This is a genomic window from Nesterenkonia cremea, from assembly GCF_014642675.1.
GTDB classification, from domain to species: domain Bacteria; phylum Actinomycetota; class Actinomycetes; order Actinomycetales; family Micrococcaceae; genus Nesterenkonia; species Nesterenkonia cremea.
Window position 1 is genome coordinate 287,388 of the sequence record NZ_BMIS01000002.1, and the last position, 57,360, is coordinate 344,747.

Below are 57,360 nucleotides of genomic sequence, written 5' to 3' on the forward strand. Positions count from 1 at the left end.
ACGCTGGAGCCCAGCGGGGTGACGGGCCTGCTCGCTGATGTCACCGTGCTGGTGAACTTCCTGGTGGGGCTGTTCAACCTGCTGCCGGGCAATCCGCTGGACGGCGGCCGCCTGGTGGAGTCGGTGGTCTGGCAGATCACCGGGGACCAGGATCGCGGCATGCTGGCCGCCGGCTGGGCCGGCCGCCTCGTGGTGGGCCTCGTGGTGGGCTTCGTGATGTGGCAGGTGCTCGTCGCCGGGCCCAACACCAACATGGTGCTCGTGGTGGTGGCCACGATGATCTGCTTCTTCCTCTGGCAGGGCGCGGGGGAGAGTATCCGCATAGCGAGAGCGAGACTTCAGCGACAGCGCTGAGTCGGGCATCAGCGATAGGCTGAGGGGATGACTCACGGACCTATCGGTGCACATATGCGGAAGGGACCGTTGCGTGCCGGCCAGCGCGTCCAGCTCACGGATCGCAAGGGAAAGCCCAGCACCATCACCCTGCAGGAGGGCGGCGAGTGGCACACCCATCAGGGCGTGCTGCGCCACGACACTCTGATCGGCCAGACCGAGGGGATCGTGGTGGCCAACGACGCCGGCTACGAGTATCAGGTCCTGCGTCCGCTGCTGAACGACTACGTCCTGTCCATGCCCCGCGGAGCCACGGTGGTCTACCCCAAGGACTCTGCACAGATCGTCCAGGTGGCCGACATCTTCCCCGGCGCCCATGTGGTGGAGGCCGGCGTGGGATCCGGCGCGCTCTCCATCTCCCTGCTGCGCGCTGTGGGCGATGAGGGCACGCTGCACTCCTATGAGCGCCGCGAGGACTTCCGGGACATCGCCGTGGGCAACGTCGAGGCCTTCTTCGGCCAGGAGCACCCGGGCTGGCAGGTCCACGTGGGCGATATGCAGGAGGAGGTCCTCCGCGTGGAGGAGCCCGTCTCTGTGGACCGTGTGGTCCTGGACATGCTGGCCCCCTGGGAGTGCCTGGACGCGGTCAAGCAGATCCTCGCCCCCGGCGGTGTCTGGGTCAGCTATGTGGCCTCGGTGACCCAGATGTCGCGTCTGGCCGAGGCGCTGCGTGCCTCCGGGGGCTTCACCGAGCCGGAGGCGCATGAGACCATGTTGCGCACCTGGAACGTCGACGGTCTGGCGGTGCGCCCGGATCACCGGATGGTGGCCCACACCGGCTTCCTGCTTTCGGCGCGGCGGCTGGCCGACGATCAGACTCCGTTGCAGCTGAAGAAGCGTGAGAAGGTCTCCGAGGCCAGCCCCGAGGACCGTGCCGCCTGGCCCGGTGAGCGGTGGAAGGACGACGTCGACGCCGACCAGGGGTGGAGCGCGGCCTCGCTGAAGACCCGAACCATCACCGGGAAGAAGGGCCGCAAGGCGGCCGCCTATGCGCAGAAGATCGCAGATCAGGCGAAGGAGGTGCCGCGCGATGAATGAGGCTCCCAGCTCCCAGCCCGAGGGATCCGACTCCGGCGAAAGGATCCGCCAGCTGGAGCACCAGCTGCAGACCGCCGGCCGGAACAACAGACGGATGGCGGATCTGCTCGAGGTCACGCGCAATGAGATGCAGGAGCTGAAGAAGGCCCTGGAGGTCGACGGTCAGGCTCCCTTCACCTTCGCCACGGTCATCGCCTACCGGCCCGCCCATGACCAGGAGCAGGGCCGCGAGATCGAGGCGGCCACCGCCGCAGGGGCTGATGTGCTCCACGCTGGGCGCAAGCTGCGGGTGAGCGTCTCCCCGCTGATCGAGACTGAGCAGCTGAGCCCCGGCGTCGAGGTGCTGCTCAACGAGAACTTCACCATCGTGGCAATCCTGGAGGCCGAGCGCACCGGTGAGATCGCCCGGGTCAAAGAGGTTCTGCCCGATGACCGTCTGGTCATCCTCTCTCGCGGGGAGGACGAGCGGGTGGTCACCCTCGCCTCCACCGCCCTGCAGAAGACGGAGCAGCCGGTGCGGGTGGGCGACGCCGTCATCGTGGATCTGCGCACCGGCACGGCCACTGAGGTCGTGCCGCTCTCCGAGGTGGAGGACGTGGTCCTGGAGGAGAGCCCCGATGTCTCCTATGCCGACATCGGGGGGCTGGACGGCCAGATCGAACAGATCCGCGACGCCGTGGAGCTGCCCTTCCTCCATGCCGACCTCTACCGTGAGCACGGCCTCTCCGCGCCCAAGGGCATTCTGCTCTACGGGCCCCCGGGCTGCGGCAAGACGATGATCGCCAAGGCCGTGGCGGCCTCGCTCTCGGAGCGTATGGGCGAGGAGGACGGCCTGAGCTCGGTGGCCAGCGGTTCCACCGCCTCCTTCCTGAACATCAAGGGTCCTGAGCTGCTCAACAAATACGTCGGTGAGACGGAGCGGCATATCCGGGTCATCTTCTCCCGGGCCCGTGAGCGGGCCAGCGCCGGGCACCCGGTGGTGGTGTTCTTCGACGAGATGGAGGCGCTGTTCCGCACCCGCGGCACCGGTGTCTCCTCCGATGTCGAGACCACGATCGTGCCCCAGCTGCTGGCCGAGATCGACGGTGTGGAGTCGCTGGACAACGTCATCGTCATCGGTGCCTCCAACCGTGAGGACATGATCGATCCGGCCATCCTGCGCCCGGGCCGACTGGACGTGAAGATCCGTGTGCAGCGGCCCAGTGCGGAGGGCGCCAAGGAGATCCTGCGCATTCACCTGGGCGGACAGGTTCCGCTGCGCGCCGATGCCGTAGCCGAATACGGCGGCCGCGAGCAGGCTCTGGAGGCGCTGGTGGATGCTGTGATCGGCAGGCTCTACCCGGCCCATGCGGATCTGGTCTCCGGAGCGGTGCTGAGCAATATCGTGGACCGGGCCAAGAAGTCGGCCATCAAAGAGTTCCTGGGCGCCTCCGAGGCGGCTGAGGCCAAGGGTCTCACCCTGGAGCATCTGTTGGCCGGAACCGAGGCTGAGCTGGAGGACCAGCGCCGGATGGACCCGGAGAACATGACGGTTCCGGCCGAGTTCCTGCGCGCCGCGGCCCCCGGTGGGGCAGGTGGGCCCCAGTGAGCGTGCGCCGGCTGATCGGCATGGAGACCGAGTACGGGATCCATGCCCCGCAGAACCCCCGGGCCAGCCATGTGGCGCTGTCCATCGAACTGGTCAACGCCTATGCCGCGACGGTGACCGAGGCCGGCGGCGCTGTGGCCGGCACCGAATGGGACTACCAGTCCGAGTCCCCGCTGGTGGACGCCCGTGGATGGGTGCTGCCGCGCTCGGCCGCCCACCCCAGCCAGCTGACCGACACCGAGGAGGCCGTGGCCTACGCCTCTGAGCAGGAAGCCGGTCAGGGTGAGGTCCGGGACGCCCTGGGCAACCTCAGCGGCGGAGACCCGACGCCGGCGGACACCGCTGAGCGCGGTGAGATTCACGCTCCGGGGAGCCGCCATTGGCGCGGGGACTTCTTCCAGCTGAAGAAGGACCAGCCGCAGCTGCTGATGAACCTGGTGCTCTCCAACGGGGCACGCTTCTACGTGGACCACGCCCATCCGGAGTACTCCGCCCCGGAGGCGGTGGGGGCCAAACGTGCGGTGCTCTACGATGTGGCCGGCGATGTGGTCGCCCGAGCCGCGGCAGATCGGCTCAATCGTGAGGAGGGCTCCCCGGAGCTGCTGCTCTATAAGAACAACACGGACAACAAATCCGTCTCCTACGGAGCCCATGAGAACTACCTGGTGCCCCGTGAGATCAGCTTCGACTCGGTGATCGCCGGACTGATCCCGTTCTTCGTCAGCCGTCAGATCCTGTGCGGAGCGGGACGGGTCGGCATCGGGCAGACCAACTCCACGGCGGGCTATCAGGTCTCCCAGCGGGCCGACTTCTTCGAGGAGGAGGTCGGGCTGGAGACCACGGTGCGCCGCCCGATCATCAACACTCGGGACGAGCCCCATGCGGATATGGACTCCTACCGGCGGCTCCACGTGATCATCGGCGACGCCAATATGAGCGAGTACTCCGCCTGGCTGCGTGTGGGCACCACCGCTCTGGTCCTGGACCTCATCGAATCCGGCCGGGTCCCGCCGCTGCGGGTGCTGGAGCCGGTCAGTGCTCTGCGGGCAATCTCCCATGACCCCACGCTGCGCACCACAGTGGCGACCGACCGCGGCGAGATGACAGCGCTCGAGATCCAGCGTCTCTACCTGGAGGCGGCCGTGGCCCGCGCCGCCGAACAGTCGGGCCCCGGCGGAGTCCGTCCGGCCCCGGATACGGAGACCGCCGAGATCCTCGAGGCCTGGCAGACCCTGCTGGACGACCTCTCCGAGGACGTCTCCCTGGCCGCCGACCGTGTGGATTGGGTGGCCAAGCTGCAGCTGTTGGAGTCCTATCGGCGCCGTGACGGCCTGGGCTGGGACGCTCCGCTGCTGGGCATGATCGATCTGCAGTATGCAGACCTGCGCGAGGAGAAGGGCCTGTACTACAAGCTGGTCCGTGCCGGACGTCTGCGCCGTCTCTTCACCGATGACCAGATCGCCTGGGCCGCCCAGCATCCACCGGAGGAGACCCGCGCCTGGCTGCGCGGAGAGTTGGTCAGCCGCTTCTCCGAGTATGTGGCCGGGGCCAGCTGGGATCAGGTCCTGCTGCGGCCCGACGCCGTCTCACCCATCACGCGGATCCACCTGGAGGAGCCGCTGGCCGGGACCCGGGCCCAGGCCGAGGAGGCGCTGGAGCAGGCCGCCGATGGACGCAGCCTGATCAGGAGGGTCACCGCCATGCTCGAGGACTACCGCACAACATCGTCGGATAAGGCCCACACCGCGAAGGAGGACATCTGATGTCCGAACAGCCGCAGAAGCGCAGCCATGGAGGACCCGGAGAGGACGGGCCCGGCGAGGAGCCCGGAGCCGTCCCCGGAGGGAGCGCCCAGTCCCAGCAGAAGGCCGGTGAGCTGGACAGCCTGCTCGATGAGATCGACTCGGTGCTGGAGTCCAACGCCGAGGAGTTCGTGAAGGGCTTCGTCCAGAAGGGCGGCCAGTAGACGGCCATGGAGCGACGAGTCTTCGGAGTGGAGACCGAATTCGGTCTCACCCATCTGGGCAGGGAGCGCCGCGGCCTGCCGCCGGACGAGGTGGCGCGCTACCTCTTCCGTCCGGTGGTGGACTGGGGGAGGAGCTCCAATGTGTTCATCCCCAACGCCTCCCGGCTGTACCTGGATGTGGGATCCCACCCTGAGTACGCCACCGCCGAATGCGATGACCTGCTGGATCTGATCGCCTCGGATCGTGCCGGGGAGCTGATCATGCATGATCTCGCCCTGCGCGCCGAGGAGGCGCTGGAGCGCGACGGCTTCGACGGCAGCCTCTATCTGCTGAAGAACAATGTGGACTCCCGGGGGAACTCCTACGGCTCCCATGAGAACTACCTGATCCCGCGGGCCACCCACTTCCGCCGGCTCTCCACCGTCCTGCTGCCCTTCCTGGTGACCCGTCAGGTCATCGCCGGGGCCGGCCACGTGCTCCAGAGCAGCGATGAGCGTGCCGCGCACTTCGCCTTCTCCCAGCGGGCCGATCACATGTGGGAGGGGATCTCCTCTGCGACCACACGCTCGCGCCCGATCATCAACACCCGGGACGAGCCCCACGCCGACGCCGGGATCCACCGCAGGCTCCATGTGATCGTGGGCGACTCCAATATGTCGGAGACCACCCAGCTGCTGCGCTTCGGCGCAACGGATCTGGTGCTGCGCATGATCGAGGCAGGCGTTCCGGTGGGGGACTATGAGCTGGAGAACCCGATCGGAGCGATCCGGCACATCAGCCACGACATCACCGGCACCGCCGCCGTGCGCATCCGTGGGGGGCAGGAGCTCACCGCCGTGGAGATCCAGACGGGTCTGTTGGAGAAGGCCAAGACCTTCATCGCCCGGCACGGAGCCCATCATGAGCATGTCGAGAAGATCCTGGAGCTTTGGGAGCGCACGCTGGAAGCGGTGCGCAGCGGTGACCACAGCCTGGTCGACCAGGAGATCGACTGGGCGATCAAGAAGCGCCTGGTGGATGAGGTCGCCCAGCGTCACGGGGTGGGCTACGACCACCCCAAGCTGGAGCAGATCGATATGGCCTATCACGACGTCCGCCCGGACCGCGGGCTCTTCCATCTGCTGCGGCGTCGGGGCCGTGCCGCCTCCCTGCTGAGCGAGGAGCGGATCCGGGCGGCAATGATGGATCCGCCGGCCACTACGCGTGCCGCCGTCCGCGGGCATTTCCTCTCCACTGCCCGGGCCTATGGGGCCGAGCACACAGTGGACTGGGTGCACCATAAACTGGTGGACCGTCCGTTGGAGGCGCTCATGATCAAGGACCCCTTCGTGGTGGAGGACGAGCGGATCGAGGCGCTGCTGGACAAGCTCGGAGACCGGGCTTCTCAGCTGCGCGAGCTCAGCGTTGAGGAGCGTGAGGCTCAGGGTGTTCCGTTGGCTCTGTCGGAGCGCTATACGCTGACCGCTGATCGGCCTCATTCCGACCCGCCGGTGATCTGACGCGCCCCAGGTTGAGCCGGTACAGTGCAGGAAGGCTCGTCGTCCGAGAACCCCGAAGCGTAAGGACTCCTCTGTGCGAAAGAAGTACATCGCCCTCTCCGTGCCTGCTGTGATGCTGCTGTCCGGATGCTCCACCGACGGGCTTGGGGATGTGGACTCCCTCTCGGGCGTCAGCCTCCACATGACCGATGAGGGGGCTCCCGAGGTCATCCTGCAGAACCCTGTGGAGGCCGAGGAGGAGTCCGCGCGCATCCTGGAGGAGGGCGACGGAGAGGCCATCGAGGAGGACGCCCTGCTCCACCTCTCCACGGCTATGGCCGATCCGGAGACCGGAGAGGTTCAGCAGGAGGACTTCAGCGAAGAGGCTCCCTCTCTGCTCTACCTCCCGCTGATCGAGGAGCAGAACGAGTTCATCTATGAGTCGATCACCGACACCGGGCTTGACGTCGGCGGTGAGATCGCCATGTACGTCCCCGGTGCGGAGGGCGGCGGCGAGCCCGCGCTGATCATCGTGCGGGTGGACGACCAGCGGCCCGACCACGCCGAGGGCGAGGTCGAGGAGCAGAGCGGCGAGCTGCCCTCCATCATCAATGAGGTGGGCGAGGCCCCCGAGCTGGAGGACTTCGACCCGGAGGCCGCTGAGGTCCCCGAGGAGGTCCAGTCCGAGGTTCTGATCCAGGGCGAGGGCGAAGAGGTCGGACCCTATGACCACCTGGTGATGCGCTACACCGGCTGGCGCTGGTCCGACGGCGAGGTCTTCGACAGCGCCTGGCCGGGCGTGGAGCCGGTTCCGCCGGAGGGCGAGGAGCTGCCCGAGGGCCAGGAGCCTCCGGAGGTCGATGAGGATCAGGCCGTCCCGCCGATGGATTCCCCGCTGCCCAACCTGATCCCCGGCTGGGCCGACGCCCTGGAGGGCGTCCAGGTCGGCTCCCGCGTGGTCATGGTGATCCCGCCCGAGCAGGCCTATGGCGAGGCCACCGAGGAGGACGCCGAGGGCGAAGGCGCTCAGCAGGAGGAGGGCGCCCAGGAGGGTGCCGCTGAAGAGGGTGCGGTGGAGCCGCAGACCGCCCAGGGCGAGGAGGCCCCTGCTGATGGTGAGGAGATCACCGAAGAGGACATGCAGGAGCTCGAGGAGGCTCTCGGCGACCAGATGGGAGGCCAGCAGGAGCACCCGCTGGCCGGCGAGACCTTGGTCTTCGTGGTCGATGTGGTCGACGCCGTCCCCGCCACCGACGAGCAGATCCAACAGTACGAGGAGCAGGAGCGCCAGATGGAGGAGGCCGAGCAGCAGGCTGACTCCGAGAACGACTCCGAAGAGGACCAGCCGGCTCAGGGAGAGGGCAGCCAGGATGAGGCTGTCCAGGAGGAGTCCGGCCAGGAAGAGACCGACGAACAGCCCCAGGGACAGGAGAACTGAGAGAGCATGTCTTTCGGACAGCGCACCTATGACCGCACCAAGCCAGAGATCGACTTCCCGGGCATCACTCCGCCCGAGGATCTGGTGATCGAGGAGCTCATCCCCGGCGGCGGGCCCGCCGTGGAGCCCGGCGACCAGATCTCCTGCCATTATGTGGGCGTCTCCTGGTCCACCGGCGAGGAGTTCGACGCCTCCTGGAACCGTGGCCAGACCCTGGACTTCACCGCCGGCATCGGCCAGGTCATCCAAGGCTGGGACCAGGGCCTGATCGGTATGCAGGAGGGCGCCCGCCGCCGCTTCGAGATCCCGCCGCACCTGGCCTACGGGGAGCAGGGCGCCGGCGCGGCCATCGGCCCCAACGAGACGCTCATCTTCGTGGTCGACCTGGTCAGGGTCCGCAAGGCCGCCTGAGACGCAGATGGAGGAAGCCCCGCAGGATGCCTATGCCGATGAACATGTGGCCCGGGCACTGTCCCTGGCCGCCACTGTCCTGGAAGCCTCCCCCCGGGGGCTGACCAAGGCTGAGATCTGGGAGCGGATCGAGTTCTACCCCGCCGAGGTCTCCACCGCTGAGGAGCGGGAGGCTCGGGAGAAGGTCTTCGACCGCGATAAGAAGTATCTGAGCCAGAACGGCATCCGGCTCATCCAGGGCGAGGGCTCCGACGAATACGAATACCGCTATGCCATCGATCCGGAGGACTACGGGCTTCCGGAGCTGGAGCTGACCGCAGCCGAGCTCATGCTCCTGCGTCAGCTCCAGCGCCTCTGGCGGGGCCGGCGCGGGCGCGCCACGATGCTCCAGGCCATCGGTGCGCTCACCGGATACCACCAGGAGGCTCCCGACGCCGAGGCATCGGTCCCCGCGTTCACGGCGCCTCCGCTGGAGCTCGGCGATGACCGAGACTTCGACCACCTCCAGACGCTGGCCGGGTTCGGAGAGCGCGCGGCGATCAGCTTCGACTACATCGCCCGCGGCCGCTTCGAAGCCCAGGTCCGCCGTGTGGTGCTGCTGGGCACCGGCGTGCGCGGCCACTGGTACCTCACCGGCTATGACCTGGACCGTCAGGCGCTGCGCACCTTCCGGCTGGACCGCATCCACGGCGGGATCCGCGCGCTGAAGCGCTCCGCCCTGCTCTCCGCCGAGGAGGTGGAGACAGTCCGGGCGATCAGTGCCTCCGAGCAGTGGGTGGACTTCGATCTCGACGCCGCCCTGGACGACGCCGCTGCGGCCTCCGGAGACCGGGAGAACATGCTGCACGCAGCTCTGCAGGCCCATCGACAGCCGCCCGAGCACCCAGGCCGGCTGCGGCCGCTGCACGAGAGCCGCACACCGGATCCCGCCCCGCAGAAGGTGGAGCGGCTGCTGAGCATGACCGCCCATCTGCATCGCAGCGGGGGAGTGCGGGTCTCCGAGCTGCTGGAGAGCTACGGCATCAGTGCAGACCAGCTGCAGCGGGACCTGCTCTCCCTGCAGCAGACCGGATCCTACGACGCCGACCGGTTCGGATCCCTGGCCGAGGTCCGGCCCGAGGTGCCGCTGACCGTGGCCGAGTTCGCCGAAAAGTTCGTGGCCGCCGACCCGCTGGTCTCCCTGGAGCTGCCCGAGGGCGCGCTGCGCGGAACCCTCACTCGGCCCATCCGACTCTCGGTGCCCATGGGTCTCTCGCTGCTCATCGGCATCCACAGCGTCGAGTCTTCTCCCACCGCCGATGGACTGCGCAGCAAGCTCCAGGAGGTCCTGCCCGAGCAGATGCGGCGCCTGGCCGGACAGGTGAGCCTGGCCGGCGTCGGGACCGCTGGCGGCGAGCAGGGGCAGCTGCTGATCGAGGCGGCCGAGGAGGGCCGTGCCGTGGAGCTGGACTATGAGGACGCCCAGGGCCGCGGCAGCCGCCGCACTGTGGAGCCCGTGGCCGTGTTCCGCTCCGGGGCGCACAGCTATCTGCGCGCCTGGAGCCGGCCCGACCAGGAGCCGCGGACCTTCCGGATCTCCCGGATCCGCGCCGTGGAGCCGCTGCAGGAGCAGATCAGGGAGGACGCCCGCCGTCTCGCCGAGCAGCCCCTGGAGCCCCCGCGCGTCCCGGAGGATCAGCGGCCGGTGCGGGCCGTGCTGCACTTCACCGCACCCGCCGCGGCCGAGGCTGACGACTACGAGCCGGAGCTGCACCGCAGGCATGACGACGGCGGCCGCACCGTCCAGGCACGGTTCAGCAGCGAGGAGAGCATCATCTGGCTCAGTGTCGAAGCCGGAGGAGACATCATCCTGATGGAGCCCGAGGCGCTCCGCGCCGAGGTGATCGGGCGGATCGAGTCTCAGCTCTCCCCGTCGGGGCCTGAAGCGGAGTAGAATCGTGCAGACGACGAAAGGACCTCGACTGTGAGTATGCCCAACGGATGGATGATTGCGATCATCGCAGTGCTGATCATCCTGCTCTTCGGCGCCCCCAAGCTGCCGAAACTGGCCAAATCGATGGGCCAGTCCATGCGCATCTTCAACTCTGAGGTGAAGACCATGCGCAATGAGCGTGATCAGAGCACTGACTCCTCCCAGGATGAGGAGGAGAAGGACCAAGAGGCCGTCGAAGGGCGCGTGATCAGCCCGGAGAAGCAGTCGGGGACCCAGAGCCGCACCGGCGCTGAGTCCACCGACGAACGCCGCTGAGCCCCATGGCCGCAGCGCGCCACGACGAGCCTGCGAAGAACAAGACCAAGCGGCGCAAGCGCAGGGACCCCGAAGGGACCATGTCCCTGGCGGAACACCTGCGCGAGTTGCGCAACCGCGTCTTCATCGCCGCACTGGGCGTCCTGCTCGGTGCGGTGGCAGGCTTCTTCATCTACGACACGCTCTTCCGCCTCCTTGCCGCACCGGTGCTGGAGTTCGGCGGCACCGACCGCGCCGCGGAGATCGCCTTCAACACCGTCGGACAGCCGCTGGATCTGATGATCCGGATCTCGCTGTTCGTCGGGATCGTCGTCTCCTCTCCCCTCTGGCTCTACCAGATCTGGGCCTTCATCATGCCCGGGCTGAAGAAGACTGAGAAGCGCTACGCCGTGGGCTTCATCGCCGCCTCGGTCCCGCTGTTCCTCGCCGGCATCGCCCTGGCCTACACGGTGCTCCCGCGGGCCATCGGCTTCTTCTTCGCTCTGAACCCCGAAGGCACCTCCAACTTCATCGCCCCTGACGTCTACTTCAGCTTCGTGCTGCACATCTTCCTGGCCTTCGGCATCGCCATGGTGCTGCCCGTGGTCCTGGTCGGGGTCAACATGATGGGACTCGTCAGCGGCAAGCAGGTGCTCCGCGCCTGGCGCTGGGTGGTCATGCTCATCGCCATCCTCTCCGCCATCGCCGCCCCGGAAGTCGTCAGCATGATCTTCATCGGACTGCCGCTGTGCCTGCTGTTCGGCGTCGCGATCGTGCTCTGCCTGCTCAACGACCGGCGCCGTGCGAAGCGTCAGGTGCGCGACGATGAGGAAGCTGAGGAGCTGGTGCACTCTACTGAGCTGCAGTAGCGGCGATTCCTCACCGCGCGTTGTGTTGGGCTCGGAGGGCTCGGAGGAGGTGGTCCTGCTCTTCGAGGATGATGCGGCGCAGGGCGGCGGGGGCCTCGGTGTGTGTGTCCAGCCAGCGCTGGGTGAGCGCGGCGGTGGGGTGCTCCTCGGGCCTCTGGCCCGGGGAGAGGCCCTGGGCCTGCGGGAAGAGCCCCTCGACCACACGGGTGGCCTGGCCCTGAGTCATATGTGACCAGGTGGCCTCCAGGGCGTCGAAGTAGGCGCTCGTGTAGGCCGGCGTGAGGTCAGCCGTGTCCGTGGTGAAGCCTGAGACCACTGCCGTCAGGTGATCGTTGGAGAGCTCCTGACCATGCTCATCGGTGCCGCTGATCGCCTGCGCGAAGGCACGCTCCTTGCCCTTCTTCTCCGGGAAGGCGGCTGCGGCCAGGCGGTGGGCGATCCGCCCTCGGGCCGTGTCCCGTGAGGCCAGCTCCGTGTCCAGCTGCCGCAGGCTCAGTCGGCCGTGCGCCGCCAGGGCCTGCAGGAAGGACCAGCGCAGCTCCTCGTCCATCGCCAGGCGGGCGATGCCGGCGTCGGGACCTCCGCCGTCCAGCAGCGAGGAGAGCAGATGCAACTGGCTGCCGTGGCGCCGGGAGAGGGATCCCAGCACGCGGGCTGCGGCCCGCTGATGGTCCTGCCGAGCGGCTGCCCCGTCCGTCTCGGTCAGGTAGTGAGCCAGCCGGGATGCGAAGCGCAGCTGCAGCTCCTCGCGCTGCTCCACCGGCGTGTAGAGCTCGAGCGCCCGGTCAGCCTGACGCAGCAGAGACTGCACCACGCCGATCTCCGCCACTTGCAGGCCGTGGTCCATCACCGCATCCAGGAAGCGGGAGGCCGGCAGCTCGCCGTCGCGGACCATCGACCACAGCGCGGCCCAGACGGTGGCACGGCCCAGCGGGTCCTCCATGGGGAAGCGCAGTGCGGCCGCCACAGAGCCGGGGTCCAGGCGCAGCTTGGCATAGGTGAGGTCCTGCTCATTGGGCAGGATCAGGCGCGGCTGACCGTCCTGCGGCACAGAGGTGACCCGGATGGGCTCCCCGGCGGCCTCGGCCGGGATCTGCATCGGCAGGGAGGTCTCCAGGGCCAGCGTGCCCTGCTCGGTGAGGCTGTAGACGCCGAGTCCGATCACATGAGGCCGGTGCACCGGGCTGCCGTCCACCGGGTCGATCCCAGACTCCCGGACCCAGACGGCGCCTTCCGAGATCTCCGCGCTGAGCTCAGGCAGCCCCGCGGTCTGCAGCCAGCTCTGGGCCCAGGCCTGCATGTCCTTGCCGGTGACCTCCGCAAGGACGTCCAGGAAGTCGCGCAGAGAGGCATTGCCGAAGGCATGGCGGCGGAAGTACTGCCGGGACGCTTCGCGGAAGGCCTCCCTGCCGGCGTAGGCGGCCAGCTGCTTGAGCACGCTGGCGCCCTTGGCGTAGGTGATGCCGTCGAAGTTCTGGTCAGCCGCCTCCAGGTCCTCGATGTCGGCGACGATCGGGTGGGTGGTGGGCAGCTGGTCCTGGACATAGGCCCAGGCTTTGCGTCCGTTGGCGAAGGAGACCCACGACGTCGACCACCCGGTGGCCTCGTCCACGGCCAGCGTGCCCATATAGTCGGCGAAGGACTCCTTGAGCCACAGATCGTCCCACCAGTGCATGGTGACCAGATCGCCGAACCACATATGGGCCATCTCATGCATGATCGTGGTGGCGCGGCCCTCGTGCTGAGCGTCGGTGGCGGCAGTGTCGAAGACATACTTCTCGGTGAAGGTGACCAGTCCCGGATTCTCCATGGCGCCGAGGTTGTACTCGGGCACGAAGACCTGGTCGTATTTGGCCCGCCCACCAGTGCCGCGGCCCCATGGGTATCCGTAGGAGAACTCCTCATGGAAGAACTCCAGGCCCTGTGCGGTGACGGTGAGGATCTCCTCGGCGTCGAGATGCCGGGCCAGGGAGGCGCGGCAGAGCACCCCCAGATCGATGTCCCGCCAGCTCTCCTCCACCAGGTGATACGGCCCGGCCAGCAGCGTGGTGATGTAGGAGCTCATCGGTTCGGTCTCGGCGAAGCGGACAGTGACCAGACCTGCTCCGGCCGGCTCGCGGGTGACCTCGGGGCTGTTGGAGCGCAACTGCCAGGACTCCGGCCCGGTGATCGAGAAGCGGAAGCGTGCCTTCAGATCAGGCTGTTCGAAGACGGGGAAGACCCGCCGGGAATCGGCCGGCTCGTACTGGGTGTAGAGGTACACCTGCCCGTCGGAGGGATCGGTGAACCGGTGCATGCCCTCTCCGGAGCGGGAGTAGCGCGAGGTGGACCGGATCTCCGCCGTGTTCTGCTCCTGCAGGTTCCGCAGTCGGATGCGCGCGGTCCCCACCTCCTCAGCGAGGTCAAGCTCCTCCCCGTTGAGCACCACCTGCTGGACGGAGTCTCCCAGGTAGTCCAGGAAGGTGGACTCGCCCGCCCGGGCCTCGAAGCTGACCCGTGTGGTCACCGGGTAGGTGGCTGCTCCTTGTTCTGCAGCGCCGGAGAGATCCACGTGGACCTCATAGCGCTCCACCTCGAGGTGGGCAGAGCGCTGGGAGGCTTCCTCGCGGGTGAGGTTCTCACGATGGGCGCCGGGGAAGGGGGAGTCCTCGCGGGTCGATGCGTCTGTGCCGGTCACTGCCATTCCACCATTCAACCCCCAGTCGGGCTGGAGCACCAAGACGTGGGCCCGGCGGGCCGCTGAGAACACCCCTTGAAAATATCAATCTGGATGATACTCTGCGAGAACCCAGCACGGATGTGATCTGTATCACCAGCCAGGGAGGGTGGCATGACATTCAACAGAAGAGCTGCGACCGCAGTGAGCGTGGCGGCAGTGGGAGCGCTGGTCGCCTGTTCGGCAGACGGCACTGAGGGCGAAGGCGCGCCGGAGCAGAGCCTCGACGAAGATGCTCCGCTCTACGACGAGCTTCCCGAGGAGATCACGGAGGCAGGCCGGATCACCATCGCCATGGACACCCATCCGCCCTATCGGACCATCGAGGAATCCGGAGACATCACCGGCATCGACCCGGACCTGCAGGCCGCCCTCTCCGAACAGCTGGGCGTGCCCTTCGAGCCGGAGACCACCTCCGGTCTGGACGCCATGCTCACCGGGATGCTCTCCGGGCGCTTCGACGCCTTCAACGGTCCGGTGCGTGTGACGCCGGAGCGCCAGGAGGACTTCGACACCATCGTCTGGATGACCACCCGCACCTCCTACCTCTATCTGACCGAGCGGGAGGAGGATCTCGGTGATCCGGAGGCACTCTGCGGCGCCCGGGTGGCCGGAGTCAGCGGCTCGGTGACCGAGAGCCAGCTCGAGCTCTACACCGAATGGTGCGAGCAGGAGGGTCTGGAGGCCCCAGAGTACATCGGGCTGGAGGACACCAACGCCACGGTCCTGGCCATCAACTCGGACCGAGCGGACTTCGCCGGGACCACCCAGGCCGCGGCCATCGACATCCAGGCGGAGAGCCCCGGGGACTACGAGTACATCGCCCAGTCCGACGAGCAGGGCGCGGGTGTGGATCAGCTGGCCATGTTCATCCCCAAGGACTCCGGGCTGGCCGAGGTGATGTTCGCCGCCTTCGAGGAGATCTTCGCCAACGGCGACTATGAGGAGGTCATGACCGACTGGGACATCATGGACACCGCCGTGGAGGAGCCCGTGCTCAACCCCTATGAGGAGGGGTGAGGCAGCGGATGAGCCTGATGACGCAGCAGAGCTCCGAGCAGATCGACGTCTCCCAGGCGCGCGGACGCGTCTCCTGGTCCCGGATCCTCGGCACAGTGGTCCTCAGCCTCATCACCCTGGGGGTGCTGTGGTTCGTGATCACCAACGAGCGCTTCGAATGGCCGGTGGTCTGGGAGTACCTCTTCAACCCCAGCGTGCTGCTTGGCCTGATGATGAGCCTGTTCCTGACGGTGACCGCGATGACGCTGGGGACCATGCTCGGCGTCGTGCTGGCCGCCGGTCAGCTCAGCGACTACTGGCCCTACCGCTGGGCCTGCATCATCTTCGTGGGCTTCTTCCGCGGAGTCCCGCCGCTGGTTCAGCTGATCTTCTGGTACAACCTGGCCTATCTGCTGCCGCGGATCTCGGTAACCCTGCCGGGTGACCGCGAAGTGGTGGGCTGGTCCACCAACGACCTGATCACTCCGCTGACCGCTGCCGTCATCGGGCTGTCCCTGCACCAGTCGGCCTATATGGCAGAGATCATCCGTGCCGGACTGCTGTCGGTTGACCGCGGACAGCACGACGCCGCCTCCGCCATGGGCTTCAGCCGGTGGAACACCTTCAGCAGGATCGTGCTGCCCCAGGCCATGCGGGTCATCATCCCGCCCTCGGGCTCGCAGATCATCGCCCTGCTCAAGGGCACCTCGCTGGTCAGCGTGATCGCCATGGGGGACCTGCTCCACGCCGTCCAGGTCATCTACAACCGCACCTATGATGTGGTCCCGATGCTGCTGGTGGCCGTGATCTGGTACCTGGTGGTGGTCACCCTGCTGACCCTGGTCCAGCGCCGCATCGAGGAGCACTTCGGCCGCGGCGACGCACAGAGCAGAGTCCGGGCCGTCTCAGGGAAGGAGAGCACCACATGAGTGCAGCAGCCCACGATGTCAGCACCGACGCCGTCCAGGAGACCCTGCGGCCGGTCATCGAAGTGCAGAACCTCCGGAAGGTCTACGGCGGGGTCCCCGCCCTGGACGGTGTGGACCTCCAGGTCCGCCCCGGAGAGGTGGTGGCCGTGCTCGGCCCGTCGGGCTCGGGAAAGTCCACCTTGGTGCGCTGCATCGACCAGCTTGAGGAGATCGACGGCGGCGCGGTCTTCCTCGACGGCGAGCTGCTGGGCTATGAGCAGACCCCCGGCGGGCTGCGGCCGCTCAGCGAGCGCGGACGCCGGGATCAGCGCCGGCTGATGAGCATGGTCTTCCAGCAGTTCAACCTCTTCCCGCATTGGACGGTGCTGCGCAATGTCATGGAGGCGCCGGTCCAGGTGCACGGGCTGAGCAGGGACCAGGCGCGGCAGAAGGCGGTGCAGCTGCTGGAGCGGGTGGGTCTGGCGGAGAAGGTCTTGGCCTACCCTCGGCACCTCTCCGGAGGCCAGCAGCAGCGGGTGGCCATCGCCCGGGCCGTGGCCGTGGACCCCAGGGTGCTGCTCTTCGACGAGCCCACCAGCGCCCTGGATCCCGAGCTGATCGGAGAGGTCCTGCAGACCATCAAGGATCTGGCCGCCGGGAACCGGACCATGATCGTGGTGACCCATGAGCTGGAGTTCGCCCGTGAGGTGGCTGATCGCTGTGTGTTCATGGCCGATGGGCGGCTGATCGAAGACCGTCCGCCGGAGGAGTTCTTCACCGATCCGCGCTCCGAGCGGCTGCAGGCCTTCCTGCCCCGCAGCCACGGCGGCAGCGGTCAGGAGCGGTCATGACGCTGCTCTGCGCAACAGGAGACCTGGTCCTCGAACGTGAGGACTGCACCGAGCTGTTCGACGAGGCTCGCACAGCCCTGGACCAGGCCGATGTCCTGGTGGGGCATCTGGAGGTTCCTCATACCGAGCACCGGCAGAGCTCCTCCTCCGATGTCCCGGCCGCCGCAGCCGCTCCCGCCGCGCTGGATGCAGTGGCCGAGGCCGGCTTCGACATCCTGACCCTGGCGGGCAACCATGTGGCCGACTTCGGCGGCGTCGGGATATCTGACACCCGCCGGCACTGCCTGGACCGCGGGATGGCCGTCACCGGCGCAGGGGAGGACCTCGAGCAGGCCTGCGAGCCTGCGGAGGTGCAGACCCCTGAGGGCACAGTGCGGGTGATCAGCGTGAACTGCGTGGGACCTCCGGAGTCCGCGGCAGGGACCCAGAAGCCCGGCGCGGCCTCTGTGCAGGTCATCACCCACTATGAGCCCCGCGGGGCGAATCCCGGAGGACCTCCTGCGGTCTACACCTTCGCCGAGCCGGCCTCGTTGCGGAGCTTCATCCAGAGAGTCTCCGAGGCTTATCACAACGGACCTGAGGCTCCGGTGCTGGTGGTGGCTCTGCATAAGGGGCTGGTCCACCAGCGGGCGCAGATCGCCGACTATGAGTACGAGATCGCCTATGCGGCCCTCGACGCCGGCGCGGCCGCGGTCATCTCCCATCACGCCCATATCTTCAAAGGCATCGAGGTCTACCGAGGCCGGCCCATCTTCCACGGGCTGGGAAACTTCGTCACCGTCACCTCGGCGCTGACCGGAGCCGAGACCACCTCGGCCGAACAGCGCCGCTGGACCGATGAGCGGCAGAGACTCTTCGGCTTCGTCCCAGACCCGTCCATGCCGGACTATCCCTTCCACCCGGAGAGTCGGCACACCGGCATCGCCGCCCTCGAGATCCGGGCCGGAGCCGTGGTCGGGGCAGGACTGATCCTGTGCCGCATCGATCAGCAAGCCCGTCCGGTGCCGCTGACCCGTGGGCGCTCAGCGGAGGAGACGGCGTCGTATATCCGGCAAATCACTGCGGAGGCCGGGCTGGACACTGCGCTGAGCTGGGACGGCGACCGGCTCCGCATTGAACTCGAAGGAGGGACAGCGTGAAGGCTGCACCGTTGGAAGGCAAGACCGTCATCGACCTCACCAGTGCATTGGCGGGGCCCTATGCCACGTTTCTGCTCTCGGGCCTGGGCGCCCGGGTGATCAAGGTGGAGAATCCTGAGCGGCAGGGCGACTCGTCGCGGAACAACTCTCCCTATGTGACCGCGGAGGGGCTCAGCGTCCGGCGCAGCGCCCCGGAGGACATGTCGGTCTCCATGCTGCTGCGCGGCCGCGGCAAGGAGTCGATCACGCTGAACCTCAAGCGCCCGGAGAGCCGGCAGATCCTGGTGGACCTGATCCGCGAGGCCGATGTCCTGGTGGAGAACTACAGCTCAGGGGTCACCGCACGCCTGGGCATCGACTACGAGTCGCTGCGCCGGGAGAACCCGCGGCTGGTCTACACTTCCATCAGCGGATTCGGCGCCGGTGCTGACAATCAGGACCGCAAGGCCATGGACACCATCGTTCAGGCGCTCAGCGGCGTGATGATGACCGCCGGGGAGCCCGGGGACCCGCCGGTGCGCTTCGGGCTGCCCGTGGGTGACCTGGTCGCCCCGCTCTTCGCTGTCATCGGGACCCTGGGCGCGCTGCTGCATGCCGAGGAGACCGGGGAGGGGCAGCATGTCGATGTCTCCATGCTCGGAGCCCTGACCTCGCTGGTGGCCTGCGAACCCTTCGACGCCCTGGAGACTGTGGGGCTTCCCCTGCGCACCGGCGCCTACGTCCCGCGCCTGGCGCCCTTCGGCACCTTCCACACCCGGGACGGTTGGTTCGCGATCTGCGCGCCCACCGACCAGTTCGCCGCAGGAGTGCTGCGAGCCATCGGTAGGGACGACCTGCTGGGCGCCGAGGACTTCTCCACCCGAGATGCCCGAGTGGCCAATGCGGAACGGCTGCACGGGCTCATCGCCGGATGGGCGGCCGAACAGTCCCTGTCCCAGGCACTGGAGGCGCTCAACCGTGAGCAGGTCCCCTCCGCCGAGGTCCGCTCCACCGCGGAGGCGGTCAGAGACCCTTCCGTGCACGAGCGCGGCGAGGTTGTCCCGCTGCACCATCCGCAGCACGGCCACTTCGAGGGCCTCTACGGCTCCGGGGTGCCCATCCGGTTCTCACACAGCCGCACCACCACCGATGTGCCCGCCGCCCACCTGGGGCAGCACACCGAGGCCGTCCTGCAGTCCCTGGGCTACTCAGCCGAGCAGATCACCGGGCTGCGCGCCGCCGGGGTGCTGTGATGACCGGCGCCGTGGGAGTGATCGGGGCCGACGCTCCGCGGCAGATCATCCTGGCCGCGGGGGCGCTGCCCCTCCGGCTCTTCGGGAGCTGGTCTCCGCAGGCCGGGGCTCTGCCCGCAGGGACGGGGGAGGAGGCCCTCGAGCTGCTCGGGGCCGTGGACGCTCCGGCCGCGACCCTGCTCGCCCAGCTCCTGGGCGGGGAGCACGACCATCTGGCAGGGGTGATCCTGTGCAACGACTCTGCCGCCACGCTGCGCCTGTTCTATGTGCTGCGGATGCTCTCCGCGCGGGGGCGGCTGAGCATCCCGGTGCACCTCCTCGACGCCCCCGCCTCCGGGGAGAGCGCCCCGGGAACTGCCGCGGCCCGGCAGAGGTTCGTCGCCGCACAGTACGCCCGGCTGGTCGGGTTCCTGGAGAGCGTCACCGGTGTCCGAGCAGATCGGCGCCGGCTCCAGGAAGCCGCTGAGCAGGAAGAGGCGCTCGGGCGCGCACTGCAGCAGATGAGAGCCCGACGCCGGCAGGGCAGCTGCTCCGGGACGGCAGCGGCCGCGGCCTACCGTGCCGCGGCCCGGCAGCCGGTGGAGCAGGCGCTCGCCGTCATCGAGGCCGCCGGGGCGGACCAGGCAGGCGCCGACGGGACCCTGCCCGGGGTGCGTACCTACCTGACCGGCAGCGAGGACCCCGAAGGCTCCATCATCAGCCTCCTGGAGGAGAGGGGAGCACTGGTGATCGGAGAAGACCACGACGGCGGCGACTCCTCCTGGCTGGGTGAGGCGGCCTACGGAGCAGAGGTGGAGGAGATCGTCTGGGCGCTCGCCGGCAGGCATGCGGACAGAGCGCCACGGGCGGCGCGGGCCTCCAGTCGCAGCCGGGCGCAGCATCTGGGCCGAGAGCTGCATGCCGCCTCCGTTGAACAGGTGCTCTCTCTGGTCCGCCTCTATGATGAGGCCCCGCTCTGGGACGCCGCCGCCCAGCAGGAGCAGGCGGCGCAGCAGGGAGTCGCCTGGGCCATGGTCTCGGGCATCCGGCCCGGCCAGGAGAGGACTGCCGCGGAGCAGGCGCTCGCAGAGGCACGTGGAATCCGTGAGGCCAGCCATGTCTGAGGACCGCATCCGGGCGGCGGCCCGAGCCGTGGAGCACCAGAAGCAGTGGTTCCAGCAGCTGCGCACCCAGGCCGCAGAGGGTGCCCCCATCGCCCTGGTCAACGCCGATGTGCCGCATGAGATCTTCCGGGCGCTGGACATCCCCTATGTAGTCAATCAGTGGTGGGCCTCGATCATCGCGGCCAAGCGCCGAGGGGCCGAGTCGCTGGAGGCGCTGCGCAGCCGGGGGCTTCCCGATCAGAGCCTGCAGTATGACGCCATGCCTCTGGGGGAGCAGCTCCTGCCTGAGGATCGTCGTCCCTGGGGAGGGCTGCCCCGTCCGGCCTTCGCGGTGGCGGAGCGGCACGGCGATGTCACCCAGAAGGTCTTCGAACAGTGGAGCACAGGTTCGGGCGCTGCGGGGGAGACCGAGGTGTTCCTGCTCTCCCGCACCGCCGCCGATCCCGTCCCGGACCGCTGGTGGGAGCTGGTGCCCCACAGGTGGGAGGAGGCCTTCGGCGCTGAGCGGATCGATCTGCTCCAGGCGGAGATCCTCGAGCTCACCGCCTGGTTGGAGGAGCGGACCGGCAGGCGGCTGGACCGGCAGCGGCTGGCCGAGATCATGCGCCTCTCCAATGAGCAGGCGGAGTGGAATCGGCGGACCCGGGACCTCATCGCCTCCTGCCGCCCGTGCCCGGTGCCCGTCCGCGATGTCATCCCCGCGGTGATGATCCCGCAGTGGCATCGCGGCACCCGGTGGGCGGTGGATGCGGCGCGCAGCCTCTATGAGGAGGTGCGTGAGCGGGTGGAGTCGGCCGCCGCCGCGCCCGGGCCGGAGACAGGTTCCGCCGAGGAGAGGCTGCGGCTGATGTGGATCGGGCGCGGGCTCTGGTCGGATCTGGACCTCTACTCGCGGTTCCAGCAGAGCCACGGGGCGGTCTTCGTCTGGTCCATGTACCTGGCCATCGCGGCCGACGGCTATATCCGGTATGGAGAGGACCCGCTGCGCGCCCTGGCCGCCCGCTTCACCGGGATCACCGATCAGCTCTATGTCCCGCCCTGGTCGGCTCAGTGGTACGCCAAGGAGGCGCTCTCCCACGGAGTGGACGGGGTGGTGCACCTGGTGGCCGATGACACTCCGGGTGCCGCCTTCATCACAGAGGAGCTGGAGGGCAGCGGTATCCCTGCGCTGGAGATACGGGCGAACAACGCCGATCAGCGCTCCAGCGCGGCGGCGGGCATCCCGGAGCGGATCGCGGAGTTCCTCCGCAGCAGGGTCAGTCGCTGAGGTCCTGTCCCTGGATCTCGCGCAGCCGGCCGGCCGCCAGTCGTGTGGGGACCTGCCGCGGTCGGCTGTGGCTGGTCCGGCGGGCGATGGCGGCGGCCTCGGCCTCGTCATCGCCGAAGTAGCCTCCGGCCAGGGCCTCGGCTGCCCGGTCCATCGTGGCGGTCAGGGGCTCCTGGGTATCTTCCTGGAGGGCCGCGGCGAGCCGGTCCTCATACTCCTTGAGCTCCCGATGGCACATCCGGACGAGCTCCCACCCCTCATCGGTCAGGCGCACCAGGCGCATGCGCTGGTTGGTGGGGTGGCGTCCGCGCTCGATCAGACCGGCGTCGAGGAGCTCCTTGCAGACCGAATGGGCGGCCTGGGAGCTGACGAAGGTCCGCCGTGCCAGCTGCGCATTGGTCATCGGCAGCCCCTCAGCCAGGACCTGGAGCACCAGGAACTGAGACAGGGTCACACCGTGGGCCAGCGCCAGGTTCTCGCAGAATCTGTCCAGCGCTCGGCCCAGGCGGTGTGTGGTGTAGTTCAGGCGCGCCGTCGCCGGTTCGCCCCGCGGGTCCTGTTCGAGTCTCATCGTGGAGCTGATGATATCAATCAGGTGGATACCCGATGCGGGGCTGACCAGCGATTCCGGCGTTGAAGGGGTCAGCGATCAGCTGCCCGAGCGCTTCTGCTTCAGCAGCACCTTCTCGTCCACCGGTGCCGAGGAGGAGGCCCGCAGCCGACGGTAGTGCTCGATGGCCTCCTCCTGGCGCTCACGCTCCGCCCCGGATGCCACCTCCATGCGGATGTGCTCATCGGTGTAGCCGAAGGCGTCCACGATGTCCTGAGCGTGGGGGCGCACCCGGGCCACCAGTCGGTTGATGTATGGGCTCAGCGTCTTGGCGCGCTGGGCGGAGACGCGGCCGTTGATCAGATACCAGTCCAGGGTCTCCTCGATCCGGCTCAGCGCGTAGATGTCGCGCAGCCAGGTCATGACCTTCTTGGTGCCGGGATCCTCGATCTCCTCCAGCGCCTCCGTGAAGGCCTCCCAGAGCAGCAGATCCGCGTGGGCCTTGGCCGCACCGATGATCTCGTACTGGTGCTCGTTGAAGGTGGCGGCCTGCTCAGCGGCAGGCTTCTTGGCCGCACTTCGCAGCTCACCGGCGGCGTCGATCACCATCTGGCGCACCCGGTCGGTGAGCAGATCGCGCTGGACATCGGGCTGCTTGAACCAGTTGGCGCTGCGCCGCTCATCACCGGTGTCCTGCACCGACTGGAAGGCTCGGCGCAGGCCGAAGCGGTGCAGCACAGTGGACTGCGCCTGAGTGGCCACGTAGCGGGAGAGGGCGCCGGCGTCGGCGTTCTTGAACTCTGCGGCATAGTCGCTGAGCAGCCGCTTGGCAACCAGCTGCAGCAGGACGTTGTTGTCTCCCTCAAAGGTGACGTAGATGTCCAGGTCTGCGCGCAGCGAGGTGAAGCGGTTCTCTGCCATGAACCCGGCGCCGCCGCAGGCCTCGCGGGCCTCCTGCAGTGTGTCCAAGGCGTGCCAGGTGGCGATCGGTTTGATGGCCGCCGCCAGGGTCTCCAGTTCCTGCCGGTTCTGATCCGAGTCATCAGCGCCGGAGAAGACGTCGTCCAGTTTGGTCAGCAGCTTCTCGTGGGCGAAGCTGGCCGCCAGCGTGGTGGCCAGGCGGGGGATCAGACGGCGCTGGTGCAGCTGGTAGTCCATCAGCACCTCCTCCTCTGTGGTGGAGGAGGCGTTGAACTGCCGGCGCTGGTTGCCGTAGGTGATCGCACCGATCAGTCCCAGTTTGGAGGCGGCTAGGGCGGCACCGGTCAGCGAGACCCGGCCCTGGACCAGTGTGCCGATCATGGTGAAGAACCGGCGGCCCGGGGATTCGATGGAGGAGGTGTAGGTGCCGTCGGCGGCCACATCCCCGTACCGGTTGAGCAGGTAGGTCCGCGGGATGCGGATGCTGTCGAAGGTGAACTGGCCGTTGTCCACACCGTTGAGGCCGCCCTTCTGGCCGTCGTCGCCGATGGTGACGCCGGGCAGCGGGTTCCCCTGTTCATCGCGGATGTGGCAGTAGAAGGCGTGCACGCCGCGGTTGATGGGGGCTTGGCCCTCCTCCTCGCCCGGGGTGATCAGCTGGGCGAAGACCACGGCGTCCTTGGCGTCCACGGCGGCATTGCCGAGGTATCGCTTGGTGGCGGCCGGGAATGGCGTGTTGAGCACAAACTCCTCGGTGGTCGGATCATAGGTGGCGGTGGTGCCCAGGGACGCCACATCGGAGCCGTGGCCGATCTCCGTCATGGCGAAGGCGCCGGGCACGCTGAGATCCATGATCCCGGGCAGGAAGCGTGCATGGTGCTCTTCGGAGCCCAGGTGCAGCACGGCGGCTCCGAAGAGGCCCCATTGCACGCCGGACTTGATCTGGAGGGAGGGGTCGGCGGTGACCAGCTCCTCGAAGGCAGCGATATTGGCTCCGTGGGCGTCCTGGCCGCCGAACTCTTCGGGGAAGGCGCGCTGAACGGCTCCGGCTTCGACCAGTCCGTGGAGCTGCTTGAGGACGCGCTCGCGGTGATCTTCTTTGGTGATGCCCTCGACCTTGTGGAACTGCGGGTCGGCGGCCACGGCACGGGAGACGCGCCGCGTCTCGGCCCAGCGGCCCAGCAGCAGCTTCTCGAGCAGCTCTTTGTCCACGGCGGCATCGGTGGTGGTCTCTTCGGTGAGGCTCTCAGTCATGGCAGCTCCTTTTAGAGTGACGGGACACACATGTAGTCTAGATACTGGTGAGTAATAAAAGCCAAATGCCACCCAGATCTCTTGAGGAGCGTGACCAGTGAGCACCCCGACCACCACTCGCGACGCCGTCATCATCGGCGGAAATCGCATCCCTTTCGTCCGGGCCCATGGCGCCTATGCGAAGGCTTCCAACCAGGACATGCTGACCTCTGCGCTCAACGGGCTGATCGCGCGCTTCGGCCTCCAGGGCGAACAGCTGGGCACAGTCGCCGGCGGCGCGGTGATGAAGCACTCCAAGAACTTCAACCTGGTGCGGGAGTCGGTGCTGGGCACCCCGCTGGATCCCAAGACGCCCGCCTATGACGTCCAGATGGCCTGTGCCACCGGTATGGAGGCCATCGGCTCGCTCGCCAATAAGATCAAGCTGGGCCAGATCGACTCCGCCGTCGGCGGCGGCGTGGACTCCATCTCGGATGCACCTATCGTGGTCACCGATGAGCTGCGCGGCATCCTCATGGAGGCCAACCGCGCCAAGACTGCCGGTCAGCGGCTGAAGGCTCTGGCCAAGATCCGTCCGGGCCACCTGGTGCCGCAGGCCCCCGGTGTGGCCGAGCCGCGCACCGGTCTGTCCATGGGCGATCACATGGCCGTGACAGCCCACGCCTGGGGCATCACCCGTCAGGAGCAGGATGAGCTCGCCCTGGCCAGCCATAAGAACCTGGCCGCAGCCTACGACGCCGGATTCTTCGACGATCTGATCACCCCCTTCCAGGGCGTGGCCAAGGACAACAACCTGCGCCCGGACTCCAGCATGGAGAAGCTGGCCAAGCTCAAGCCCAGCTTCGGCCGGGACCTGGGGGAGGAGGCCACGATGACCGCGGCCAACTCCACTCCGCTGACCGACGGCGCGGCAGCGGTCCTGCTGGGCTCGGAGGAGTGGGCCGATGCGCACGATCTGCCCAAGCTGGCCAACTTCGTGGACTACGAGGAGGGCGCTGTGGACTTCGTCGACGGCGCCGAAGGCCTGCTCATGGCTCCGGCCTATGCCGCCGCGCGGATGCTGCGCCGCAACAACCTCACCTTCGAGGACTTCGAGTTCATCGAGATCCACGAGGCCTTCGCCTCCACGGTGCTGGCCCAGATCAAGGCCTGGGAGGATGAGGACTTCTGCCGCAATAAGCTCGGACTCGACGGCGCCATGGGTCCGATCGACCGGTCCAAGCTCAACGTCAACGGCTCCTCGCTGGCAGCCGGCCACCCCTTCGCCGCCACCGGTGGGAGGATCGTGGGCACGCTGGCCAAGATGCTGCACGGCAAGCCCGGAAAGCTCGGCTTCATCTCTGTCTGCGCCGCCGGCGGACAGGGCATCACTGCGATCATCGAAGGACGGTGACGATGAGGGACAGCTACACCGAATTCGCCAACACCGGTCTGGGCCGGAAGCTCACCAAGTCGCTGGGCCTGCCGCAGCCGGCCAAGCTGCGCCGCTACCGCCCCGGCGCCCCGCTGATCGAGGGTCCCGTCGTGGTGGTGGGAGACAGCGAGGCCTCCGACCGCATCGCCGAGGTCATGCTGGGCTGGGACTTGGACGTGCGGCGCCACCTGGAGTCCCGTGAGGAGGCCGCGGCCGTGGTGGCCGCCTTCGACACGACCAGCTCCCCGGAGCAGCTGAGCTCCGAGGTGCTCGCCGTGGGTAGGCTGCTCAAGCAGCTGAAGTCCTCAGCCCGGGTCATCACCGTCTTCCGCGATCCGCAGGAGACCGAGGATCCGGCCGTGCGTGCCGCCCGCAAGGGCGTGGAGGGGTTGACCCGCTCGCTGGCCCATGAGATGCGGGCCGGCGGAACGGCCAACGGCATCGTGCTGCAGAACGAGCTCGACGCCGCCGCCCCCGGGTTCGCCGGTGCGCTGCGCTTCCTGCTCTCGGGCCGCTCGGCCTTCGTCTCCGGTCAGTTCATCACCGTGGGCAGCGTCAACGGCGCCCTGCCGGAGGACTGGTCCAAGCCGCTGCAGGGCCAGGTGGCCGTGGTCACCGGTGCCGCCCGCGGCATCGGTGCGGCCATCGCCGAGACGCTGCACCGCGATGGCGCTGAGGTGATCGCCGTGGACATTCCGCCGGCCGGCGAGCAGCTGGCGGCGGTGGCCAATGAGATCTCCGGGACCGCCCTGCAGCTGGACATCACGGCCGAGGACGCGGGGGAGCGCATCCTCACCCACGCCGAGCAGCACTATGGGCGCCTGGACATCGTGGTGCACAACGCCGGCATCACCCGGGACAAGCTGCTGGCCAACATGGACGCCTCCCGCTGGGACTCGGTGATCGCAGTGAACATCGAATCCCAGCTGCGGATGAACCGGGCCTTCCTGGCCTCCGAGCTGTTCAACCGCGCCGAGGCCACTGTGGGACCGCGGATCGTGTCTCTGGCCTCGACCTCGGGCATCGCCGGAAACCGCGGGCAGACCAACTACGCGGCGTCGAAGTCGGGCGTGATCGGCATGGTCTCAGCCACCTCGGATCAGCTGCAGGCCCGGCACGGGAGCATCAACGCTGTGGCCCCGGGATTCATCGAGACTGAGATGACCGCGAAGATCCCGCTGGTCACCCGTGAGGTGGCCCGCCGGCTGAACTCGCTCAACCAGGGCGGCCTGCCGGAGGATGTGGCGGAGACCATCGCCTTCCTGGCCTCCCAGGCGGCCGGAGGGACCTCCGGTCTGACGCTGCGGGTCTGCGGACAGAACCTCGTAGGAGCGTGATCATGGCCAGCATCCTGACCTCATACCGCAAGGCGGCGCTGGGAGCGCTGACCTCCAAGCTCACCTCCAACGGCTCCCTGCGGGCGCTGTCCTCCGACCCGGAGGAGATCAGCCACCCGGGTGCCTCGGCGGAACAGCTGGAGGCCTATCGCACGCTGTTCGGGGGAGAGGCCTTCGACGGCGTCCACCGCAGCCGCCTGCCCTCAGTGCTGGTGCACATCCTGGGATTCCCGCTGCAGCTGCAGCTGATGACCCGAGATGACTTCCCGCTGCAGCTGATGGGGCTGGTCCACCTCTCCAACCAGGTGGAGCACCGCAGCCCGATCGCTCAAGACCAGCCGCTGCGGTTACGTGCCCATGCGGAGAATCTGCGGCCGCACCGGAAGGGGACCCAGGTGGACATCGTCACCGAGGTCTTCGAAGTCCAGGCACCCGGGGCCGCCGATGAGGCGCCGCTGTGGCGAGGAGTCTCCACCTATCTCAGCCGCGGCGTCTTCCTGGCCGGCAAGCCCGGGGGCAGTGAGGGATCCCGCTCCGGCGCAGGCTTCACTCCGCCGTCCAAGACGGCCATGTGGACCCTCGGCGCGGATGAGGGCCGGCGCTATGCCGCAGTCTCCGGCGACTACAACCCCATCCACCTGTCGGGGCTGAGCGCCAAGGCGCTGGGCATGCCCAAGGCCATCGTCCACGGAATGTACACCGCCGCCCGGGTGCTGGAGGGGCGGGAGCCTGACGCCGCCGGGCACAGCTGGAGCATCAGCTTCGAAGCACCGGTGACCCTGCCCGGCAAGGTGGCCGTGGCCGTGGAGAAGCCTGATGAGAAGATGCAGACCTTCACCGGGTGGAATCCGAAGAAGGGGCGTCGCCACTTCTCCGGAGAGCTGCACCTGCCCTGAGGGGTCGGCGGCTCAGACCCCCTGGCCGATCTGCTCATGTCTGAGACCAGCGATAGGATCATCCTGTGGCAGCACAGCGAGGCAGGGGATCAGGACGCGGCGGTTCGGCGCGCGGGGGCAGGGCCTCCGGGGGTCGGGGCGCCCAGCAGTCGGCAGGCGTGGACTTCCGCACAGTGGAGGCTTCTCCGCTGGTCCTGCTCAAAGGCCCGGAGGACTATGTGGCCACCCGTGCCACCGATCGGATCAAGGCTGAGCTGCGCGCCCAGCAGCCGAACCTCGAATACACCAGGCTGGACGTGGCCGACGCCGCCGTCGGGGAGCTGGCCACACTGGCCTCGCCCTCGCTCTTCGGAGAGGCCCGCCTGATCCTGGCCGAGGATCTGGCGCAGATGAACGACGCCTTCCTGGCCGAGGCCCTGGCCTTCCTGGAGGAGGGTGGTGAGGACGTGACCACCATCTTCCGCCACTCCGGGGGCAACCGCGGCAAGAAGCTGCTGGATGTTCTCACGAAGAAGGCCGTGGTGGTGGACTGCTCCGCCGCCAAGAGCGACACCGAGAAGCTCGACTTCGTCCGCCGTGAGTTCCGCGCCGCGGACCGGTCCATTCAGTCCGACGCCGCCCGCGCGCTGGTCCAGGCCGCGGGCACCTCGCTCTCCGATCTGGGCGGAGCCTGCCAGCAGCTGCTGCGTGACATCCCCGGCGAGGTCACTGAGGACGATGTGGACCGCTATCACGGCGGTCGGGTGGAGGCCACGGCCTTCAAGGTCGCCGACGCCGCCTTCGAAGGCAGGGGAGAGGCCGCCACCCGGCTCTACCGACACGCCGTGGCCACCGGCGTCTCTCCCATCGCCGTCACCGCAGCCCTGGCCCGCAAAGGCCGCCATATCGCAGCCCTGGTGGACCACCGCGGAAGCGCCGATCGGCTCGCCTCGGCCCTGGGGGCCCCACCCTGGCAGCTGCGCCAGGCCCAGGAGACGGCCCGCCGCTGGCAGTCCCACCGGGCCGCCGCCGCCATCGAGGCAGTGGCCCAGGCCGATGCCGAGGCCAAGGGCGCCTCGCGCACCCCGGAGTACGCCGTGGAGAGGGCCATCGGAATCGTGGCCGCCGCCGTGGGGCGCTGAGGGTCTCACGGGGTTTCTCTGCTAAGATCTACTCTCAGTGTCTGTGGCTCTGCGGTGTGTCCGCGGAGTCGGCACTGACTACGACGGCGATCAAGCGCTCCGACCGATGGGTCCCTCTGCCCGGCAGAGGTCGGGGTGAATCGCCACGGCGCCCCCACGCCGCTGAAAATCTTCCGCCGTCGTCGTCAGTGCTCGTCCGAAAACATCTGATCCGTAAGGAATCGAGCACACGTGGCAAACATCAAGTCTCAGAAGAAGCGCATCCTCACCAACGAGAAGGCGCGCCAGCGCAACCAGGCTGTGAAGTCCGAGCTGCGCACCTCCATCAAGAAGGTCCGCAATGCGATCGCCGCCGGTGACAAGGACGCAGCTCAGACCGCCCAGCGCGAGGCAGCCCGCAAGCTGGACAAGGCGGCCTCCAAGGGTGTCATCCACAAGAACAACGCCGCCAACCGGAAGTCCGGTCTGGCAGCCAAGGTCAACGCTCTCTGATCTTCACACAGACCAGCAGCACGACCTGAGGGCGGCAGTAGACTGAGGTCTGCTGCCGCCCTTTTTGCTACCGAGAGAGAAGGACGTCCTACACGTGTCACCGAAGGCCAGCACTCCACAGGTGCCCGCCGCGACGGATCCCAACGTCATCCGCAACTTCTGCATCATTGCGCATATCGACCACGGGAAGTCCACCCTTGCGGACCGGATGCTCCAGCTCACCGGTGTGGTCCAGCCCCGGGACATGAAGGCCCAGTACCTGGACCGCATGGACATCGAGCGCGACCGCGGCATCACCATCAAGTCCCAGGCCGTGCGCATGCCCTGGGAGTACCAGGACGAGACCTACGCCTTCCACATGATCGACACTCCCGGTCACGTGGACTTCTCCTATGAGGTCTCCCGCTCGCTGGCCGCCTGTGAGGGCGCCATCCTGCTGGTGGACGCAGCCCAGGGCATCGAGGCCCAGACGCTGGCCAACCTGTACCTCGCCATGGAGCACGAGCTGGCCATCATCCCGGTGCTCAACAAGATCGACCTGCCGGCCGCGATGCCGGACAAATACGCTGAGGAGATCGCCCACCTGATCGGCTGCGAACCCGATGACGTGCTGCGTGTCTCCGGCAAGACCGGTGAAGGCGTGGAGGCCCTGCTGAACAAGCTGGTCGAGGAGGTCCCCGCCCCGGTGGGCGACGCCGACGCCCCGGCCCGCGCCATGATCTTCGACTCCGTCTACGACACCTACCGCGGCGTGGTCACCTTCGTCCGCGTGGTCGACGGTCAGCTCTCCCACCGGGAGAAGATCAAGATGATGTCCACCGGCGCCACCCACGAACTGCTGGAGATCGGCGTCTCCCAGCCTGAGCCGGAGTCCTCCGGAGGACTCGGCGTGGGCGAGGTCGGCTATCTGATCACCGGTGTGAAGGACGTCCGGCAGTCCAAGGTCGGTGACACCGTCACCGCGGCCAACAGGCCCGCTGAGGACATCATCACCGGCTATCAGGAGCCGCTGCCGATGGTGTATTCGGGACTCTTCCCGATCGACGGCTCCGACTTCCCTGTGCTGCGTGAGGCTCTGGAGAAGCTCCAGCTCAACGACGCCGCGCTGAACTTCGAGCCGGAGGTCTCGGCCGCGCTGGGCTTCGGCTTCCGCGTGGGGTTCCTGGGTCTGCTGCACCTGGAGATCACCCGGCAGCGCCTGGAGGCCGAGTACAACCTGGACCTCATCTCCACGGCCCCGAACGTCATCTACGACGTGGTGGAAGAAGGCGGAGAGCTGCACCGGGTCACCAACCCCTCCGAGTTCCCCGACGGCAAGGTCAACGAGATCCGCGAGCCCGTGGTGGACTCCACGATCATCGTGCCGGCCGAGTTCATCGGCGCGGTCATGGAGCTCTGCCAGTCCCGCCGCGGCTCCATGTCCGGGATGGACTACCTCTCCGAGGAGCGCGTGGAGATCCGGTACAAGATGCCGCTGGCTGAGATCGTCTTCGACTTCTTCGACCTGCTGAAGTCCCGCACCAAGGGCTATGCCTCCTTCAACTGGCAGGGCGCCGGCGATCAGGCCGCGGATCTGGTGAAGGTGGACATCCTGCTGCAGGGCGACAAGGTGGACGCCTTCTCCGCGATCACCCACCGCGAGCACGCCTACTCCTACGGCGTGAAGATGGCCTCCCGGCTCAAGGAGCTCATCCCTCGCCAGCAGTACGAGGTGCCCATTCAGGCGGCCATCGGCTCGCGGATCATCGCCCGTGAGAACATCCGCGCCATCCGCAAGGACGTCCTCTCCAAGTGCTACGGCGGCGACATCAGCCGTAAGCGCAAGCTGCTGGAGAAGCAGAAGGAGGGCAAGAAGCGCATGAAGATGGTCGGCACAGTGGAGATCCCGCAGGAGGCCTTCATCGCCGCCCTGTCCTCGGATGAGGAAGCCGGCAAGGAGAAGGCGGCGAAGAAGTAGCGTGAGCCCTTCGGCTCTTCCGCTGGGGGATCCGCTGCCGGCGGACGGGTCCTTCCCTCAGGAGGTTCTGGACGCTCTGCCGGGGCGGGCTCAGAAGCCCTTCGGGCTCTATGTGCACATCCCGTTCTGCTCGGTGCGCTGCGGCTACTGCGACTTCAACACCTACACCTCAGAGGACCTGGGCCCGGGAGCCTCCCGGCAGTCCTATCCGGACACGCTGATCGGTGAGCTGGAGTTCGCCCGCGGCGTGCTGGACCGCTCCGGCGCCCCGGAACGTCCCTTCTCCACAGTGTTCTTCGGCGGTGGCACCCCCACGCTGCTGCCCGCCGAGGACCTCTCCCGCATCCTCATCCGGGCCCGGGAGCTGTTCGGCTTCGCCGAGGGTGCCGAGATCACCACAGAGGCCAATCCGGATACGGTGACCCCGGAGTCCGCCCGGGTGCTGGCCGAGGCCGGATTCACCCGGATCAGCCTGGGTATGCAGTCGGCGGTCCCGGAGGTCCTGGCCACCCTGGACCGCACCCATGATCGGCTGAACGTGCCCAGAGCCGTGGAGGCCGCCCGCGCCGCCGGGCTGGAGGTCAGCCTGGACCTCATCCACGGGACGCCGGGGGAGACCCTGCAGGACTGGCGGCGCAGCCTGGAGGAGGCCGTGGCCATGGCTCCGGACCACATCTCCGCCTATTCGCTGATCGTCGAAGAGGGCACGGCCATGGCCGCCCAGATCCGGCGCGGGACGCTGCCCGACATCGATCCGGATGATCAGGCCGACAAATATCTGCTCACCGAGGAGCTGCTCTCCGCGGCGGGCTACCGCTGGTATGAGGTCTCCAACTACTCCACCTCGGAGAAGACCCGCTCCGATCACAACCTGAACTACTGGCTGGACTCCGACTGGTGGGGTGCGGGCCCCGGCGCCCACTCGCATATGGCGGGCATGCGCTGGTGGAACGCCAAGCATCCGGCGGCCTACGCCCAGCGGCTCCACGCGGGGACCACGCCCGGTCACGGCCGGGAGATCCTGGATGCCGAGGCCAAAGTCCTGGAGCATCTGATGCTGCGTCTGCGCATCTGTGAGGGGCTGGACGTCGCCGCGTACAACGCCATGGAGGAGCTGCAGGAGATCCAGGGCGAGCCCATCACCGCCGGTGAGCTGCGGCGACTGGTGGGCGACGGGCTGATCGAGGAGGTGGCTGCTGCGCCCAGCGCGGAGCACCCTGGGGGACGTGCGGTGCTGACGCTGAAGGGGCGGCTGCTGGCCGATGCGGTCACGCGCCGCCTGGCGCCCTGAACGGCCTGAAGCTGGAGGAGCGCCCTGATCAGTGGATCAGGCGCAGGTTCATCCAGTAGCGGTAGGGGCGTCCCTTATTGCACTCGATGCCGGCGATCAGGCCGGAGAGCGTCATGACCACCCAGAGGAAGACGGCCGCGATTCCGAAGATCCAACCGATGGCCGGCAACAGGGCCAGCACGTAGCAGGTCAGCATGATCACCGTCAGCGGGAGGGTGTGGTTCAGCGCCTCTTTGGACTCCTGGGCGGTGAACGGTCCGCGGTCCCGGAAGACCAGGTAGATGGTCAGGGAAGGGATGCAGCCCATGACTCCGCCGAAGTGGGCCAAAGTGGCCCAGCGGCGGTCTTCGCTCGGCGTCAACGGCTGGGCTGCTGCCGGTGATCCTTCCAGGTGTGCCATAGCAGAGATTTTATCCGCTGAGCCATGCCCCCGGCCAGAGACACGCGAGCTACTGGGTCACGAAGTCGATGAGCTCCTCCACACGGCCCAGCAGCGAGGGCTCCAGATCCGTGTAGCTGGTGACCGTCCCCAGGATCCTCTTCCAGCCGTGGGCGATGTCCCGCTGGTTCGCATGTGGCCAACCCAGCGCCTTGAGCGTGCCCACTTTGATGTCCACCGAGCGGGGGATCTCCGGCCAGCGATGCAGCCCCAGCAGCTGAGGCTTCACCGCCTGCCAGACGTCCACATAGGGATGTCCCAGCACCAGCACATTGCCGGAGGCCCCAGGCATGGCCATGGTCTCCTCCGCGATCCGGGACTCCTTGGAGCCCTTGACCAGGTGGTCCAGCAGAACACCCACGCGCCGCTCGGGCCCGGGCTGGAATTCGCGGATCGCGCCGACCAGATCGTCGGCGCCGTGCAGCGGCTCCACCACGATGCCCTCCAGCCGGAGGTCCTCGCCCCAGACCTTCTCCACCAGTTCGGCGTCGTGGGTTCCCTCCACCCATATGCGGGAGGCGCGCGCCACACGGGCGGGCGCGTTCTCCACAGCCACCGAGCCGGAGGCGGTGCGCGCCGGCACCTTCGGCTGGGCGGCAGGGGAGGGGGTGGTCAGCTCCACCGGGGAGCCCTCATGCAGGAAGCCGTGTCCCAGCGGGAAGGCGCGCGTGGCACCGCGCCGATCCTCCAGGGCCACCACATGGACGCCTCCGGCGGCCTCGACGCCGACGATCGCGCCGACCCAGCCGCTGGCGGTCTCTTCGATGACGGTCCCGCGGTCGGCGGGGAGGGTGGGCACCTCGCGGCGCTGGGCCCGGCGTCGTTCGCCCATATCGGCGGGGCCCCAGGATGACCAGTCGGTGGGGAAGCTCATAGCTGTGGGAGCCTACCACCGGCGGACCCGCATGCCGCGGCTCGGCGGGGACAGCTGTAGAATTAGCACTTGAGCATTCAGAGTGCTAACCGATCTGTCCCCGGGGAGGCGTGAAGAAGATGTCGGAGACCCGTCGCCTGCAGGTTCTGCGCGCCATCGTGGAGGACTATGTGCACACCCGTGAGCCTGTGGGATCCAAGGCACTGGTGGACCGCCACAACCTGGAGGTCTCTCCGGCCACGATCCGCAACGATATGGCCCTCCTGGAGGAGGAGGGGCTGATCGTCGCCCCGCACACCTCCGCCGGCCGCATCCCCACCGACCGCGGCTACCGCACCTTTGTGGACAAGATCACCGCGGTCAGGCCGCTCTCGAGCGCTGAGCGCCGTGCCATGGACACGATGCTCGAGGTCGCCGACGACCACGACGCCATGCTGGACCAGACGGTCCGTCTGCTGGCCATGCTGACCAACCAGGTTGCTGTGCTGCAGCATCCGCAGCACAGCCAGGCCAAGATCCGTCACATCGAAGTGGTCTCCATGACACCTCAGAAGGCGCTGGCGGTGGTGATCCTGTCCTCCGGCAAGGTGGAGCAGCGGATGGTGACCCTCTCCGACGGGCTGGACGAGGAGAGCCTCCACCGGATCGGGCAACGTCTGGCCGAGGAGCTCTACAACCGATCGGCCTCGGCCACTCCGCTGCCCCTGGACCACCTGATCGCCCAGGTGGAACCGAGTCTCCAGCCAGCCATGGCAGTGATCGCGAACTCTGTGGAGGCCGTGTTGGAGGCCGGTCGGGTGGATCGCATCATCATGGCCGGCACTGCTAACCTCGCGAAGTCGGACCGTGACTTCGGACCGTCCATCGGCCCCATCCTCGAAGCGCTCGAAGAGCAGGTCGTCCTGCTGCGTCTGCTGACCGAGATGCAGGAGGACCCCCGTGGTCTCTCTGTGCGGATCGGCCGGGAGACCAGCCATGACTCGCTGGCCGAGGCCGCCGTCGTCGCCGCCGAATACGGGGCCGATGCCGGAGACGGGGCCAAGCTCGGCGTGGTCGGACCCACGCGGATGGACTACGGGTCCACGATGTCGGCGGTCCGAGCGATGGCGCGCTACCTCTCCAGGATCCTCTCCGAAGGCTGAGGGCACCTGACGCAACCGCACTGACAGACCTAGCGAACCGAAGGGCAAGCATTGACTGACTACTACGAGGCACTCGGCGTCAGCCGTGACGCGTCGACCGAGGAGATCAAGAAGGCGTACCGGAAGAAGGCGCGCAAGCTCCACCCGGACGTCAACCCCTCCGACGACGCCGCCGAGCAGTTCAAGACGCTCGGCCGCGCCTATGAGGTCCTCTCCGATCCGGAGAAGCGCCGCAACTACGACACCACCGGTGACGAGAACGGCCGCGCAGCAGGCGGCTTCCCCGGGGGAGGGGGCGGCTTCGGCGGCTTCAGCGACATCTTCGAGACCTTCTTCGGCGGAGGCGCCTCCGGGCCGGCCTCCCGCACCCGCCGCGGCCAGGACTCTCTGCTGCGTGTGAAGATCGACCTGGAGGACGCCGTCTTCGGCACCACCAAGGAGATCGAGTTCGAGACCGCGGTCACCTGCGGCGTCTGCGAGGGCAGCTGCACCCGCGAGGGCTCGACGCCGATCACCTGCCCCGACTGCCAGGGACAGGGCCAGGTCCAGCGCCCCATGCGCTCCATCCTGGGCACCGTCATCCAGACCGAGACCTGTGCGCGCTGCACCGGCTTCGGCAACATCATCGAGGACCCCTGCCAGGAGTGCGACGGCCAGGGCCGGGTGCGCGAGCGCCGCAGCCTGAAGGTCAAGATTCCTGCCGGCGTGGACAAGGGAAACCGCATCCACCTGGGCGGTGAAGGCGAGGCCGGTATGGCCGGAGGCCCCTCCGGCGACCTGTTCATCGAGGTGGACATCCGCCCGCATGAGGTCTTCACCCGACGCGGCAACGACCTCCACGCCACCGTCTCCATCCCGATGACCGCCGCAGCCCTGGGCACCACGGTGACACTGGAGACCTTCGACGGCCCTGAGGAGCTCGAGGTCAAGCCCGGCACCCAGTCCGGCGAAGTGCTGACCCTGCGCGACCGCGGCATCGGTCACCTGCGCGGCTCCGGTCGAGGTGCGATCAAGGTGCACCTGAAGGTGGAGACCCCCTCCAAGCTCAGCGACCGGCAGAAGGAACTGCTGCGCGAGTTCGCCGAGGAGCGGGGCGAGGAGCTCGGGGAGTCCACCACCGAGCACCGCGGCGTCTTCGCCAAGCTGCGCGACCGCTGGGACGCGCTCTAGAGTCCAGGCCCACCGCTGCTGAGGAGGCACCTGCTGTGACTGCGCCGCTCTTTCATCTGAGCCCCGGCAGCCTGGACGGGCTGGCCCCCGGCTCCCAAGTCACCCTGGACGGAGCCGAGGGTCACCATGCCGCTACGGTGATGCGCCTCGGGGCGGGGGAGCAGGTCCAGCTCTCCGACACCCAGCGGCTCCGGGTGACCGGGATGGTCCTCGACGCCGGCACCGGCGAGCTGGTCGTGGAGGTCCAGGAGATCTCCGAGGAGCCCCTGGAGCGCCCGGCCCTGGTGCTGGTCCAGGCGCTGGCCAAGGACAAACGCGACCTGCAGGCCGTGGAGTCGGCCACGGAGCTCGGCGTGGATGCGGTCATCCCGTGGCAGGCTGAACGCTCGGTGGCTCGCTGGAAGGCCGGCCGCGAGGCCAAGAAGCATGCGGAGTGGGTCAACACGGCAACTACGGCGGCCAAGCAGACCCGCCGCACCGCCATCCCCGAGGTGCGCCAGCTGCACACCACCGCCCAATATGTGCGCAGCCTCGGCGAGCAGGAGGGGGTCGGCGTCGTGGTGCTCCATGAGGTCGAGGAGATCTCTCTGGCCGCTGTGCTGGAGCAGCTGGAGGCTCCGCAGCTGGACGAGCTGCACCTGGTGGTGGGCCCCGAGGGCGGCATCTCGCAGGCAGAGATCGCTCAGCTCACCGAGGCCGGAGCGCGCACGGCACGTCTGGGACGCAGCGTGCTGCGGTCCTCCACCGCAGGTCCGGCCGGGATCGCCGGAGCACAGGTTCTGCTCGGACGCTGGGATTGGTGAGCGGCCGCGCTAGAATGGGCCCCACATGACTGAGACTTCACACACCTCCGGGCTCGCCGCCGGCGCGGCGGCCGCACCCGTGGGCAATATCGAACGCACTGTGCACTTCGCCGACGCTGAGACCATGTTCCGCACACTGGGTCAGCAGGACCTGGCGGTGCGCATCCTCCAAGGCCTCTATCCCGCCGTCTCGCTGGGCGTGCGGGACCAGCTGCTCACCGCGGCGGGACCCTCCGAGGATGTGAACCAGCTGCTGGAGATCGTGGACCAGCTGCGATCGCTGGCCGCCTCCGGCACCACGGCCACCTCGGAGATGATCGAGCAGGTCGCAACGATGGTCCGCGCCCAGCAGGCCGAGACCTCGGCCAAGATGGTGACCACCAACATCCTCTCCCACCGGGGCCGCACCATCCGGCCCAAGACGGCCAACCAGCAGGAGTACGTCGAGCAGATCGACGAGTCCACTGTGGTCTTCGGGATCGGCCCGGCCGGCACCGGCAAGACCTATCTGGCCATGGCCAAGGCCGTCCAGGCGCTGCAGGCCAAAGAGATCAACCGGATCATCCTGACCCGCCCCGCCGTGGAGGCCGGCGAACGGCTGGGCTTCCTGCCCGGCTCGCTCAACGAGAAGATCGATCCCTACCTGCGGCCGCTCTACGACGCCCTGCACGACATGATCGACCCGGAGTCCATCCCGCGGCTCATGGAGTCGGGCATCATCGAGGTCGCGCCGCTGGCCTATATGCGCGGCCGTACGCTCAACGACTCCTTCATCATCCTGGACGAGGCGCAGAACACCACGGCCGAGCAGATGAAGATGTTCCTGACCCGTCTGGGCTTCAACTCCAAGATCGTGGTCACCGGCGACATCACCCAGGTGGACCTGCCGCGCGGCACCGACTCCGGTCTGCGCACCGTTCTGGAGATCCTCGAGGGCGTGGACGACATCGCCATCTCCCGGCTGGGCTCCGAGGATGTGGTGCGCCACCAGCTGGTGGGCCGCATCGTGGACGCCTATGAGCGTCACCAGAACAGCCGCGAGCGGCAGAGCAGGACGGGCCGGGCGTGAACGGAGAGTTCCCGACGCCGGCCGGCGCAGCTGTGGAGGACGCCTCGGGCAGCGCCTGGGTCACCGCCGAGCATCTGGAGATGCTCGGCCGGCTCGCCTGCTGCCTCTACCGCCGACTGCACCTGGGCCAGCAGGTGGAGCTCTCGGTCACGCTCATCGACGATGAACAGATGGAGCAGCTGCATCTGGAGTGGATGGGCCTTCCTGACACCACCGATGTGATGAGCTTCCCTATGGACGAGCTCCGCGCCGGCACAGCCGAGGAGCCGGTTCAGGCGGGCGTGCTGGGCGACGTCGTCATCTCCCCGGAGGTGGCGTGGCGTCAGGCCGAGGCCGGCGGACATGCCCCTGAGGATGAGTTGGCGCTGCTGAGCGTCCACGGTGTGCTCCACCTGCTGGGACATGACCACGCCGAGGACGAGGAGCGGGCCGAGATGTTCTCCCTGCAGAAGAATCTGCTGGAGGAGTTCCTCGGCCGTCCGAGCCCCGCACCCACGGAGGCCTGAGCCGCATGGTCATCGCCCTGCTGATCACCGCTGCGCTGATCTGCGCGGTCTTCGCCTTCCTGCTCTCCACCGCAGAGGCCGCCTTCATCCGGCTGACCCGGCGTGAGGCGGAGGAGATCGCCTCCAAGGACGGCGGACGCGGACGCTCCGCCGCCGTCGAGATGATCCTGGAGCATCCGGTCCCGCACACCGCCGCCCTGCAGATGTGGCGCTGGCTGTTCACCACGGCGGTGGTGGTGCTGATCACGGTGACCGCTGTGCTCGCCGTCGGGGAGATCGCCGTGGCCGGTCTGCTGGCCGCCGTCGTGCTCATCATCGGTGGGATTGGGATCTCAGCTCTGTCGCCGCGCCGCGTGGGCCGGGCCCACCACATGCTGGTGGCCTCCGCCACGGCCAAGCTGGTCCGCGGACTGCGCCTGGCCCTGGGGCCGCTGCCGCAGGTGATCACCGGACTGGGCGCGCGTCTGGTGCCCGGCAGCGGGGAGAACGATCAGGGCTTCTTCGACGATGAGGAGTTCCGCGAGTTCGTGGCGCGGGCCTCCGAGACCGATCTGCTGGAGGACTCCGAGGCGGAGCTGATCCAATCGGTCTTCGAACTCTCCGACACCCGGGTCCGGGCGGTGATGGTCCCGCGTACCGATATGGTCACTGTGGACATCGGCACCTCCCTGGCCGAGGTGATGACGCTGTTCCTGCGCTCGGGCTACTCCCGGGTGCCGGTGACCCGCGGCTCGGCCGATGACATCACCGGGATGGTCTATCTGAAGGATGTGGCCTTCCTGGAGCACCACCTGCGGACCGGCCAGGTGCCCGGCGCCTATGAAGGGCGGGACTCCCACAGCATCACCGTGGAGGAGCTGCAGCGGGATGTGCGCTGGGTTCCGGAGTCCAAACCGGTCTCCGAGTTCCTCTCCGAGCTGCAGCGGGAGTCCACCCATGTGGCCGTGGTGGTGGACGAATACGGCGGAACCGCCGGATTGGTCACCCTGGAGGACCTGATCGAGGAGATCGTGGGCGAGATCGTCGACGAATACGACACCGCCGCCGTGGAGGTGGAGGTCCTCGAGGACGGCAGGCACCGGATCTCGGCCCGGATGGCCGTGGACGACTTCGCGGAGCTGTTCAACCTGAACCTCGACCACGAGGAGGAGGTGGACACCCTCGGCGGACTGCTGGCCAAGACGCTGGGACGAGTGCCCATCGCCGGTTCCGAGGTGGAGATCTCAGGCCGCGGCGAGACCCGGGTGGTGCTGCGCGCCGACCGGCTCGAAGGGCGCCGCAACCGGGTCAGCCACATCCTGGCCTGGGAGGTCGAGGAGCACCGCGGCGCCCGGGCAGGACTGGGCACCGAGGATGAGGACGAGGCAATGGGCATCCACGCCGAAGAGGGCGCGGAGCCCGCAGATGAGGGACAGAACGCCATGGCTGTGGCCGAGGCAGAGGAGGAGGCAGGACGATGACCGCTGACGGACCTACGGTGTTCCCGGAGTTCGACGAGAGCTTTCGCGCGGGATTCGCCAGCTTCGTCGGACGCCCCAATGCGGGCAAGTCCACGCTGACCAACGCGCTGGTGGGGGAGAAGGTGGCCATCACGTCCTCCAAGCCGCAGACCACGCGTCACACCATCCGCGGCATCGTGAACCGCCCGGCCGATGAGGAACGTACCGGCGCTCAGCTGGTCCTGGTGGACACCCCCGGGCTGCACCGTCCCCGGACGCTGCTGGGCCAGCGGCTCAACGACCTGGTCATCGACACGCTCTCCGAGGTGGACGTGGTGGGCTTCTGCCTGCCCGCCGACGAGAAGATCGGTCCCGGCGACCGGTTCATCGCCTCCCAGCTGACCAAGGTCCCGCATAAGCGTGTGGTGGCCCTGGTGACCAAGACCGATAAGATCCCCCGCAGGCAGCTGGCCGAGCAGCTCATCGCCGTGGACCAGCTGGGCCGTGAGCATCTGGCCGGAGAGAAGAAGCAGGCCGAGGGCTTCGAGGCCATCATCCCGGTCTCTGCGGTCAACGGTGAACAGGTGGATACGGTGGCCGATGAGCTCGCCCGCATGATGCCGCTCTCCCCGCCGCTCTACCCGGAGGGTGAGCTGACCGATGAGCCGGAGGCCGTCATGGTGGCCGAGCTGATCCGCGAGGCCGCACTGGAGGACGTCCGGGACGAGCTGCCCCACTCCATCGCCGTGACCGTGGAGGAGCTCATGCCGCGTCAGGGGCGGGATGAGGACCGTCCGCTGATCGACGTCCACGCCACCATCCACGTGGAGCGGGACTCGCAGAAAGCCATCATCATCGGCCGTGGCGGCTCCCGCCTGAAGCAGATCGGCAGCCAGGCCCGCGAGGGCATCAAGCGCCTGCTGGGCACACCGGTGTACCTGGACCTGCACGTGAAGGTCACCAAGGAATGGCAGCGCGACGCCAAGAAGCTGGGACGCCTGGGATTCTGATTCAGAACCGGCGGGAGCACTCGGCACCAGCGTCCACGGTATGGACGTTCCGGCGGTGACCTGCGGCTGCCGCGACCTCATGCTACGGTCGGAAATGTGCAGATCATCACGCGTCTCGACCTACAGCTAGAGCTTCTCCGCCGCAGCGGGGAAGAGCCTGTGCACGCCTGAGACAAGAATCTCGCGCACGGCTTCCTGGTCGAGTCCCCGCTGCGGAGTCACCGGCGTCTGATGAGCCGGCTCCCCATTTCGGCCGCATCCGATCAAGCTCCCACCTCTGAAAAGGACGCATGATGCAGAAGCTGCAGAAGCCCTCCGGAATGCCGTACCACCGCTACGTCCCCTTCCAGGACCAGATCACCGTCTCACTGCCGGACCGCACCTGGCCGGATCAGACCATCACCCAGGCCCCGCGCTGGTGCGCAGTGGATCTGCGCGACGGCAACCAGGCGCTGATCGACCCGATGACCCCGGACCGCAAGCACCGGATGTTCGAGCTGCTGGTCCGCATGGGCTATAAGGAGATCGAGGTGGGCTTCCCCTCGGCCTCCCAGACCGACTTCGACTTCGTCCGTCAGCTCATCGAGCAGGACATGATCCCCGAGGATGTCTACATCCAGGTCCTCACCCAGGCCCGCGAGCACCTGATCGAGCGCACCTTCGAGGCGCTGGAGGGCGCTCCGCGCGCCATTGTGCATCTCTACAACTCCACCTCTGTGCTGCAGCGTGAGGTCGTCTTCAAACAGGACAAGCCCGGGATCGTGGACATCGCCACCCAGGGTGCCCGGCTCTGCCGCAAATATGAGGAGCAGCTGCTGGCCACCTCTGGCACCCAGACCGACATCCGGTACCAGTACTCTCCGGAGTCCTTCACCGGCACCGAGCTGGACTTCGCCGCGCACATCTCCGATGAGGTGGTCGAGATCTTCGAAGCCACTGCTGAGCGGCCGGTGATCGTGAACCTGCCGGCCACAGTGGAGATGTCCACTCCGGATGTCTACGCCGATTCCATCGAGTGGATGCACCGGAACCTGCGCAACCGGGATTCCATCGTCCTCTCCCTGCACCCGCACAACGACCGCGGCACCGGCGTGGCCGCCGCCGAGCTGGGCTATCAGGCCGGCGCGGACCGGATCGAAGGCTGCCTCTTCGGCAATGGAGAGCGCACCGGCAATGTGGACCTGGTGACTCTGGGCATGAACCTCTTCAGCCAGGGCATCGACCCGGAGATCGACTTCTCCTCCATGGACGAGATCAAGCGGACCGCCGAGTACGCCAACCAGATGCCGGTGGCTGAGCGCTCTCCGTGGGCCGGAGATCTGGTCTTCACCGCATTCTCCGGGTCTCATCAGGACGCGATCAACAAGGGCTTCGACCACATCAACGCCCGCGCCGAGCGGGAGGGTCGCTCCGTGGACGAGATCACCTGGGCCGTTCCCTACCTGCCCATCGACCCCAAGGACATCGGACGCAGCTACGAGGCTGTCATCCGGGTGAACTCCCAGTCCGGCAAGGGCGGGGTGGCCTATCTGCTCAAGACCGAGCACGGCCTGGACCTGCCCCGCCGCGCTCAGGTGGAGTTCTCCGGAGTCATCCAGCGCCGGGCCGACGACGCCGGCGGCGAGGTCTCCGGCGAGGAGATCTGGAGGATCTTCAACGATGAGTACCTCCCCGCCGAGGGCGAGGGTGAGCAGTGGGGCTACTACCGCGTGGGCAAGGTGGAGACCACCACCGGCGACGCCGGCGACTTCTCCATGGACATCCAGCTGCAGATCGACGGCCGCTGGACCCGCCAGACCGCCGATGCCAACGGCCCCATCGCCTCGCTGCTGGAGATCCTCGGCCGCGACGGCGTGGACGTCCGTCTGCTCGACTACACCGAGCACGCCATGAGCCAGGGCGGCGACGCCCAGGCCGCCTCCTTCGTGGAGCTGGCCATCGGTGAACGCGTCCTCTGGGGCGTGGGCCTGGACCACAACACCACCACCGCCTCCCTGCAGGCTGTGATCTCTGCGGTGAACCGCGCCCTGCGCGACACCGAGTGATCGCAGGCGCCGCCGGCGCAGTAGTCTGGAGCCATGGTCGGCTCCACCTTCGCATCGCGCAGCTATCGCGACGTTGCGATCGTGCTGCGCACCCAGAACCTGGGGGAGGCCGACCGCATCCTCACCACGCTGACCGCCTCCCACGGGCTGGTCCGTGCTGTGGCCAAGGGGGTGCGCCGGACCTCCTCCAAGTTCGGCGCCACGCTGGAGCCGTTCATGGTGGCCGATGTCCAGTTCGTCCACGGACGCAGCCTGGACATCGTCACCCAGGCCACCTCCAAGGGGACCTACGGTCCGGACATCGCCGCCGACTACGACAAGTACATGGCCGCCCACACCATGGCGGAGACGGCCGAGCGGGTCACCGAATCCGACGACGGCTCCACCTCAGGCCAGTTCACCCTGCTGCACGGGGCCTATTCGGCGCTGGCCCGCGGAGTCCATCCACCTGACCTGGTGCTGAACTCCTATCTGCTGCGGGCGCTCAGCACGGCGGGCTGGGCGATCACCTGGACCGCGTGTGTGTCCTGCGGCAGGCCCGGACCGCAGGACGGCTTCCACCCGGCGGCCGGGGGACCGGTCTGCCCGGACTGCCGGCCGCCCGGCACCCGGAGCCTCACCCGCGGCACAGCGGATCTGCTCCAGGCTCTGCAGCACGGCCGGTGGGAGCAGACGCGCGAGGCCGACTCTCAAGACCGCCACGAGGCCACCTCCGTGGTGGGCAGCTATGTCCAGCACCACCTGGAGCGGCGGCTGAGATCCATGTCCGGCGGAGCGTTCGGATGAAGCTGACCTGCGGTATGCCTGATAATGGTCACCATGCCTTCTGAGTACTCGGAGCCCTGGCCGCACCACGCCGGAGCGCAGCCGCCGGCCATCCCGGAGAAGATCCTGCCGCGGCACGTGGCCATCGTCATGGACGGCAACGGCCGCTGGGCCAACCGGCGCGGCCTGCCCCGCACCGAGGGTCATAGGCGCGGAGAAGAGACCCTGATGGAGATCATGGCCGGTGCCATCGAGATGGGCATCGAATACGTCTCCGTCTACGCCTTCTCCACGGAGAACTGGAAGCGCTCACCGGATGAGGTGCGCTTCCTCATGGGCTTCTCCCGGGACATGATCCGGCAACGCCGTCAGACCCTGGACCGCTGGGGAGTGCGCATCCGCTGGAGCGGCCGCCGGCCCAAGCTCTGGCGCTCAGTGGCCAAGGAGCTGGAGCTCTCCGAGGCTGTCACCCGCGGCAACACCAGGGCCACGCTGAACATGTGCGTGAACTACGGGGGCCGCGCCGAGATCACCGACGCCGTCCGCGACATCGCGCAGAAGGCCAAGGACGGGAAACTGGACCCCAAGCGCATCCGGGAATCCACGCTGGCCGCCCATCTGGACGAGCCCGACATCCCGGATGTGGACCTGTTTATCCGCAGCGGGGGAGAGCAGCGCATCTCCAACTTCCTGCTCTGGCAGTCCGCCTATGCCGAGATGGTGTTCTTGGACCCGCTGTGGCCGGATATGGACCGCACCCACCTATGGGAGGCCGTAGAGACCTACGCCAGGCGCGACCGGCGCTACGGCGGAGCGGTGGACCAGGTGGCCGGCGGCGCTCAGTCCGGCGCGTAGGCCCGCAGCCAGCGCGAGACCTCTTCGAAGGCCTCCTGCCGCACGGTGGCCTCGGAGGCGAAGACATCATGGAGGGCCCGGCGCAGCCGCACCACGGTGACCCGGCGGCCCAGCTTCATCGCCCGCCGGGCCAAGAGGTCCACGTCCAGCACCGAGTCATGCTCCAACAGCTCTTCGGTCCAGTGGCGCTGGTACTTCGTGGCCGCTGAGAGCAGGACCAGCACCGGCATCTGCAGATGCAGCCCGTCATGGATCGCGCGATGTCCGGCCAGCACAGCCTTGAGCCAGCCGGAGGTCATCGGGAAGGAGTTCCGCGGCCGCCAGCGCGGATGCAGCGACCATTCCCCATGGGCCTGGTCGGAGAGCGACTGCCAATAGTTGTCCATCACCGGAAGCTTCATAGCCCGTTTGGGACTCAGGTGGCTCAGCGGCGTCAGCAGGCCCTCCAGCGCAGTGCGGGCCGCGGCATCTCCAGGGACCTCCAACCAGGGGCTGTTGAGCACCAGGACTCCTGCTCGGTCGGGATGACGCTCGGCCCAGAGCACGGCGATCAGCCCACCGGTGGAGTGGCCCTGGATGATGGGCCGCGGAGCCTCGGGGTGCTCCTCAGCGATGACCCCCAGAGCGGCCTCCAGGTCGGCGTCGTAATGGGTCAGGTCCTCCACATAGCCCGGGGTCTGGCCCTCGCGCAGGCTGCGCCCGTAGCGCCGCAGATCCAGGGCATAGAAGGGGTGGCCCTGCTCCGCCCAGAGCCGGGCCAGGGGCAGGTTGTAGAAGTAGTCGGACCAGCCGTGCAGCTGCAGCACCGGGGCCTTGGGCTGTGAGCCGCCCTCCGGCTCCTCGGGCTCGGGGTGATCCTCGAAGCGGACCAGCGTGGCGCAGAACGGCCCCTCCTCGTCCTCGCCCAGCGGCAGGGTCCTGCGCGAACAGCCGGGCAGCGGATCCGGAACCCACTCGCCGGCAGGGGAGTCCTCCAAGAGTGCTGTGTGATCGCTGGGCGGATGGGTCATGCTGACGAGTCTAGGAGATGACGCGGCGGGCCCGGTGCCGCGCCGACTAGGATGGATCCCATGCCGAGCTCCCTCTCCTCACCGGTGCTCTACCGGGCCGTCTTCAGCACTGTCTTCAAACGTATGGACCCGGAGGCCGCTCATCACGCGGTGGTCACCGGGCTGCAGATAGCCTCCGCCGCCGGGGCGGGCCGTCTGCTCGAGCGGAAGACCCGGCCGCAGGAGTCGCTGCGGACCGAGGTGCTGGGCCGCAGCTGGCCCTCACCCTTCGGGCTGGCCGCCGGCTTCGACAAGGGAGCCGTGGCGGTCCTGCCGCTGGGCGCACTGGGCTTCGGCCATGTCGAGATCGGCACGGTCACCGCACACGCACAGCCGGGCAACCCCAAGCCCCGGCTGTTCCGGCTGGTGGCCGATGAGGCGCTGATCAACCGGATGGGCTTCAACAACGACGGCGCCGAGGCCGTCCGCGCACGGCTGGTGCGCATCCGGCGTCGGATCGAGCGGCTGCGCGACTCGGGCCGGCATGCCCCCGTCCTCGGGGTCAACATCGGCAAGACCAAGACCACACCTCTCGAGGAGGCCACGGAGGACTATCTGATGTCCACCCGCGCGCTGGCGCCGGTGGCTGACTATCTGGTGGTCAACGTCTCCTCGCCGAACACTCCGGGGCTGCGGCAGCTCCAAGACATCGAGTCGCTGCGTCCGCTGCTGGCCGCGGTGCGAGCTCAGGCCGATGAGTCGGCCGAGCATTATGTGCCGCTGCTGGTGAAGATCGCCCCGGACTTGGCGGATGAGGACGTCGACGCCGTGGCGGACCTGGTGGCTGAGCTCGGGCTGGACGGCATCATCGCCACGAATACGACCATCTCCCGGAAGGGGCTGGTCACCTCGGCGGAGGCGGTGGAGTCCAAGGGTGCCGGCGGCCTGAGCGGGCCGGTGCTGGCAGATCGCTCCAAGGAGATCCTGGTGCGGCTGCGCGAGCGGCTTCCCGGCAGCGCTGCGATCATCTCCGTCGGGGGAGCGGTCAGCGCCCAGGACGTGGCCGAGCGGCTGGACCTGGGCGCTGACCTCGTGCAGGGCTATTCGGCCTTCATCTACCAGGGTCCGTTCTGGGCCCGGCGGATCAACGCCGGCCTGGCCAGGATCAGGAGGGGAACTCGCCGCGGCTGACCATCGGCTTGGGCAGGCGCAGGCGGCGGATCTGCAGCGACCGCATGGCGGCGTAGAAGCGCACGCCCTTCTCCACCTCGCCGAACTTCGCCTCGAGCTGCTTGCGGACCCGGCGTGCGACCCACCAGCATTCGACGATCACGGCCAGGACGAAGAGCCACAGCACCTGGCTCATCACCAGGCGCGCCTCGTCGGTCAGCACAAAGGAGATGAACAGGAAGGCGAGCACGAGCAGCAGCATCCACTCACCGACGCCGAACCGGGCATCCACCCAGTCACGGACGAAGCGGCGCTGTGGGCCGCGGTCGCGGGGAGGCAGGTACTTCTCGTCGCCGGTCTCCATGGCCACACGTTGCTTCTGCCGAAGCTGGCGCAGGTGTTCGCGCTGTGCCAGACGTGCTGCCTTGCGATCATCGGGCACCAGAGGGCGCTTGCGGGCAGCTTCGCGCTCACGCCGGGTGGGTGTGGGCTCGCCCTTGGGCTGCGGGGTCCGTTTGGTCTGCTGTTCGGCAGCCTCGTTCTGGGCCTCGGGCTCGGTGGTCTCGTCGGCAGTCTTCTTATTACGTCCAAACACCGGACCAGTGTAACCGGCGTCGCAGGCCTTCACCGCCGCCGCACGGCCGGGTCCGAACAGGGTGGCACATCCGAGGGTGCTCAGCTGGGGAATGTTCTGTCGCGCCACTGGTGTTGATACCTTGGAACAGGAAGACCATCCATATGTGGAGAGGGGTTTGCGATGTCTGCACCCGCACAGGAAACAGCCGAGCAGGCGGCGGCACAGGCCGCCGAGATCGCCGGCAATGAGGTCGAAGGCTTCAAGGCTCATCAGGTGGAGCTCAGCGATGAGGCGGCTCAGAAGGTCGCGTCGCTGCTGGAGCAGGAGGGCCGGACCGACCTGCGGCTGCGCGTCGCTGTCCAGCCCGGCGGCTGCTCCGGTCTGATCTACCAGCTCTACTTCGACGAGCGGATCCTCGATGGCGACGCCCTGCGTGAGTTCAACGGCGTCGAGGTCGTGGTGGACAAGATGAGCGTCCCGTACCTCGAGAGCGCGAAGATCGACTTCGAGGACTCCATCTCGAAGCAGGGCTTCACCATCGACAACCCGAACGCAGGAGGCTCCTGCGCCTGCGGCGACTCCTTCCACTGAGTCCTGAGGGCCTCGGACCGACCACGCTTCGTGTCACAAATATGACACGGAGCGGCCGTTCTCCCTGAAGGGGACGCACCGGACGAGAACCCCGCCTCTGCACGAGTTCTACGCCGTGTAGAAGCGGGGTTTTCGTGTATCTGTGCTGGTCGTAGGGCCTTGGGCGGCCATCGGAAACGGTGTTGTCGCGGAGTGTCCGGACTCCCGGCCTTCTACTTCACGTAGTAGTCTTGTCTCCGAACGTCCAAGGCCACCATCAGGTCCGATCTGTAGGTGGCCCCACAACGTGCTGATCGCATCGCACACCGAGGAAAGAGGAAGGGCCGTCTGTGAGTTCGCAGAATCGAACCGGCAGCCGCCGTCACCGCGTGGTCAAGGCGACCGCGCTGGCCGGCGCGGCCTCGCTGGTGCTCACCGCCTGCGTCGCTGAGATCCCAGATCCAGTCCGCCGCGGTTGGCTCCCCGGCGACACGAATACCACCAGCAACACGCCGCAGCTGACCGATCTCTGGGTCAACTCCTGGATCGCCGCGCTGATCGTCGGCGTGATCACATGGGGCCTGATGCTCTGGTGCATGATCGCCTACCGCCGCCGCAAGGGGGAGACCGGCTACCCCCGCCAGCTGGCCTACAACGTGCCGCTGGAGATCATGTACACCCTGGTCCCGCTGGTGATGGTGGGTGTGCTCTTCTACTACACCGATCAGGTCCAGCGCGACATCGATGAGCCTCACGACGACCCGGACCTCGTGGTCAACGTGGTCGGCAAGCAGTGGGCGTGGGACTTCAACTACACCTACAACGGTGAGGAGCGGCACTACGCCGGCATTCAGGCTCACCTGACCGGCGAGGAGGGTGACCAGGAGCGCCTGCCCACCCTGTACCTCCCGGCCGGTGAGGAGGTCACCTTCGAGCTGACCTCCCGCGATGTGATCCACTCCTTCTGGATCCCGCAGTTCCTCCAGAAGCGTGACATGATCCCGGGCCGCACCACCGAGATCCACCTGATCCCCGAGGAAGAGGGCACCTTCGACGGCAAGTGCGCCGAGCTCTGCGGTGAGTACCACTCGGAGATGCTGTTCAACGTCGAGGTCGTCTCCCCTGAGGAGTTCGAGGCTCAGCTGGAGCAGATGGAAGAGGGTCATCTGGATGAGACCTATGACCGCAACCCGAACCTCAACGACGTGACTGCGACCGAAGGGGACGACTGACCGTGGCCACGACACTCGGATACACCGCTGACGAAGGGGCCGTCGAGGCTCGCTCCGTCCCGCGCTCCAAAGGCGCGATCGTCGTCAACTGGCTGACGACCACCGACCACAAGGTCATCGGGTACATGTACCTGATCACCTCCTTCCTGTTCTTCTGCATCGGCGGCGTCATGGCGCTGATCATCCGTGCTGAGCTCTTTGAGCCCGGCATGCAGTTCCTGCAGACCAAGGAACAGTACAACCAGCTCTTCACCATGCACGGCACGGTGATGCTGCTGATGTTCGCAACCCCGCTGTTCGCAGGCTTCGCCAATGTGATGATGCCCCTGCAGATCGGCTCGCCGGATGTGGCCTTCCCGCGTTTGAACGCGCTGGCCTTCTGGTTCTTCCTGTTCGGCTCCCTGGTGGCCCTCGCCGGTTTCCTGACCCCGCAGGGTGCAGCCTCCTTCGGCTGGTTCGCCTACGCGCCGCTCTCAGATACGACCTACTCACCAGGTGTGGGTGGTGACCTCTGGGTCTTCGGCCTGGCGCTGACCGGCTTCGGCACCATCATGGGTGGCGTCAACTTCATCACCACCATCATCTGCATGCGTGCTCCGGGGATGACCATGTGGCGTATGCCCATCTTCACCTGGAACACTCTGATCACCTCGATCCTGGTGCTGATGGCCTTCCCGCCGCTTGCAGCCGCACTCTTCGGCCTCGGCCTGGACCGTCGCTTCGGCGGCCACGTCTTCGACCCGGAGGCGGGCGGTGCCATCCTGTGGCAGCACCTCTTCTGGTTCTTCGGGCACCCTGAGGTCTACATCATCGCCCTGCCGTTCTTCGGCATCGTCTCGGAGATCTTCCCGGTCTTCAGTCGCAAGCCGATCTTCGGCTATAAGGGCCTGGTCTACGCGACCATCGCGATCGCGGCCCTGTCGGTGACCGTGTGGGCGCACCACATGTACGTGACCGGCGCCGTGATGCTGCCGTTCTTCGCCCTGATGACCATGCTCATCGCCGTTCCCACCGGTGTGAAGTTCTTCAACTGGATCGGAACGTTGTGGCGAGGGTCGATCACCTTCGAGACTCCGATGCTCTGGAGCCTCGGCTTCCTGGTGACCTTCCTCTTCGGCGGTCTGACCGGCATCATCCTGGCCTCGCCGCCGCTGGACTTCCACCTCTCCGACAGCTACTTCGTGGTGGCACACTTCCACTACGTGGTCTTCGGAACCGTTGTCTTCGCGATGTTCGCCGGCTTCTACTTCTGGTGGCCCAAGTGGACCGGAAAGATGCTCAACGAGCGTCTGGGCAAGATCAACTTCTGGATGCTGTTCATCGGCTTCCACGGCACCTTCATGATTCAGCACTGGCTGGGTGTCATGGGTATGCCGCGTCGTTACGCCGACTACCTGGTCGAGGACGGTTTCACCACGATGAACCAGTTCTCCACGGTGTTCTCGATGCTGCTGGGGGCCTCCCTGATCCCGTTCTTCTGGAATGTCTGGATCACCCACCGCAAGGGCAAGAAGGTCCTCGTGGATGACCCGTGGGGCTTCGGCGGCTCGCTCGAGTGGGCGACCTCCTGCCCGCCCCCGCGCCACAACTTCTACTCCCTGCCGCGGATCCGTTCCGAGCGGCCGGCGCTGGACCTGCACCACCCGGAGCTCTCCGAGCGGCACAGCCTGAACACTCCGGCCGGCAAGGTCTTCGGACCTGCTGACCAGAAGGACAAGGGTGGTATCTGATGAAGACGAATATCGGACTCTTCCTGATGCTGGGCGTGTTCTGCCTGGTGGTGGCCGGAATCTACGCATTCCTCACCATGAACTGGTCCGCCGCAGGCTCCGGCGAGCAGACCGGTCTGGAGTGGGTGGGCTTCATCTGCCTGCTGCTGACCGCAGGACTGGGCTTCATGCTCTGGTTCTACCTGCGCCTGACCGCCAAGCACTCGGAGGTCATGGACAGTGACAACCCTGAGGGCGAGATCGAGGACATGAAGGGCAACTACGGCGACTTCGCTCCCTGGAGCTGGTGGCCGCTGGGCCTGGGCTTGTCGGCAGCCTTCGCCTTCTTCGGGATCGCCATCGACTGGTGGGTGTTCTTCATCGCCTGCATCCCGAGCCTGTTCTTCGTCACCGGCTGGGTGATGGAGTTCAACCGCAAGCGCTACGCTCACTGAGCTGACGCACCACTGTTCGAAGAGTCCGCCCCGGGCACAGCCTGGGGCGGACTCTTCGTCTCTGAGTAGAATCGAGAACCATGACGATCCGGCCCATCACCATCCATGGCGAGCCCGTCCTTCATCGCCGCGCCGTCGAAGTCGAGACCATCGACGACGAGATCCGCACTGTCATCGCTGACATGGATGAGACCCTGGACGCCTCCCACGGCGTCGGTCTGGCCGCTCCGCAGGTGGGGGTCGGGCTGCGCATCTTCAACTGGAAGTACGACGGCGACACCGGTGAGGCTCCCAGCCGGGGAGCGATCATCAACCCGAGGCTGCGGCTCATCGGGAAGGTCTCCAAGGAGGACCCGGATCCGGATGAGGAGACTGAGGGCTGCCTCTCAGCTCCCGGTTACGGGTTTCCGCTGAAGCGCTCCGACCACGTGGAGATCCAGGGCCTCGACGCCGAGGGCAACCCGGTGCGGTTCGAGGCCACCGGATGGTTCGCGCGCATCATGCAGCACGAGTATGACCACCTGGACGGCTACCTTTATGTGAACCGGCTGAACCAGAAGTGGGCCAAGCGCTGGAAGAAGGTGCTGAAGAAGGAGGGCTGGACTGTCTCCGGCAACTCCTGGATGCCGGGGGTGGACGCGGACCCCTTCGGCCATGATGAAGATCTGGCAGAAGAGGCCGAGCCCCAGTCCTGAGGTCCTCCCTCAGGCGCCGGAGAAGTCTGTCCAGCGCTGCAGCACGTCTGCGGCAGCCCCGGAGTCCAGAGACTCTGCCGCGCGCTGCATATTGGTGCGCAGGCGCTCCAGCAGTGGACCGGAGGCCTCCTCGTCCAAGGCAGTGAGCCCCGCGGCCGCATTGAGCACCACTGCGTCGCGCACAGGGCCGTGCTCGCCCTGGAGCAGATGGCGGACCGTCTCGGCGTTCTGCTGACCCGTGCCGCCCTGGAGGTCCTCCACGGCGGTACGGAGGACTCCCACGTCCTCAGGGGCGAGCTCAAGATGCTCCACAGAGCCCTCGCGGACCTCCCAGAGGTCGGTGGCGGCCGACGTCGTGATCTTGTCCCGTCCGTCCTGTCCGCGGAAGACCAGGCCGCGTGTACCGCGTGCGGCCAATACCTCGGCCATCTTCGGAGCCAGCTCTGCGCGCGCACATCCCAAGGCCTGAGCGGTGACCCGCGCCGGGTTGGCCAGGGGCCCCAGGAAGTTGAACACCGTGCGCACGCCCAGCTGCTTGCGGGCAGGGCCCACAAAGCGCATAGAGGGGTGGAAGCTCTGGGCGAAGAGGAACGTGATGCCCACCTGCTCAGCGGCCTGGGTCACCCGCTCGATCGGCAGGGAGAGGTCCACGCCGAGTGCCTCGATCACATCGGCGGCTCCGGCGGTGCTGGAGGCACCTCGATTGCCGTGCTTGACCACTGTGGCTCCAGCTCCGGCCGCCACCAGGGAGGACATCGTGGAGATGTTCACAGTGCCCAGGAGGTCGCCGCCGGTGCCCACGATGTCCAGAGTGGGTCCTGAGACCTCTGCCGGCAGGGCCTTGTCCATCATGGCGCTGCTGAGCCCCACGAGCTCCTGTGCGGTCTCTCCCTTGGCCCGCAGGGCGATGAGGAAGCCGGCGATCTGGGCATCGCTGAGCTCTCCGCCCATGAGCTGATCCATCGCCCAGGCCGCGGTCTGCGCCGTGAGGTCCTCAGCGGCCAGAAGGGTCTCGAGCACGACAGGCCAGGTCAGTTCGGAAGTCTCAGCTGGTGTATGCATAGAGACGACGATACCGGGGCCAGGAGGGCCCCGACACGCGCTTATTTCTACAGCCTGTCGAAATATTCTGTTTTTTTCTGAGCGCTCTGACCTTGGTACTCCCTGGGAATGACGCGGAAGCCGCGGCCTGACAAGGATCTGGAGACGCGCCACGCGCCCGAGGTCGATAGCGAAGTCAGGTCTTTTCAGGCAATAATGTGTCCGTGACGTCTGCAACCCAAGCCCCAAACGTTCCGGCGCGCACGCTGCCGAACCGCCCAAACATGGTGTCCGTGGGCACCATGGTGTGGCTCACCAGCGAGCTGATGTTCTTCGCCGGCCTGTTCGCGATCTACTTCACCCTGCGCTCTGCGCAGCCCGAGATGTTTGCCGAGGGTGCCACTCAGTTGGACATCCCGCTGGCTACGACCATCACCATCATCCTGGTGGCCAGCTCGGTGACTGCTCAGTTCGGCGTCTTCGCCGCTGAACGGCACCAGCCGCGGCGCACCGGGGGTCTGCTCCAGCTGAAGAACTGGGGCATGATCGAGTGGTACATCCTCTCCTTCCTGATGGGCTCGGTCTTCATCGCCGGTCAGACCTACGAGTTCGCTGTGTTGGTCTCCCACGGCGTCGCCGTGCAGACCAACGCCTTCGGCTCGGCGTTCTATATCACCACCGGCTTCCACGGCCTGCACGTGCTCGGTGGTCTGGTGGCCTTCTGCTACGTCATCGCCCGGGCCTACTTCAGCGTGAAGTTCACCCACCGGGAAGCCAGCGCGGCGGTCGTGGTGTCCTACTACTGGCACTTCGTCGATGTCGTCTGGATCGCCCTGTTCGGCATCATCTACATCCTTCCGCTGCTCGTCTGATCCGGACGACGGCGCACCCTTGAACCTGACAACGCACCGACAAGTGAGGAACCGGCACGTGAAGGCACTCTCACAGAAGCGCCGCCACCCCTTCGCAGGAGTGGCCCTGCTCCTCCTGGGTCTGCTGATCACCGGTGGCCTGTACAGCGCAGCCACCACGATCAACGAGGCTCAGGCGTCCGAGAACGCGGATGCCTACTCCGACCCGGACAACATCGAAGAGGGCGAGCGACTCTTCGTCGCCAACTGCGCCACCTGCCACGGCATCAACGCCGAGGGCACCGACGCCGGCCCGTCGCTGATCGGCGTGGGCGCCGCCTCGGTGGACTTCCAGGTCGGCACCGGCCGCATGCCCATGCAGATGCAGGGCCCGCAGGCTCAGCAGAAGCCGGCTCAGTTCAATGATGAGCAGACCATGCAGCTGGCTGCCTACGTGGCCTCCCTCGGAGCCGGGCCGGCCGTGCCCGATGACGAGTACCTGGACGTGGACCAGGGCGACCCCGCCCGCGGCGGCGAGCTGTTCCGCATCAACTGCGCCATGTGCCACAACGCGGCGGCCGCCGGCGGTGCGCTGACCGAGGGCAAGTACGCGCCTTCCCTGCACGGCGTGGAACCGCGTCATGTCTATGCGGCTATGACCACCGGCCCGCAGAACATGCCGGTCTTCTCGGATGCGAACCTGGTGCCGGAGGACAAGCGTGACATCATCGCCTTCCTGCAGACTTACGAGAGCCAGGGCACCCCCGGCGGCTTCTCCCTGGGCTTCCTGGGCCCCGTCTCTGAGGGTCTGTTCATCTGGACCGGTGGGCTCGCGCTGCTCATCGCCTCCATGGTCTGGCTGACCTCACGGTCCTCGTAGCCGGCCGCTGAACACCCCGACGGTGTCCGGAGCACCGCACATAAGCACTCCAAGCAATCACTCAAGCAAAGGACGAAAACCATATGGGCGAGCACGGTAACGGCGACCCGAAGGACTCGGGTGCCGTCATCAAAGCCGGTGAAGGGGAGTCGGGCAAATACGCCATCGACAACCCGGGCCTGCCCCCGCACCGCCCGCGGCTGGCAGACGAGAGTGAGAAGGTCGCGAAGGGCGCTGAGCGCGTCGTCTCGGTTCTCTTCCTGCTCTCGATCATCGGCACCGTGGTCTTCTTTGTCGGCTACTTCGCCATCGGCCAGACCGAGGGCGATCTGCAGCTTCTGCGTGTGCAGAACACCTTGCTCGGCGTCGGCGTCGCCTTCGCGATGCTCGGCATCGGCCTGGGTGTGGTGCACTGGGCCAAGACGCTGATGCCGGACCACGAGATGGTCGAAGACCGCAAGCCTCTCCGGAAGGAGACGGAGCGCGAAGAGGCGGAGACGATCATCAACGACGTCCTCGACGAGTCGCAGATCAAGCGTCGCCCGCTGCTGCGCAACACGATGATCGGCGCAGCGCTGCTCGCTCCGTTGCCTTTCATCGTCACCCTGCGCGATCTGGACCGCTCCGAGGACTTCGGGGTCGAGCGCATGCGGCACTCGATGTGGGACGAGGGCGTGCACCTGGTCCGCGACCCCTCCGGCACCCGCATCAGAGCCTCCGACCTGACCGTCGGCACCGCCATGCACGTCATCCCGGAGAACCTACGCACCATCTCCAGCCATGGTGAGCGCCTGTCCGAGAAGGCCAAGGCAGTCACCCTGGTCATGCGTATGAACCCCGAGGACATCGAGACTGTCAGCGAGGGACGCGAGAACTGGTCCCACGACGGCATCATCGCCTGCTCGAAGGTCTGCACCCACGTCGGCTGCCCGGTTGCGCTGTACGAGCGGCACACGCACCACCTGCTGTGCCCGTGCCACCAGTCCACCTTCGATGCCGCCAACGAGTTCAAAGTCGTCTTCGGCCCCGCCGGACGTCCGCTGCCGCAGCTGCCCATCACTGTTGATGAAGAGGGCTACCTTATCGCGCGCAGCGACTTCACCGAACCCGTCGGCCCGACCTACTGGGAGCGCGGCAACACCGACCCGGAGGGTGATTACGCATCATGAGCGCCACCAAAGAGAAGTACACCGAGGAGCAGTACCTCGAGGTCGACCAGTACCAGCCGAAGACTGGCGGCGGTCGGATCGCCAACTACGTCGACACCCGTGTGGGCGGCACCAGCATCGTCCGTGAGTTCGGCCGGAAGGTCTTCCCTGATCACTGGACCTTCATGTTCGGTGAGGTCGCGCTCTACAGCTTCGTCATCCTGATCCTCTCGGGCACGTTCCTGACCTTCTGGTTCGACCCGTCGATGGCGACCACCCGCTACTCCGGCTCCTACGCACCGTTGCAGGGCCTGGAGATGTCCACTGCGTACGCCACAGCCCTGGAGCTGTCCTTCGACGTGCGCGGCGGTCTGTTCATGCGTCAGCTGCACCACTGGGCAGCGCTGCTGTTCGTGGCCGCCATGTCCATCCACATGTTGCGCGTGTTCTTCACCGGAGCCTTCCGGAAGCCGCGTGAGCTCAACTGGGTGGTCGGCGCCTCTCTCCTGATCCTCGGCCTGGGCGCCGGCTTCACCGGCTACTCCCTGCCGGACGAGGTCCTCTCCGGCAACGGCCTGCGCATCATCGACGGCATGCTCAAGGCACTGCCGGTGGTGGGCACCTACATCTCCTTCTTCCTCTTCGGAGGCGAGTTCCCCGGCAGCGAGGTCATCCCGCGTCTGTATGTGATGCACATCATGGTGCTGCCGGCGATGATCCTGCTGCTGATCGCGATCCACCTGTTCCTGGTGGTCACCCACAAGCACACTCAGTACCCCGGCCCCGGTCGCACCGAGCGCAATGTGGTGGGCTACCCGGTCGGCCCGGTCTACGCGGCCAAGGCAGGCGGCTTCTTCTTCATCGTCTTCGGGATCCTGGCGCTGATCTCGGGTACGTTCCAGATCAACGCGCTCTGGAACTACGGTCCCTACGATCCATCGCCGGTGCAGGCGGGTGCACAGCCCGACTGGTACATCGGCCCGTTCGAGGGTGTCCTGCGTCTGATGCCTGGTTATCTCGGGGACTTCTCGCTGGAATGGGTGATCCCCACGCCATGGGGCGGCAACTC

The 57,360-nt window shown here is 67.4% G+C and carries 53 protein-coding genes (2 of these 53 running past the window's edge); 45 read left to right on the top strand and 8 right to left on the bottom strand.

All coding sequences use genetic code 11. From position 1 onward, the window contains the following. The 11 genes from IEW85_RS03575 to tatC all read left to right on the top strand — a co-directional run. Positions 1–354 carry the end of a site-2 protease family protein gene (locus IEW85_RS03575; protein ID WP_188682748.1) on the top strand. It extends 387 nt beyond the left edge of the window, so the window shows 354 of its 741 coding nt (coding positions 388–741); its start codon lies off the left edge, out of view; its stop codon occupies positions 352–354. A gap of 27 nt (positions 355–381) precedes the next feature. Beyond that, positions 382–1,431, top strand: a complete 1,050-nt coding sequence (locus IEW85_RS03580; protein ID WP_188682749.1) for a tRNA (adenine-N1)-methyltransferase — start codon at positions 382–384, stop codon at positions 1,429–1,431. Beyond that, positions 1,382–3,019, top strand: coding sequence for a proteasome ATPase (gene arc, locus IEW85_RS03585; protein ID WP_188682750.1), 1,638 nt, complete (start codon positions 1,382–1,384; stop codon positions 3,017–3,019). The genes IEW85_RS03580 and arc overlap by 50 nt, the downstream gene beginning before the upstream one ends. Beyond that, complete coding sequence (gene dop, locus IEW85_RS03590) at positions 3,016–4,782, top strand: depupylase/deamidase Dop (protein WP_373286538.1); 1,767 nt, start codon at positions 3,016–3,018, stop codon at positions 4,780–4,782. Before arc ends, dop begins: the two co-directional genes overlap by 4 nt. Beyond that, positions 4,782–4,985 (top strand): ubiquitin-like protein Pup, encoded by a 204-nt coding sequence (locus IEW85_RS03595; protein WP_188682751.1) that lies wholly within the window; start codon positions 4,782–4,784, stop codon positions 4,983–4,985. Before dop ends, IEW85_RS03595 begins: the two co-directional genes overlap by 1 nt. Before the next feature lie 6 nt (positions 4,986–4,991). Continuing rightward, positions 4,992–6,485 carry a Pup--protein ligase gene (gene pafA, locus IEW85_RS03600; protein ID WP_188682752.1) on the top strand — a complete coding sequence of 498 codons (1,494 nt, stop codon included), beginning with the start codon at positions 4,992–4,994 and terminating at the stop codon, positions 6,483–6,485. 73 nt (positions 6,486–6,558) lie between these two features. After that, positions 6,559–7,902 carry an FKBP-type peptidyl-prolyl cis-trans isomerase gene (locus IEW85_RS03605; protein WP_188682753.1) on the top strand — a complete coding sequence of 448 codons (1,344 nt, stop codon included), beginning with the start codon at positions 6,559–6,561 and terminating at the stop codon, positions 7,900–7,902. A gap of 6 nt (positions 7,903–7,908) precedes the next feature. Then, a complete protein-coding gene (locus IEW85_RS03610; RefSeq protein ID WP_188682754.1) occupies positions 7,909–8,313 on the top strand; it encodes an FKBP-type peptidyl-prolyl cis-trans isomerase in 405 nt (134 codons plus the stop codon). 7 nt (positions 8,314–8,320) lie between these two features. After that, on the top strand, positions 8,321–10,246 hold the full coding sequence (locus IEW85_RS03615; protein ID WP_188682755.1) for a helix-turn-helix transcriptional regulator: 1,926 nt from the start codon (positions 8,321–8,323) through the stop codon (positions 10,244–10,246). A 36-nt stretch (positions 10,247–10,282) separates the two neighbouring features. Next, the gene (gene tatA / locus IEW85_RS03620; protein WP_229658784.1) at positions 10,283–10,561 is read left to right on the top strand and encodes a Sec-independent protein translocase subunit TatA; all 279 of its coding nucleotides are present in this window, start codon (positions 10,283–10,285) and stop codon (positions 10,559–10,561) included. 5 nt (positions 10,562–10,566) lie between these two features. Beyond that, positions 10,567–11,409, top strand: coding sequence for a twin-arginine translocase subunit TatC (tatC, locus tag IEW85_RS03625; protein ID WP_229658757.1), 843 nt, complete (start codon positions 10,567–10,569; stop codon positions 11,407–11,409). Positions 11,410–11,419: 10 nt separating this feature from the next. Here tatC and pepN read toward each other — a convergent pair whose 3' ends face one another. After that, positions 11,420–14,092 carry an aminopeptidase N gene (pepN, locus tag IEW85_RS03630; RefSeq protein ID WP_188682757.1) on the bottom strand — a complete coding sequence of 891 codons (2,673 nt, stop codon included), beginning with the start codon at positions 14,090–14,092 and terminating at the stop codon, positions 11,420–11,422. 147 nt (positions 14,093–14,239) lie between these two features. Between pepN and IEW85_RS03635 the strand changes: the two genes are divergently transcribed. Genes IEW85_RS03635 through IEW85_RS03665 form a run of 7 tightly spaced genes read left to right on the top strand, consistent with a single transcriptional unit; the run spans position 14,240 to position 21,624 of the window. After that, positions 14,240–15,145 (top strand): transporter substrate-binding domain-containing protein, encoded by a 906-nt coding sequence (locus IEW85_RS03635; RefSeq protein WP_188682758.1) that lies wholly within the window; start codon positions 14,240–14,242, stop codon positions 15,143–15,145. Between the two features lie 8 nt (positions 15,146–15,153). Continuing rightward, positions 15,154–16,053 (top strand): amino acid ABC transporter permease, encoded by a 900-nt coding sequence (locus IEW85_RS03640; protein ID WP_229658759.1) that lies wholly within the window; start codon positions 15,154–15,156, stop codon positions 16,051–16,053. Next, complete coding sequence (locus tag IEW85_RS03645; protein ID WP_188682760.1) at positions 16,050–16,883, top strand: amino acid ABC transporter ATP-binding protein; 834 nt, start codon at positions 16,050–16,052, stop codon at positions 16,881–16,883. The genes IEW85_RS03640 and IEW85_RS03645 overlap by 4 nt, the downstream gene beginning before the upstream one ends. Then, on the top strand, positions 16,880–18,022 hold the full coding sequence (locus IEW85_RS03650; protein ID WP_188682761.1) for a CapA family protein: 1,143 nt from the start codon (positions 16,880–16,882) through the stop codon (positions 18,020–18,022). The genes IEW85_RS03645 and IEW85_RS03650 overlap by 4 nt, the downstream gene beginning before the upstream one ends. Further along, entirely contained in the window at positions 18,019–19,254 is a 1,236-nt protein-coding gene (locus IEW85_RS03655) for a CaiB/BaiF CoA transferase family protein (RefSeq protein ID WP_188682763.1), read from the top strand. Before IEW85_RS03650 ends, IEW85_RS03655 begins: the two co-directional genes overlap by 4 nt. Further along, on the top strand, positions 19,254–20,357 hold the full coding sequence (locus IEW85_RS03660; RefSeq protein WP_188682765.1) for a 2-hydroxyacyl-CoA dehydratase family protein: 1,104 nt from the start codon (positions 19,254–19,256) through the stop codon (positions 20,355–20,357). The genes IEW85_RS03655 and IEW85_RS03660 overlap by 1 nt, the downstream gene beginning before the upstream one ends. Then, the gene (locus tag IEW85_RS03665; protein WP_188682766.1) at positions 20,350–21,624 is read left to right on the top strand and encodes a 2-hydroxyacyl-CoA dehydratase family protein; all 1,275 of its coding nucleotides are present in this window, start codon (positions 20,350–20,352) and stop codon (positions 21,622–21,624) included. The genes IEW85_RS03660 and IEW85_RS03665 overlap by 8 nt, the downstream gene beginning before the upstream one ends. Here the strand turns inward: IEW85_RS03665 and IEW85_RS03670 are convergent. Then, on the bottom strand, positions 21,614–22,195 hold the full coding sequence (locus IEW85_RS03670; RefSeq protein ID WP_188682767.1) for a MarR family winged helix-turn-helix transcriptional regulator: 582 nt from the start codon (positions 22,193–22,195) through the stop codon (positions 21,614–21,616). The genes IEW85_RS03665 and IEW85_RS03670 overlap by 11 nt on opposite strands. 78 nt (positions 22,196–22,273) lie before the next feature. Continuing rightward, complete coding sequence (locus IEW85_RS03675) at positions 22,274–24,349, bottom strand: acyl-CoA dehydrogenase family protein (protein ID WP_188682768.1); 2,076 nt, start codon at positions 24,347–24,349, stop codon at positions 22,274–22,276. A 97-nt stretch (positions 24,350–24,446) separates the two neighbouring features. Between IEW85_RS03675 and IEW85_RS03680 the strand changes: the two genes are divergently transcribed. From IEW85_RS03680 to hemW, 7 genes are all read left to right on the top strand, one after another. Further along, positions 24,447–25,742: an acetyl-CoA C-acetyltransferase gene (locus IEW85_RS03680; RefSeq protein WP_188682769.1), complete on the top strand. Its 1,296-nt coding sequence runs from the start codon at positions 24,447–24,449 to the stop codon at positions 25,740–25,742. A 2-nt stretch (positions 25,743–25,744) separates the two neighbouring features. Continuing rightward, positions 25,745–27,100, top strand: a complete 1,356-nt coding sequence (locus tag IEW85_RS03685) for a 3-oxoacyl-ACP reductase (RefSeq protein WP_188682770.1) — start codon at positions 25,745–25,747, stop codon at positions 27,098–27,100. A 2-nt stretch (positions 27,101–27,102) separates the two neighbouring features. Beyond that, complete coding sequence (locus IEW85_RS03690) at positions 27,103–27,996, top strand: MaoC family dehydratase (protein WP_188682771.1); 894 nt, start codon at positions 27,103–27,105, stop codon at positions 27,994–27,996. Positions 27,997–28,061: 65 nt separating this feature from the next. Then, the gene (gene holA, locus IEW85_RS03695) at positions 28,062–29,117 is read left to right on the top strand and encodes a DNA polymerase III subunit delta (RefSeq protein ID WP_229658760.1); all 1,056 of its coding nucleotides are present in this window, start codon (positions 28,062–28,064) and stop codon (positions 29,115–29,117) included. A gap of 231 nt (positions 29,118–29,348) precedes the next feature. After that, the gene (gene rpsT / locus IEW85_RS03700; protein ID WP_188682773.1) at positions 29,349–29,609 is read left to right on the top strand and encodes a 30S ribosomal protein S20; all 261 of its coding nucleotides are present in this window, start codon (positions 29,349–29,351) and stop codon (positions 29,607–29,609) included. Between the two features lie 94 nt (positions 29,610–29,703). Beyond that, the gene (gene lepA, locus IEW85_RS03705) at positions 29,704–31,566 is read left to right on the top strand and encodes a translation elongation factor 4 (RefSeq protein WP_188682775.1); all 1,863 of its coding nucleotides are present in this window, start codon (positions 29,704–29,706) and stop codon (positions 31,564–31,566) included. Next, entirely contained in the window at positions 31,529–32,857 is a 1,329-nt protein-coding gene (gene hemW / locus IEW85_RS03710; RefSeq protein WP_188682777.1) for a radical SAM family heme chaperone HemW, read from the top strand. The genes lepA and hemW overlap by 38 nt, the downstream gene beginning before the upstream one ends. Positions 32,858–32,885: 28 nt before the next feature. Here hemW and IEW85_RS03715 read toward each other — a convergent pair whose 3' ends face one another. Beyond that, positions 32,886–33,257: a DUF4870 domain-containing protein gene (locus tag IEW85_RS03715; RefSeq protein WP_188682779.1), complete on the bottom strand. Its 372-nt coding sequence runs from the start codon at positions 33,255–33,257 to the stop codon at positions 32,886–32,888. A 49-nt stretch (positions 33,258–33,306) separates the two neighbouring features. Further along, on the bottom strand, positions 33,307–34,170 hold the full coding sequence (locus IEW85_RS03720) for a DUF3097 domain-containing protein (protein ID WP_188682781.1): 864 nt from the start codon (positions 34,168–34,170) through the stop codon (positions 33,307–33,309). 119 nt (positions 34,171–34,289) lie between these two features. Here IEW85_RS03720 and hrcA point away from each other — a divergent pair, with 119 nt between their 5' ends. From hrcA to IEW85_RS03770, 10 genes are all read left to right on the top strand, one after another. Next, positions 34,290–35,312, top strand: coding sequence for a heat-inducible transcriptional repressor HrcA (hrcA, locus tag IEW85_RS03725; RefSeq protein ID WP_188682783.1), 1,023 nt, complete (start codon positions 34,290–34,292; stop codon positions 35,310–35,312). 51 nt (positions 35,313–35,363) lie between these two features. Further along, positions 35,364–36,482 carry a molecular chaperone DnaJ gene (dnaJ, locus tag IEW85_RS03730; protein WP_188682785.1) on the top strand — a complete coding sequence of 373 codons (1,119 nt, stop codon included), beginning with the start codon at positions 35,364–35,366 and terminating at the stop codon, positions 36,480–36,482. A gap of 35 nt (positions 36,483–36,517) precedes the next feature. After that, positions 36,518–37,285, top strand: a complete 768-nt coding sequence (locus IEW85_RS03735) for a 16S rRNA (uracil(1498)-N(3))-methyltransferase (RefSeq protein ID WP_188682787.1) — start codon at positions 36,518–36,520, stop codon at positions 37,283–37,285. Between the two features lie 25 nt (positions 37,286–37,310). Continuing rightward, entirely contained in the window at positions 37,311–38,354 is a 1,044-nt protein-coding gene (locus tag IEW85_RS03740) for a PhoH family protein (RefSeq protein WP_188682789.1), read from the top strand. Between the two features lie 80 nt (positions 38,355–38,434). Continuing rightward, on the top strand, positions 38,435–38,860 hold the full coding sequence (gene ybeY, locus IEW85_RS03745) for an rRNA maturation RNase YbeY (RefSeq protein WP_188682990.1): 426 nt from the start codon (positions 38,435–38,437) through the stop codon (positions 38,858–38,860). A gap of 5 nt (positions 38,861–38,865) precedes the next feature. Further along, positions 38,866–40,320, top strand: coding sequence for a hemolysin family protein (locus tag IEW85_RS03750; RefSeq protein ID WP_188682791.1), 1,455 nt, complete (start codon positions 38,866–38,868; stop codon positions 40,318–40,320). Continuing rightward, positions 40,317–41,309: a GTPase Era gene (era, locus tag IEW85_RS03755; RefSeq protein ID WP_188682793.1), complete on the top strand. Its 993-nt coding sequence runs from the start codon at positions 40,317–40,319 to the stop codon at positions 41,307–41,309. Before IEW85_RS03750 ends, era begins: the two co-directional genes overlap by 4 nt. Before the next feature lie 293 nt (positions 41,310–41,602). Continuing rightward, complete coding sequence (leuA, locus tag IEW85_RS03760; RefSeq protein ID WP_188682992.1) at positions 41,603–43,354, top strand: 2-isopropylmalate synthase; 1,752 nt, start codon at positions 41,603–41,605, stop codon at positions 43,352–43,354. A 33-nt stretch (positions 43,355–43,387) separates the two neighbouring features. Continuing rightward, positions 43,388–44,140, top strand: coding sequence for a DNA repair protein RecO (gene recO / locus IEW85_RS03765; protein WP_188682795.1), 753 nt, complete (start codon positions 43,388–43,390; stop codon positions 44,138–44,140). Positions 44,141–44,173: 33 nt separating this feature from the next. Continuing rightward, complete coding sequence (locus IEW85_RS03770) at positions 44,174–44,974, top strand: isoprenyl transferase (protein WP_188682797.1); 801 nt, start codon at positions 44,174–44,176, stop codon at positions 44,972–44,974. Here IEW85_RS03770 and IEW85_RS03775 read toward each other — a convergent pair. Continuing rightward, a complete protein-coding gene (locus tag IEW85_RS03775) occupies positions 44,959–45,984 on the bottom strand; it encodes an alpha/beta fold hydrolase (protein ID WP_188682799.1) in 1,026 nt (341 codons plus the stop codon). The genes IEW85_RS03770 and IEW85_RS03775 overlap by 16 nt on opposite strands. A gap of 60 nt (positions 45,985–46,044) precedes the next feature. Between IEW85_RS03775 and IEW85_RS03780 the strand changes: the two genes are divergently transcribed. Next, the gene (locus IEW85_RS03780; protein ID WP_188682801.1) at positions 46,045–47,154 is read left to right on the top strand and encodes a quinone-dependent dihydroorotate dehydrogenase; all 1,110 of its coding nucleotides are present in this window, start codon (positions 46,045–46,047) and stop codon (positions 47,152–47,154) included. Here the strand turns inward: IEW85_RS03780 and IEW85_RS03785 are convergent. Continuing rightward, positions 47,129–47,728 (bottom strand): DUF3043 domain-containing protein, encoded by a 600-nt coding sequence (locus IEW85_RS03785; RefSeq protein ID WP_188682803.1) that lies wholly within the window; start codon positions 47,726–47,728, stop codon positions 47,129–47,131. The two genes, IEW85_RS03780 and IEW85_RS03785, sit on opposite strands and share 26 nt — an antisense overlap. 162 nt (positions 47,729–47,890) lie before the next feature. On the opposite strand from IEW85_RS03785, the gene IEW85_RS03790 reads away from it, so the two are divergent. From IEW85_RS03790 to def, 5 genes are all read left to right on the top strand, one after another. Then, a complete protein-coding gene (locus IEW85_RS03790) occupies positions 47,891–48,301 on the top strand; it encodes a HesB/IscA family protein (RefSeq protein ID WP_188682805.1) in 411 nt (136 codons plus the stop codon). A 329-nt stretch (positions 48,302–48,630) separates the two neighbouring features. Next, the gene (ctaC, locus tag IEW85_RS03795) at positions 48,631–49,512 is read left to right on the top strand and encodes an aa3-type cytochrome oxidase subunit II (protein WP_188682807.1); all 882 of its coding nucleotides are present in this window, start codon (positions 48,631–48,633) and stop codon (positions 49,510–49,512) included. 2 nt (positions 49,513–49,514) lie between these two features. After that, complete coding sequence (ctaD, locus tag IEW85_RS03800; protein ID WP_188682809.1) at positions 49,515–51,242, top strand: aa3-type cytochrome oxidase subunit I; 1,728 nt, start codon at positions 49,515–49,517, stop codon at positions 51,240–51,242. Then, positions 51,242–51,676, top strand: a complete 435-nt coding sequence (locus tag IEW85_RS03805; RefSeq protein WP_188682811.1) for a cytochrome c oxidase subunit 4 — start codon at positions 51,242–51,244, stop codon at positions 51,674–51,676. The genes ctaD and IEW85_RS03805 overlap by 1 nt, the downstream gene beginning before the upstream one ends. A gap of 80 nt (positions 51,677–51,756) precedes the next feature. Continuing rightward, on the top strand, positions 51,757–52,371 hold the full coding sequence (def, locus tag IEW85_RS03810; protein WP_188682813.1) for a peptide deformylase: 615 nt from the start codon (positions 51,757–51,759) through the stop codon (positions 52,369–52,371). A gap of 9 nt (positions 52,372–52,380) precedes the next feature. Here the strand turns inward: def and trpD are convergent, their stop codons facing one another. Then, positions 52,381–53,433: an anthranilate phosphoribosyltransferase gene (trpD, locus tag IEW85_RS03815; protein ID WP_188682815.1), complete on the bottom strand. Its 1,053-nt coding sequence runs from the start codon at positions 53,431–53,433 to the stop codon at positions 52,381–52,383. A 203-nt stretch (positions 53,434–53,636) separates the two neighbouring features. Between trpD and ctaE the strand changes: the two genes are divergently transcribed. From ctaE to qcrB, 4 genes are all read left to right on the top strand, one after another. Then, positions 53,637–54,284: an aa3-type cytochrome oxidase subunit III gene (gene ctaE / locus IEW85_RS03820; RefSeq protein WP_444543779.1), complete on the top strand. Its 648-nt coding sequence runs from the start codon at positions 53,637–53,639 to the stop codon at positions 54,282–54,284. 58 nt (positions 54,285–54,342) lie between these two features. Further along, positions 54,343–55,143 (top strand): cytochrome bc1 complex diheme cytochrome c subunit, encoded by an 801-nt coding sequence (gene qcrC / locus IEW85_RS03825; protein ID WP_188682817.1) that lies wholly within the window; start codon positions 54,343–54,345, stop codon positions 55,141–55,143. Between the two features lie 83 nt (positions 55,144–55,226). Further along, entirely contained in the window at positions 55,227–56,312 is a 1,086-nt protein-coding gene (gene qcrA, locus IEW85_RS03830) for a cytochrome bc1 complex Rieske iron-sulfur subunit (RefSeq protein WP_188682819.1), read from the top strand. Next, positions 56,309–57,360: the 5' portion of a cytochrome bc1 complex cytochrome b subunit gene (gene qcrB, locus IEW85_RS03835; RefSeq protein ID WP_188682821.1), read on the top strand. 667 nt of this gene lie beyond the right edge of the window; 1,052 of the gene's 1,719 nt are visible here — the first part of the coding sequence; it begins with the start codon at positions 56,309–56,311; its stop codon lies beyond the right edge, outside the window. Before qcrA ends, qcrB begins: the two co-directional genes overlap by 4 nt.

Bases quoted from the DNA above. Each gene is read 5' to 3' on its own strand.
- IEW85_RS03595 (WP_188682751.1), top strand. From the start codon at position 4,782: ATGTCCGAACAGCCGCAGAAGCGCAGCCATGGAGGACCCGGAGAGGAC.
- IEW85_RS03805 (WP_188682811.1), top strand. From the start codon at position 51,242: ATGAAGACGAATATCGGACTCTTCCTGATGCTGGGCGTGTTCTGCCTG.
- hrcA (WP_188682783.1), top strand. From the start codon at position 34,290: ATGTCGGAGACCCGTCGCCTGCAGGTTCTGCGCGCCATCGTGGAGGAC.
- IEW85_RS03690 (WP_188682771.1), top strand. From the start codon at position 27,103: ATGGCCAGCATCCTGACCTCATACCGCAAGGCGGCGCTGGGAGCGCTG.
- arc (WP_188682750.1), top strand. From the start codon at position 1,382: ATGCGCAGAAGATCGCAGATCAGGCGAAGGAGGTGCCGCGCGATGAAT.
- IEW85_RS03665 (WP_188682766.1), top strand. From the start codon at position 20,350: ATGTCTGAGGACCGCATCCGGGCGGCGGCCCGAGCCGTGGAGCACCAG.
- leuA (WP_188682992.1), top strand. From the start codon at position 41,603: ATGCAGAAGCTGCAGAAGCCCTCCGGAATGCCGTACCACCGCTACGTC.
- IEW85_RS03715 (WP_188682779.1), bottom strand. From the start codon at position 33,257: ATGGCACACCTGGAAGGATCACCGGCAGCAGCCCAGCCGTTGACGCCG.
- trpD (WP_188682815.1), bottom strand. From the start codon at position 53,433: ATGCATACACCAGCTGAGACTTCCGAACTGACCTGGCCTGTCGTGCTC.
- ybeY (WP_188682990.1), top strand. From the start codon at position 38,435: ATGCTCGGCCGGCTCGCCTGCTGCCTCTACCGCCGACTGCACCTGGGC.
- IEW85_RS03750 (WP_188682791.1), top strand. From the start codon at position 38,866: ATGGTCATCGCCCTGCTGATCACCGCTGCGCTGATCTGCGCGGTCTTC.
- hemW (WP_188682777.1), top strand. From the start codon at position 31,529: ATGAGGAAGCCGGCAAGGAGAAGGCGGCGAAGAAGTAGCGTGAGCCCT.
- IEW85_RS03790 (WP_188682805.1), top strand. From the start codon at position 47,891: ATGTCTGCACCCGCACAGGAAACAGCCGAGCAGGCGGCGGCACAGGCC.
- IEW85_RS03635 (WP_188682758.1), top strand. From the start codon at position 14,240: ATGACATTCAACAGAAGAGCTGCGACCGCAGTGAGCGTGGCGGCAGTG.
- IEW85_RS03775 (WP_188682799.1), bottom strand. From the start codon at position 45,984: ATGACCCATCCGCCCAGCGATCACACAGCACTCTTGGAGGACTCCCCT.
- IEW85_RS03610 (WP_188682754.1), top strand. From the start codon at position 7,909: ATGTCTTTCGGACAGCGCACCTATGACCGCACCAAGCCAGAGATCGAC.
- IEW85_RS03685 (WP_188682770.1), top strand. From the start codon at position 25,745: ATGAGGGACAGCTACACCGAATTCGCCAACACCGGTCTGGGCCGGAAG.
- IEW85_RS03660 (WP_188682765.1), top strand. From the start codon at position 19,254: ATGACCGGCGCCGTGGGAGTGATCGGGGCCGACGCTCCGCGGCAGATC.
- IEW85_RS03640 (WP_229658759.1), top strand. From the start codon at position 15,154: ATGAGCCTGATGACGCAGCAGAGCTCCGAGCAGATCGACGTCTCCCAG.
- IEW85_RS03720 (WP_188682781.1), bottom strand. From the start codon at position 34,170: ATGAGCTTCCCCACCGACTGGTCATCCTGGGGCCCCGCCGATATGGGC.
- def (WP_188682813.1), top strand. From the start codon at position 51,757: ATGACGATCCGGCCCATCACCATCCATGGCGAGCCCGTCCTTCATCGC.
- IEW85_RS03645 (WP_188682760.1), top strand. From the start codon at position 16,050: ATGAGTGCAGCAGCCCACGATGTCAGCACCGACGCCGTCCAGGAGACC.
- era (WP_188682793.1), top strand. From the start codon at position 40,317: ATGACCGCTGACGGACCTACGGTGTTCCCGGAGTTCGACGAGAGCTTT.
- IEW85_RS03770 (WP_188682797.1), top strand. From the start codon at position 44,174: ATGCCTTCTGAGTACTCGGAGCCCTGGCCGCACCACGCCGGAGCGCAG.
- IEW85_RS03650 (WP_188682761.1), top strand. From the start codon at position 16,880: ATGACGCTGCTCTGCGCAACAGGAGACCTGGTCCTCGAACGTGAGGAC.
- IEW85_RS03670 (WP_188682767.1), bottom strand. From the start codon at position 22,195: ATGAGACTCGAACAGGACCCGCGGGGCGAACCGGCGACGGCGCGCCTG.
- IEW85_RS03580 (WP_188682749.1), top strand. From the start codon at position 382: ATGACTCACGGACCTATCGGTGCACATATGCGGAAGGGACCGTTGCGT.
- qcrA (WP_188682819.1), top strand. From the start codon at position 55,227: ATGGGCGAGCACGGTAACGGCGACCCGAAGGACTCGGGTGCCGTCATC.
- tatA (WP_229658784.1), top strand. From the start codon at position 10,283: ATGCCCAACGGATGGATGATTGCGATCATCGCAGTGCTGATCATCCTG.
- IEW85_RS03780 (WP_188682801.1), top strand. From the start codon at position 46,045: ATGCCGAGCTCCCTCTCCTCACCGGTGCTCTACCGGGCCGTCTTCAGC.
- recO (WP_188682795.1), top strand. From the start codon at position 43,388: ATGGTCGGCTCCACCTTCGCATCGCGCAGCTATCGCGACGTTGCGATC.
- IEW85_RS03675 (WP_188682768.1), bottom strand. From the start codon at position 24,349: ATGACTGAGAGCCTCACCGAAGAGACCACCACCGATGCCGCCGTGGAC.
- IEW85_RS03615 (WP_188682755.1), top strand. From the start codon at position 8,321: ATGGAGGAAGCCCCGCAGGATGCCTATGCCGATGAACATGTGGCCCGG.
- tatC (WP_229658757.1), top strand. From the start codon at position 10,567: ATGGCCGCAGCGCGCCACGACGAGCCTGCGAAGAACAAGACCAAGCGG.
- pafA (WP_188682752.1), top strand. From the start codon at position 4,992: ATGGAGCGACGAGTCTTCGGAGTGGAGACCGAATTCGGTCTCACCCAT.
- IEW85_RS03740 (WP_188682789.1), top strand. From the start codon at position 37,311: ATGACTGAGACTTCACACACCTCCGGGCTCGCCGCCGGCGCGGCGGCC.
- pepN (WP_188682757.1), bottom strand. From the start codon at position 14,092: ATGGCAGTGACCGGCACAGACGCATCGACCCGCGAGGACTCCCCCTTC.